A 44,175-nucleotide genomic window follows, 5' to 3' on the forward strand; every position below is an offset into this window, starting at 1 on the left:
GGCGGGTTCGCGGGCCGGCGCGCGCGGCACGAGCGGCGCACGCGGCGCCGGCGACGGCGCCGGCGGCACCGGTGGTCGCGGCGGGCGCCGCGGTGAGCGTGACGAGACCCAGAAGCGCGACGGCCTGGTCTACGACCAGGACTGGCTCGGCGACGACGACGTCGCCCCCGGGGTCCTCGACTGAGGCACATCTCGGTCGGGTGTTCGGGATGCAGGTCCCCGCTCTCGGGCGGGGACCTTCGTCGTCCCGCGGGTCGACGACGAGGCTCAGTCGTGCGCGGTCGCGCTCTGCGTCCGCGCGGCGCCCGGGAGCCAGCGGCACATCACGAGCGCCTCGGAGCCGTCGCGGTAGTAGTGCGGGCGCACGTCGATGACGCTGAACTGCCGGGCGACGTAGAAGCCCAGCGCCGAGGCGTTGGTGACGCTCACCTCCAGCAGCATCCGCGACGCGTCGTCGGTGCCGACCAGCAGCTCGTCGAGCAGGGCCGACGCCACGCCCGAGCGCCGCGCCTCGGGGCGTACGCCGATGCGCAGCAGGTCGACGATGTCACCCGCCGACATCGTCACGCCGTAGCCGGACAGGTCGTCGGTCACGACGAACTTGCGGCCCGGCCCCTCGACCTCCTGCCTGATCAGCTCCTCGCTCCACGCGTCGGGCCCGAACAGCTCCCGCTCGAGCGCGGCGAGGGCCGGGATGTCGGCCGGTGTGGCGGAACGGATCACGAGACGGTCTTCCTGGGTGCGCCGGCGACCGCGTCGGGGCGTCGCAGGTAGAGGGGCTCGGGGTCCAGCAATCCTACGAGCTCGGAGCCGACGCCGGCGGCGAGCCAGCCGGCGCCCGGGCGTACGGGGCCGATCGCGTGGGGGAAGGCGTCGGGGTAGAGCTCGGGCCCGGCGCCGGCGACGGGGGCGCTGGTGGCGACCTCGGCAGGCTTGGTGACCACGGGGCCCTCGAGACGCCGTCCGTCGCCGTCGTAGGAGGCGAGGTAGACCTCCTTGCGCCGGGCATCGGTGGCGACGAGGAAGCTGCCCGGGGTCGCGCCCGTGGCGACCACCTCGAGGGCGATCGCGTCGAGCGAGCACACGCCGTAGACCGGGACGTCGAGCACGAAGCCGAGGGTCCTGGCGGTCACGACGCCGACCCGGAGGCCGGTGAAGGGGCCCGGGCCGACGCCGACGGCGATCGCGGTGAGGTCCTGGCGGACGATCCCGGCCTCGTCGAGGGCACGGGCGATGAGCGGAGCGAGGTGCTCGCCGTGCTTCATCGGCACCTCGGAGGAGAGCTCGACGACGACCCGCTCGCCGTCGTGGAGGGCGACGGAGACCAGCTGGGTCGCGGTGTCGAAGGCGAGGAGCACGGCGTCGAGGTTACTGGCCGACGATCCAGTGGAGCGAAACCCGGCGCGGATCGAGCTCGTCGTCGTCCGGGACGGCGCCGACAGCGCGGTCGATGACGACCTCCAGCCGCGACTCCGACAGTCCCTCGGCGAGACCTGCACCCCACTCCACGACGGTGACCGCGGAGTCGAGCGAGGTGTCGAGGTCGAGGTCGTCGAGCTCCTCGAGCCCGCCGAGGCGGTAGGCGTCGACGTGCACCAGCGCCGGGCCGTCCACGAGCGAGGGGTGCACCCGGGCGATCACGAAGGTGGGCGAGGCGACGGTCCCGCGGACCTGCAGCCCGGCTCCGAGGCCTTGGGTGAAGGTCGTCTTGCCGGCCCCGAGCTCGCCGGTGAGCACGAGCAGGTCGCCGGCGACGAGGGTGCGGGCGAGCCGCTCCCCCAGCGCCCGCATGGCGTCGGCGTCGACGACCTCGACGGTGGTCTCGAGGTCGAGGGAGAGCTCGACGTACGGGCTCCTCCGGGCGGTCTCCTCGAACCCGTGCCGCTGCCAGAAGGCCACCGTCTCGGGCAGCTCCTCGCGGGCGACGACGACCAGGCGTCCACGCCCGAGCGCGGCCTCGCGGGCGGCGGCGACGAGCGCGGACGCGACGCCCCTGCCCTGCGCGGTCGGCACCACGCCGAAGCGGCGCAGCACCAGCCCGTCGGGTCGGGGGTCGAGCACGACGCAGCCGACCGGGACGTCGTCGATGGTGGCCAGCAGGCCGCCCCGCCGGCCGAGCAGGCGCGCGATCGACCCGACGTCCTCGCCGAGCGCGTCGGCCGGCGGGTCGAGGTCCGGACGCGCCTGGAAGGCCGCGCGCACCGCCGCGAGGACCTGGGCTGCCGCGTCCGGGCCGACGCGGCGTACGTCGACTCCCATCACGCCTCCTGTCCGAGGTCGGGCTGGCGCTGGGCGAGCGAGATCAGGTCGTCGAGCTCGGCGGTGACCTGCTCGTGGCGCTCGAGCAGCACCATGTGGCCGGCTCCCTCGCACTCGAGGAGGCTGGAGCCGGGGATGCGGCTGTGCAGCTTGCGGCTGTGGCCGACGGTGGTGATCTTGTCCTCGGTGCCGCAGATGATCGAGGTCGGTACCCGCCCCAGCGGCTCGAGGTGCTCGAACTTGTCGAGCGTGGCGAACGCCGGGTAGAAGTCGGCCACGACCGCGAACGGGGTCGCGTTGAGCATCGAGTAGACGAACTCGACGTGCGAGGCAGGCACCTCGTCGGTCCCGAAGGCGTAGCGGTCGGTGAGGACGTCGGCCACGGCGTGCCCCCACGCGCGGGCCAGGTCGACGACGCGGTGACCGCGGTCGAGCGTACGCACGGCACGGCCGGCGAACCGGCCGCCGAGGCCGAGCGGCAGCATCGGGAACAGGATCCGGCCCGGGTCGAGCCCGCCGGCGGTCGTGGACATCAGTGCGGCGCCGACGACCTTGTCGCCGAACAGCTCGGGGTGCTGCTCGGCGAGGGAGATCACGCTCATGCCGCCCATCGAGTGGCCCACGACCACGCAGCGGCCCGGCACGGTGTGCTCGATGACGCGGCGCAGGTCGTGGCCCAGCTGCTCGATGGTGCAGTGCTCCTCGTCGGAGCGCGCCGACCGGCCGTGGCTGCGCTGGTCGTAGAAGACCGTGCGCACCTGCCCGCGGTAGGCGGCGCGCTGGAAGTGCCAGCAGTCGAGGTTGAGCGAGTAGCCGTGGACGAAGACGATCGTGAGGTCGTCGTCGGCGGAGGGCCGGCCGCCGAAGTCGGCCGGCTCGTCGATCTCGACGTGCAGGTCGACGGCGTCGTCGGCGACCACCACGCGCGGCGCGCTGTGCAGCGCGCCGAACGCGACCTCCTCACCGGCGGCCCGGTTGCCGATGATGCGGTTCTGGCGGGCGATGCCGACCGCGCCTGCGGCAGCAGCCAGCCCGGCTGCGCCCACGACGGTGCCGAAGATGCGGCCCTTGGTGCTCAACGTGCGGTCCTCTCGCTCGCCCCGCCGGGGGCGTCGGTGTCGATGTGGCGCCGGACGAAGCGGCCGCCGACGCGGGTCACGATCTCGTAGCTGATGGTGTCCACTGCCTCGGCCCAGTCCTGCGCGGTGGGCTCCCCCCGGTCGCCGGGGCCGAAGAGCACCACCTCGGTTCCCGGCGGCGGCAGCTCGCCGCCCAGGTCGACCACGACCTGGTCCATGCACACGCGGCCGCGGATCGGGCGCAGCGCGTCGTCGACCCAGACCGCGGCCACGTTGCCCGCAGCACGCGGGACGCCGTCGCCGTAGCCCGCGGGCACGAGCCCGACGGTCGTGTCGTCGGGGGCGTGCCAGGTGTGGCCGTAGGAGACGCCGTCGCCGGCCGCGATCGCCTTGCTCATCACGAGGCGGGCGCGCGCGGTCATCGCGGGCCGCAGCGCGGCGCGGGGCCCGTCGTCGGAGCCGGCACCGGGCGCGGGGTCGAGGCCGTACGTCGCGATGCCGCAGCGCACGAGGTCGAAGTGCGACGACGGTCGCAGCAGCGTCGCCGCCGAGTTGGCGAGATGGGTGACGTCGGGCTCGAGACCGGCGGACGCGGCGAGGGCGAGCGCGTCGCGGAACGCGGCCTCCTGGGCGTCGTTGGCGGGGTGGGCGGGGTCGTCGCTGGCCGCGAAGTGGGACCAGATGCCGGTGACCCGGATGCGGCCCTCGCGCTCGAGGTCGCTCGCCACGGCGAAGAGGTCGTGCCAGTCCTGGCGGGCCGCGCCGCCGCGGGACAGGCCGGTGTCGACCTTGAGCTGCACGCGCGCGGGTCCGACGGCCGCGATCTCCTCGAGCTCCTCGAGCGAGTAGGCGGTCACCTCCACGTCCGCCGCGACGGCGGCGGCGAAGTCGTCGCCGGGGGCGCTCAGCCAGCACAGCAGCGGCCCGCGGTCGCCCGCGGCCCGCAACGCGAGCGCCTCCTCGATGGTCGCCACGCCGAGCCAGTCCGCTCCGGCCGCGCGCGCAGCGGCGGCGACCTCGACCATCCCGTGGCCGTAGCCGTCGGCCTTGACGACCGCCATCAGCGCCACGGGGCGTTCGCCGCGGACGACGTCCTTGAGGAGCCGCACGTTGTGCCGCACGGCGGCGAGGTCCACCACGATCTCGGCGCGCGGCGGCACGGGATCGCTCATGGGGTCGATCATCACAGAGACCCGGGTCCCGGGGAGGTCAGGACCTCGCGCACCAGTCGCGGGACCTCCACCGCGACCCGGCTCGCGGTCAGCGGACCGCCCCCTGCGGCCCGGGTCGCGGCGGCGCCGTGCACCCACGAGCCCACGGACGCCGCGTCGTACGGCTCGAGGCCCGCGGCGAGCAGCGCACCGACCAGGCCGGCCAGCACGTCGCCGGCACCGGCCGTCGCCAGCCACGGCACACCCGTGGTGGTGACGCGGACCCGTCCGTCCGGGGCGGCGACGAGCGTGTGGTGCCCCTTGAGCAGCACCACGCAGTCCCACCGGCGGGCCGCGGCGCGGGCGTGCTCCAGCGGCGCGGCCTCGACGTCCTCGCGGTCGGTCCCGAGCATGGCGGCGAGCTCGCCGGCGTGCGGCGTGAGCACGCACCCGGGGACCGGCCCGTCGACGTGGCGCAGGGCGTCGGCGTCAACGACCACGGGCACGTCGTCGGCGCGGGCCTCGGCGAGCATCCGGGCCGCGTCGTCGCCGCCGCCGGGACCGACGACCCAGGCCTGCACGCGCCCGTCCCCCACCACCTCGGCGTGGGTGGAGCGCACGGTGTCGGCGATCTCGGCCGGTCCGACGTAGCGGACCATGCCGACCAGGCCGGTGTTCGCGCCGGCCACCGCGAGCAGCGCGGCGCCGGGATAGGTGCCCGAGCCCGCGCGCACGCCGACGACGCCGCGGGTGTACTTGTGGTCGGCGTCGCCCGGGCGGGGCAGCAGGGCGCGCACGTCGGGCGGCTGCAGCGCCTCGAGGGCCGGCTCACCGAGGTCGTCGCCCAGGTCGAGGTCGACGAGGTGGATCGCGCCGCTGGCGCTCGCGGCCGGGTCGGCGAGGTGGGCGACCTTGTGGGTGCCGAAGGTGACCGTGAGGTCGGCGCGCACGTGCGGCCCGTCGAGCCGCCCGGTGTCGACGTCGACGCCCGACGGCACGTCGACGGCCACGACAGGGACCCCGGCGTACGCCTCGAGGGCCGCGACCGCCTCCGGTCGCAGCCCGGGGCGCCCACCGATGCCGACGATGCCGTCGACGACCAGGTCGGGGGCGCGGTCGAGGTCGGCGAGGTCGTGGGAGGCGTGGCCGCCGGCGGCGCGCAGTGCGGCGAGGCCGGGACCGTGGACCCGGTCGGCGAGGAGCAACGCCTCGACCCTGACCCCGCGCGAGGCCAGCCGGGCGCCAGCCCACAGGGCGTCGCCGCCGTTGTCACCGGGGCCGACGAGCAGCAGCACGCGGCGGCCGTAGGCACCGCCGAGCAACCCGACGACCGCGGCGGCGAGCCCTGCGGCCGCCCGCTGCATCAGCGCACCCTCCGGCAGCAGGGCCATGGCGGCCGCCTCGGCCCGGCGCACGTCCTCGACGGTGTGGGCGCGCAGCATCAGCCCTCCACCTCCCGCTCAGCTCTCCAGGACCACGACGGCCGAGGCGATGCCCGCGTCGTGGGAGAGCGAGACGTGCACGTGGACGACCCCCATCGCCTCGGCGCGGGCGGCGACGGTCCCGCGGATCTCGAACCTCGGCCGGCCGGTCTCCTCCGAGACGATCTCGGCGTCGTGCCACGCCATCCCGACGGGCGCGCCGAGCGCCTTGGCCATCGCCTCCTTGGCCGCGAAGCGGGCTGCCAGAGACGCGGGCGGCCGGTGGGCCTCGTCGGCGGTGAACAGCCGGTCACGCAGGGCGGGGGTGCGCTCGAGGGACTGCACGAAGCGGTCGATGTCGACCACGTCGATGCCGACGCCGATGACGGGCACGGTGTCTCGCCGCCCTACTCGACCGTGACGGACTTGGCGAGGTTGCGCGGCTGGTCGACGTCGTGGCCGAGCTGGGTGGCCAGCTCGCACGCGAAGAGCTGCAGCGGCACGACCGCGACCAGCGGCTGGAGCAGCACCGGCACCTGGGGCAGGGTGAACAGCACGTCGGCGTAGGGCTCGATCGTGGTGTCGCCCTCCTCGGCCAGGCAGAGCGTACAGGCGCCGCGGGCGCGGACCTCCTGGATGCCGCTGAGCATCTTGTCGTGGAGCTGGTCGCGTCCGCGGGGAGGCACCACGCACAGGATCGGCAGGCCCTCCTCGACCAGCGCGATCGGGCCGTGCTTGAGCTCGCCGGCCGCGAAGCCCTCGGCGTGGAGGTAGGCGATCTCCTTGAGCTTGAGCGCGCCCTCGAGGGCCACCGGGTAGCCGGCGTGGCGGCCGAGGAACAGCACCGAGCGGCTCCCGACGTGGTCGCGCGCGAGGGCGTAGACCTCCTCGGACTTGTCGAGCACGGACTGCACGTGGGCCGGCATCTGGTCGAGCTGGTCCATGACCTGGGCGATCTCGTCGCCGAAGCGGGTGCCCTTGACCTGCGCGAGGTAGAGCGCGAGGAGGTAGCAGGCGACGAGCTGGGTCAGGAAGCCCTTGGTCGAGGCGACCCCGATCTCCGGGCCGGCGTGGGTGTAGATCACGCCGTCGGACTCGCGCGGGATCGTCGAGCCGTTGGTGTTGCAGATCGACAGCACCTTCGAGCGCTGCTCGCGGGCGTGGCGGATCGCCTGCAGCGTGTCGGCGGTCTCGCCGGACTGGCTGATCGCGACGACGAGCGTGTCGCTGGTGAGGATCGGGTCGCGGTAGCGGAACTCGCTGGCGAGCTCGACCTCGACCGGGATCCGGCACCAGTGCTCGATGGCGTACTTGGCGACCATCCCGGCGTAGAAGGACGTGCCGGCCGCGATGATGATGATCTTGTCGACGTCGCGCAGGTCCTGGTCGGACAGGCGCATCTCGTCGAGCTGCAGCAGGCCGTCGGTGCCGCGGCGGCCCAGCAGGGAGTCGGCGACCGCGCGGGGCTGCTCGAAGATCTCCTTGCGCATGAACCAGTCGTGGCCGTCCTTCTCGGCCGCCGACAGGTCCCAGTCGACGTGGTAGCGGCGGCCCTCGGCCGGGGTGCCGTCGAAGCCGGACACGCTCACGCCCTCGCGCGTGATGGTCACGACCTGGTCCTGGTCGAGCTCCATCGCCTCGCGGGTGTGCTCGATGAAGGCGGCGACGTCGGAGCCGAGGAAGTTCTCGCCCTCCCCGATGCCGACCACGAGCGGGCTGTTGCGACGCGCGGCGACGACCCGGTCGGGGTCCTGGGAGTCGACGGCGACCAGGGTGAACGCGCCGTTGAGGCCGCGGCAGACGTTCTGCATGGCGACGGTGAGGTCCACGCCCGTCTCGAGCTGCTCCTCGAGCAGGTGGGCCGCCACCTCGGTGTCGGTGTCGGAGGCCATCTCGACGCCCGCCGACTCCAGCCGGCCGCGGAGCTCGGCGAAGTTCTCGATGATGCCGTTGTGCACCAGGGCGACGCGGCGCGCACGTCCGACGTGGGGGTGGGCGTTGCGGTCGGTCGGCGGACCATGGGTGGCCCAGCGCGTGTGGCCGATGCCGGTGGTGACGGGCGGCAGCGGCGACTCGGCGATGGCCTTCTCGAGGTTGGCGAGCTTGCCCGCCCGCTTGTCCGAGACGATCGTCCCGTCGTCGACGAGAGCGATGCCTGCGGAGTCGTACCCCCGGTACTCCAGGCGCCTCAGGCCCTCGATCACGACGCCCTCGGCCGGTCTGGCACCTACGTACCCCACGATTCCGCACATGGTCGCGCAGTCTATCGGCGCCCATCGGCAGGGCGATGCACCGCCGTCGTCCACGGCGGTGCAAGAATCGCCGGCATGTCCGAGGCCCCGGCGCCGCCCCACGGCGCCACCAACGGGAGCGAGGCCTCGCCCTACGTCGAGCTCGAGCGAGCGGCCTGGGCCGAGCTCGCCGGCACCACCGAGACGGTCCTCACCCCCGACGAGGTCGCCCGCCTCCGCGGTCTGGGCGACCAGCTCGACCTGCGGGAGATCGAGCAGGTCTACCTGCCGCTGTCCCGCCTGCTCAGCCTCTACGTCGCGGCCAACTCCCGGCTCCACCGCGAGCAGGAGGAGTTCCTGCACCGCGTGACCCCGCCGCGCACGCCGTTCGTGATCGGGCTCGCGGGCTCCGTCGCGGTCGGCAAGTCGACGACCGCACGCGTGCTCCAGCAGATGCTCGCCCACTGGCCCGAGCACCCCAACGTCGCGCTGGTGACCACCGACGGGTTCCTGCTGCCCAACGCCGAGCTCGAACGACGCGGGATCCTGCACCGCAAGGGCTTCCCGGAGTCCTACGACCGCAAGGCGCTGCTGAAGTTCGTCATCGACATCAAGTCGGGCAAGGACGAGGTCGAGGCCCCGATCTACAGCCACCTCGTCTACGACGTGCTGCCCGACGAGAGGGTCGTGGTCAAGCGTCCCGACATCGTCATCATCGAGGGCCTCAACGTCCTCCAGCCGGCGCGGATGCGCGACGACGGCCGCACCGGGCTCGCCGTGAGCGACTTCTTCGACTTCTCCGTCTACGTCGACGCGGCGCTGGCCGACATCAAGCGCTGGTACGTCGATCGGTTCCTGCGGCTGCGCGAGACCGCCTTCCGCGACCCGGCGTCCTACTTCCGCAAGTACGCCGCGCTGTCCCACGACGAGGCCGTCGACCAGGCCACCCGGATCTGGGACTCGATCAACGAGCCCAACCTCGTCCAGAACGTCGCCCCCACCCGTTCCCGCGCCAACCTCGTGCTCCGCAAGGACGCCGACCACTCGGTGCGGTACGTCCGCCTGCGCAAGCTCTGAGGGCCGGTCCCCCGGGCGTACGTCACGCCCCGCCCCCCGGACGTCATGGCGGGTGGTTGCCCGCGCGACCGGCCGCCATGACGTACGCCGTGGGACCCGCCTCAGACGGAGGCGACGGTGAAGCGCTGGCGGCGGTGCTTCGGCTCCTCGATCTCGTCGACGAGCGCGACGGCGTAGTCCTCGGCGGACACGAAGTCGCCGGCCGGGGTCTCCAGCGACGTGGCGTAGCGGCCGGTGCGCTCGCCCGGGAGGATGCCCGGCGCGGGGCTGAGGTAGGTCCAGTCGACGGACTCGGGGGCCGCGCGGAACTTCTCCAGGGCGGCGGCGCCGGTGGTGGCCTCGGCCTTGTACTCGTCGGGGAAGCCGTCGGAGTCGAGCAGGCGGGTGCCGTCGGGCAGCTGCAGCGAGCCGGCACCGCCGACGAACAGCACGCGGGTGTCGCCGACGTTGGCGAGCAGGGTGTCGACCGAGGCGAGCCAGGGCTCGTGCGACTCGCCGGTGCGGCTCGGACCGGTCGCGCCGACGACCACGTCGTGGTCGGCGGCGGCCGCACGCACCACGTCGGCCGAGGCCATGTCGGCGCCGGTCGAGCGGCTCAGGGAGGTGACCTCGTGGCCGCGGGAGGTGGCCTCGGAGGCGATGCGGGAGCCGACCATGCCGGTGGCGCCGAAGACGGCGATCTTCATGTGGGTGTCCTTCGTGATCAGGTGGGATGGGCTGGTGTGCCGACAGTAACCATTGGTAACCAATCACTTCAACGTGCTATAAGTACCTGGTGGTAACCATGACCGACGGCCCCGACGCCCGCGGCGACGCCTTCAACCCCGAGTGCCCCACGCGGGTGGTGCTCGACCGCATCGGCGACAAGTGGACCGCGCTGGTCATCGGGGCCCTCGAGGGCGGCAGCCTGCGCTTCAACGAGCTGCGGGCCCGCGTCGGCGGTGTCGCCCCCAAGGTGCTGACCCAGACGCTGCGGGCCATGGAGCGCGACGGGCTGCTCACCCGCACCGTGCACGCCCAGGTGCCGCCGCGCGTCGACTACGAGCTCACCGACCTCGGCGCCTCCCTGACCGGCCCGATCGGCATCCTCACCGACTGGGCCGAGACCCACGTCGGCGGCATCCTGGCCTCGCGCGCGGCGTACGACGAGCAGGCCGACGCGCGCTGAGCGCCTGAGCCGCCGCGACCACGGGGTCACAGTGGCTTCTGCAGCTCCAGCAGGGTCTCGAGGGTGCGGTAGCCGAGCACGTCGTTGACGGCGTTCATGTGGGTGTTGACCTCGGCGTTGGAGGTGTCGACGGCGCGCAGGCCGGGATGGGTCGCGAGCGCGAGGTCGTGGCTGGCGAGCTTGAGCGCGAGGCCGAGGCGGTGGCCGCGGTGCGCGGGCGCGACGATCGTGACGCCGACCTGGCCGTGGGTGGTGTCGGTGTCGTTGACCCGTACGTCGGAGGAGCCCGCCACGGACCCGTCCGGGGCGATGGCCAGCACCGTGAGCACGTGGCGACCGATGGCGAGCTGGCGCTGCTCGGCGGCCCGGAGCCGCTCGGGGGTCCACTCCGAGTCGCGCAGGTCGAGCTCGCCGGTCGGGATCTCGGCGAAGAGCCGGCCGAGCAGCACCCCGAACGACGCGAGGTGCTCCTCGGGGCAGGTGGTGTCGAAGGTGACGAGCCGGTAGCCGGGCGGCAGGTCGACGCCGAGGTCGTCGCGGCGCGCCCGGTAGTCGGCGAGGTCGAGCTCCTTGATCGACTCGCGGCTGGCCACGGTGAAGCCGTGGGCCCGGGCGAACGCCTCAGCCGGCACCGTCCCGCCCGGCGGCAGGTACGCCTCGCCGGTCAGGGTCGTCCGGCCGTGGCCGCGCGCCAGCACCTCGATCTCGGCGAGCAGCCTCGAGCCGAGGCCCTCGCGGCGCCGGTCCTCGCGCACGTGGACGGCCGAGCCCGCGAGGTGGTCGTTGTCGCGCGTGGGCAGGAGCACCATCGCGGCACCGACCATCTCGCGCCCGTCGATCGCGCCGAGCAGGGTGACCGCCCGCTCCGGGTTGTCGGCGGGCAGCGCCACGCGGCTCTGCTCCCAGGCCGGCCAGGGGTTGCCCGGGCGGTGGGCGGTGGCGTCGCGACCGACCTCCCACCAGGCGCGCAGGGCGGCCTCGTTGCGGGGGTTGATCTGCTCGATGTCGGCCACGTCGATGACCGTAGCCGTGCCGGCCGACACAGGCACGAGGGCAACCGGGCACGCGGACAACCGGGCACGCGGATAACCGGGTGCGCGGCGGCGGCCGGGATGGGCAGGCTCGGCGCCATGTCCACCGCCTCGCCGCTCCGCACCCGCCTGCGCGCCGCGCTGCTCGACGCCCGTCGCGCCCGCGACGCCGAGACGGTCTCGACCCTCCGCACGGCCATCGCCGCGCTGGAGAACGCCGAGGCCGTCCCCGCCGGTCCAGGTCGCGTCGACGGTGGCGGTGGCGGTGACGGTGACGGTGAGGCACCCGAGGACGCGGTGCTCGGCGTCGGAGCCACCGAGGCAGCGCGCCACGAGCTCGACGACGCCGAGGAGCGGGCGGTGCTCGACGCGGAGATCGCGGCGCTCGGCGAGGCGGCGCGGGCGTACGCCTGCTCCGCGCCCGAGCGCGCGGTCGTGGCCCGTCGTGCCGCGGGCCTGCTCACCCGCCTCCGCGACGCCTGAGCCCGGAGTCGGGGTCGGGGCCGGACCGGGTCCGGACAGCCTCAGAGCGCGAGCTGGCGCTTGACCACGTCGGCGAGGCGGGCCGCGACCGTCTGGGCCTCGCCCTGGGTCGGCGCCTCGACCATCACGCGCACGATCGGCTCGGTGCCCGAGGGACGCAGCAGGATGCGGCCGCGGTCACCGAGGGCGGCCTCCTCCTCGGCGATCGCCGCGGCCAGCACCGCGTCGTCGTCGGCGCGCGACTTGTCGACGCCCGCGACGTTGACCAGCACCTGCGGCAGCCGCGTCATCACCGCGGCGAGGTCGGCGAGCGAGCGCCCGGTGGTGGCCATGCGCTCCATCACGTGCAGCGTGGTCAGGATGCCGTCGCCGGTGGTGGCGTGGTCGCTGAGGATGACGTGGCCGGACTGCTCGCCGCCGAGGTTGTAGCCGGAGACCTTCATCGCCTCGAGGACGTAGCGGTCGCCGACCTTGGTCTGGCGCACGCCGACCTCGTTGGCCCGCAGCGCCTGGACGAAGCCGAGGTTGCTCATCACGGTGGCGACGACGGTGTCCTTGGCCAGCCGGCCCTGGTCGCGCAGCGAGAGGGCGAGGATCGCGAGGATCTGGTCGCCGTCGACCACGTTGCCCTCGGCGTCGACCGCGAGGCAGCGGTCCGCGTCGCCATCGAGCGCGAAGCCGGCGTGGGCGCCGTGCTCGACGACGGCCTTCTGCAGGTCGCCGAGGTGCGTGGAGCCGCAGTCGTCGTTGATGTTGAGGCCGTCGGGGTCGGCGTGGATCGCGATGACGGTTGCGCCGGCGTCCTCGAGCGCGCGGGGCCCGGCGGCGTACGCAGCGCCCTCGGCGCAGTCGAGGACGACCTTCAGGCCGACGAGCGGGTGCGAGATCGTGCTCTCGAGGTGCGCGGCGTACTCCTCGACGGCGCTGGCGTAGACGCTGACCCGCCCGACGTCGCCGCCGGTGGGACGGTCCCACGGCTCACCCATCCGTCGCTCGATCGCGATCTCGATCGCGTCGTCGAGCTTGTGCCCACCGCGCGCGAGGAACTTGATGCCGTTGTCGGGCATCGGGTTGTGGGAGGCCGACAGCATCACGCCGAGGTCGGCGCCGAGCCGCTCGGTCATGTAGGCCACGCCCGGGGTGGGCAGCACCCCGAGCAGCAGGACGTCGACGCCGGCGGAGGCGAGGCCGGCGACCACCGCCGCCTCGAGGAACTGGCCGGAGATGCGGGTGTCGCGGCCCACGACGGCGAGGGGGCGGTGGCCCTCGAACTCGCCGCGATCGGCCAGGACGTGTGCTGCACAGACGGAGAGGTCCAGGGCCAGCTCAGCCGTGAGATCGGCGTTCGCCAGGCCCCGTACCCCGTCGGTGCCGAAGAGTCGGGTCATGGGCCGTGAGCCTACGGCGCAGGGACCTCGCACACAGAACCGAGGGCAGACGCGACGAGGCCCGCACCGTCCGAAGACGGTGCGGGCCTCGTGGTGCAGGCTGGGTCAGCGCTTGCTGAACTGCGAGGCCTTGCGGGCCTTCTTGAGACCGGCCTTCTTGCGCTCGACGACGCGGGCGTCGCGGGTGAGCAGCCCGGCCTTCTTGAGCGCCGGGCGGTTGGCCTCGACGTCGACGGCGTTGAGCGCACGGGCCACGCCGAGGCGCAGGGCGCCGGCCTGGCCGGCGATGCCGCCGCCGTGGATGCGGGCGATCACGTCGAAGCGGCCCTCGAGCTGCAGCTCGACGAACGGCTCGTTGGCGATCTGCTGGTGCAGCTTGTTGGGGAAGTAGCTGTCCATCGAGCGGCCGTTGATGGTCCACTCGCCGGTGCCCGGGACGATCCGGACGCGGGCGACGGCCTCCTTGCGGCGGCCGGTGGCGCCGGCGGGCGCGATGGTGGCCGGGCGGGCGGGAGCGTCGGCGGACGCGTCGCTCTCGGAGGTGTAGGCAACGCCCTCGGCGTTCGGCTCGAAGGTCTCCTCGACCTCGGTGGTGTTCTCAGTCATGTGTGAGTCCTCAGTCACTGGGAGATCTGCGAGATCTCGAACGGGACGGCCTTCTGGGCCGCGTGCGGGTGGTCGGGGCCGGCGTAGACCTTGAGCTTCTTCAGCATCTGGCGACCGAGCTTGTTCTTCGGGAGCATGCCCCACACGGCCTTCTCGATGGCCTTGCGGGCGTCCTTCTCGAGGAGCTCACCGAACGGGGTGGCCGAGAGGCCGCCCGGGTAGCCGGAGTGGCGGTAGGCCATCTTGGTGGTCTTCTTGGTCCCCGACAGCGACACCTTGGAGGCGTTGACGATGATCACGAAGTCGCCCATGTCCATGTGAGGAGCGAAGGTCGGCTTGTGCTTGCCGCGGAGGAGGTTGGCGGTCTGGACGGCGAGGCGTCCGAGGACCACGTCGGTGGCGTCGATGACGAGCCACTCGCGCTGGATGTCAGCGGGCTTGGGGCTGTACGTGCGCACGGCGGTATCCCGTTCTGGTTCGTTGGTCCCGGCCCTCGGGCGAGGACCGGCTGGTGGTGCTGCGGCTTCTGACGAACACGGCCCGGATCGCTCCCCGGCTCCGCATGGCGGAGACTGGGGATGACGTCCGGATCTGCACCCGATCCCGGAGGGGCGGGCGCGGCAGGAGTCGCGACCAGCAAGAGTACGGGCCCCCGCGCGGGCGGGTCAAAACGTCGCGAGCGGCCCTCGCGCGTGCGAGGAGCCACAATGAGCTCGTGCGCAACGGCGGCGTGTCCTTCTGGTGGCAGCAGGTCGGCCTGCCCTCTCCCGGCGACCGGCTCGACGGTGACGCGACCTGCGACGTCGCGATCGTCGGCGGTGGCCTGACCGGGCTCTGGACGGCGTACTACCTGCGCGAGGCCGACCCGACGCTCGACGTGCGCGTGGTCGAGGCGGAGTTCGCCGGGTTCGGCGCGTCGGGGCGCAACGGTGGCTGGCTGTCGGCCGAGCTCGCGGGCAGCGCGCGGACGTACGAGCGGGCGGCGGGCCGCGCCGGTGTGGATCGGCTCCGGGCCGCGCTGCGCGCCACGGTCGACGAGGTCGTCGCGGTCGCGGCGCGCGAGGGGATCGAGGCGGACGTCGTGCGCAGCGGCGTGCTCACCGTCGCCCGGTCCGAGGCGCAGCGCCAGCGGCTCGGGGGCGAGCTGACCGCGCAGCAGGTGACCGACCGGATCCGGGTCGCCGGCGCGGTGTCCGGCCACTTCGATGCCGACTGCGCACGGGTGCACCCGGCGAAGCTGGTCTCGGGCGTGGCACGGCTCGTGCGCGAGCGAGGCGCCCGCATCCACGAGGACACCCGGGCCGTACGGATCGAGCCGGGCGCGGTCGTGACCGAGCGTGGCACGCTCCGGGCGCCGGTCGTGCTGCGGTGCCTGGAGGGCTTCACCGCCGGGCTCGCTGGCCACCGGCGCGACTGGTTGCCGATGAACTCCGCGATCGTCGTCACCGAGCCCCTCACGCCCGCGCAGTGGGACGTGGTGGGGTGGGGCGGCGAGGAGCTGCTCGGCGACGAGGCGCACGCCTACTGCTACGCCCAGCGCACCGCCGACGGCCGGATCGCGCTGGGCGGGCGCGGGGTGCCCTACCGGTTCGGCTCGCGCACCGATGTCGACGGCCGGACGCAGGACTGGACGGTCGAGTCGCTGCGCTCGACGTTGACGTCGCTGTTCCCCTCGCTGCGTGGGGTCGGGCTCGCCCACGCGTGGTGCGGGGTGCTCGGCGTCCCGCGGGACTGGAGCGCGAGCGTGGCGTACGACCCCGCGACCGGCCTCGGCCACGCGGGCGGCTACGTCGGGTCGGGCCTCACCGCGACCAACCTCGCCGGACGCACCCTGCGGGACCTGGTGCTCGGGCGCGACACCGACCTGACCCGGCTTCCGTGGACGGGGCACCGGGTGCGCCGGTGGGAGCCCGAGCCGCTGCGCTGGGCCGGCGTCCACGCGCTCTACGGCCTCTACCGGGCGGCCGACCGCCGCGAGGACGCAGGGCTCTCCCGCACCAGTCGCATCGCCGTGGTCGCGGACCGGGTCGCCGGCCGCTGAACGCGTCGCGTCGGTCGTGCCGTTTCCCGTGCTGGACACCTGATTCGCCGTCGCATCGGAGGCGGGACTAAGTTGAGGGGACAACTGACGACGTACAAAGACGTATGAACAGGAGCCGACGTGACCGACGTTGCGGCCAAGGATTCCCTGACTGTCACCGACAACCGGACCGGTCAGACGTACGACATCGCGATCACCGACAACACGATCGCGGCCAAGGACCTGGGGCAGATCCGCCTCGACGAGGACCAGCCCGGTCTCGCGACCTACGACCCGGGGTTCGTCAACACCGCCTCGTGCCGCTCGTCGGTGACCTACATCGACGGCGACAAGGGCATCCTCGAGTACCGCGGGTACCCGATCGAGCAGCTCGCGGAGAAGTCCAACTTCCTCGAGGTGGCCTACCTCCTCATCCACGGTGAGCTGCCCACCAAGGAGCAGTACGACGCGTGGGTGCACGAGATCACCTACCACACGTTCGTGCACGAGAACGTGAAGTCGTTCATGCAGGGCTTCCGCTACGACGCCCACCCTATGGGCATGCTGATGGCCTCGGTCGGCGCGCTGTCGACGTTCTACCCCGACGCCCGCAACATCAGCGACGCCGACAACCGGCACATGCAGATCGTGCGGATGATCGCGAAGATGCCGACCCTCGGCGCGTGGGCCTTCCGCCACGCCCAGGGCAAGCCCTACGTCTACCCCGACAACGACCTGGGCTACACCGCCAACTTCCTGTCCATGCTCTTCAAGATGAGCGAGTCGAAGTTCGAGGCGGACGAGCGCCTGGTCAAGGCCCTCGACGTGCTGTTCATCCTGCACGCCGACCACGAGCAGAACTGCTCGACCAACGCGGTCCGCTCCGTCGGCTCCTCGCAGGTCGACCCCTACTCGGCGGTCTCGGCCGGCGTCGGTGCGCTCTACGGCCCGCTGCACGGCGGTGCCAACGAGGCGGTCCTGCGGATGCTCAAGCGCATCGGCAGCAAGGAGAACATCCCCGCCTTCATCGACGGCGTGAAGGACGGCAACGAGCGCCTGATGGGCTTCGGCCACCGGGTCTACAAGAACTACGACCCGCGCGCGAAGATCATCAAGAAGTCCGCCGAGGACGTCTTCGAGGTCACCGGCACCAACCCGCTGCTCGACATCGCCCTCGAGCTGGAGAAGATCGCGCTCGAGGACGAGTACTTCGTCAAGCGCAAGCTCTACCCCAACGTGGACTTCTACTCCGGCCTCATCTACGAGGCCTTCCAGTTCCCGCCGGAGATGTTCACCGTGCTCTTCGCCATCGGCCGTACGCCGGGGTGGCTGGCGCAGTGGGCCGAGCTGGTGCAGGACAAGGACCAGAAGATCGCCCGTCCCAAGCAGATCTACACCGGCGACCGCGAGCTGACCTTCACCCCCGCCGCCGAGCGCTGGAGCTGAGCACCGCACCACCGTCCGTACGACGAACGCCCCCGGCCGCTGTGGCCGGGGGCGTTCGTGCGTGGTGGACGTGTCAGCGCTCGAAGACCGCCGTGGTGCGCGGCGGGACGGTCACGGCGTCGGAGACGACCGTGCTGCCCTTGACCACCGCGTCGCTGCCGGAGGCCTGGACGTCGTGGAGCGTCCAGCCGTCCCCGGTGCCCGTGACGGTGGCGTCGGTGCTGCCGGCGTTGATCACGACCAGCACGCCGTCGCGGTCCGGGTCGGCGTCCGTGCCGGCCGTGTCGTCGACGAGCATCGCCACCACCCCGGGCCCGGCGTCGAGGAAGGACACCTTGGCCTGGATCGCCTCGAGGCTGCCGAGGCGGAACAGGGGTGACGACGAGCGGATCCGCAGCAGGTCGAGCGCGCGGGCGTGCGCCTCGTCCATCGCCGCCGGCGTGGGCTCGAGGGCGGCGTCGGCCAGCAGCGGCCGCATGTAGTCCCACTTGGACTCGTTGTCCGCGCGCGGCGGGAGGCCTGAGCCGAACGTGTTCTCGCGGCGCTGCCAGTCGACCCGGTTGAACCAGTCGCCGGAGTCGTAGGAGTTGCGGTCCAGGCTCTTGGAGCGCAGCAGGTCCGTGCCGGCGTGCCAGAACACGACGCCCTGCGAGAGCGCCACCGTCGACAGCGACACGGTGTTCATCCGTACGCGGTCGTCCATCGACGTGCCGGCCGGGAGCTTGAGGGCGAGCGAGTCGAAGAGGGTCTCGTTGTCGTGGGCGTCGACGTAGGTCACGGTCTCGCCGGGGTCGGCGGCGTAGCCGGCCGGCTGCCCGTTGTAGTCGACCTCGGCGCCGCGCACCTCCTCGCCGGTCGAGGACCGGAAGCGGAAGTCGGCGAGGTTGCCGGCCAGGCCGAGCTTGACCAGGTCCTGCAGGTGCAGAAGCTGCTCGCGCTGCTCCTCGGCCGTGCCGTTGACGGGCGCCCCGTTGGGGTCGGTGAACAGGCCCGAGCCGAAGCCCTGCACCCGCGGGTCCTCGTCGAACGGGCCGCCGCCACGCACGGCGTCGCGCAGCCGGTCGCTGAACGAGCCGATGCCGGAGCCGGCCAGGTTGAGCTGGGTGGCCTGGGTGAAGCGGGCGTCGTCGGCGACCTCGCCGAAGTTCCAGCCCTCCCCGTAGAGGTAGATCGCTGTCCCGTCCACGCCGTCCTCGCGGAGGGTGAGCCCGTCGAGGGCCGAACGCAGTCGCGTCATGTTCTCCAGCGAGTGGTGGCCCATCAGGTCGAACCGGAAGCCGTCGACGCGGTAGTCCCGTGCCCACGTGAGCACGGAGTCGATCATCAGCTTCTCCATCATCCGGTGCTCGGTGGCGGTGTTGGCGCAGCACGTCGAGTTCTCGACGGCGCCGGAGGCGTTGAGCCGGTGGTAGTAGCCGGGGACGATCCGGTCCAGGACCGACTTGGGGTCCTGCCCGCTGGCCGCGGTGTGGTTGTAGACGACGTCCATCACCACCTGGAGCCCGGCGCCGTGGAGGCCCTGCACCATCCGGCGGAACTCCACCGTGCGGCGGGTGCCGTCGGGATCTGTGGCGTACGAGCCCTCCGGCGCGGTGTAGTGCAGCGGGTCGTAGCCCCAGTTGAAGCCGTCCTTCGACCGGACCGCGTCGACGCACTCCTGCTGGCGCGAGGAGTCCGGCGGGAGGGACTCGAGGTCGCACGCCGGCGCCTGCTGCGCCGAGCGCCGCTCCTCGATGGTCGCGATGTCGAAGGCCGGCAGCAGGTGCACGGTGTTGAGGCCGGCGTCGGCGAGGCGACGCAGGTGCCGCATGCCGGCACTCCCCTCGCGGGTGAACGCGAGGTAGGTGCCGCGCTCGGCCGCCGGGACGGTCTCGTCGCCGATGGAGAAGTCGCGGACGTGCAGCTCGTAGACCGCGCGGTCCTCGGGCTGGTCGACCGCGGGCGCACGCGTGCCCGCCCAGCCTTCGGGAGCGAGCGACGGGTCGCCGAGGTCGGCGATGACGGCGGCCTGCGAGTTGGTGGTGAGGGCCACCGCGTAGGGATCGGTCACCGTGTTGGTGACGACCTCCCCGGCCGCCGGCGAGAAGACCGTGACGTCGTAGGTGTAGCGCGCGTTGCGCCACGACGCCGGCCCGGACGCCGTCCAGGTGCCGTCGCGGCGGCGGGTCATCGGGACCGTACGGCCGGCGACCGTCGCCGAGACGTCCTGCGCCGTGGGCGCCCAGAGCGCCAGCGTCGGCCTGCCGCCGCGCCAGGTGACGCCGAGGTCGGCGTCGGCCGCGTCGGCGTACACGTCGTCGAGCACGCCGGGCACCTGCACTCCGGTGGCGTCGTGCAACGTCCCACCCGCGTCGTACGACGCGACGGCGAGCTGGCCGGTGAGGATCTCGGGCACGCGCCGCGCGGTCGCCCGGTCGAGGCGGAAGGCCTCGTAGCCCTCGAGGTGCGGGAAGTCGGCCAGCACGTCCTCTGGAAGCCCGGCCGGGTCGTGGGTCAGCGGGGCGCTCGAGCCCCCGGTGACGGCCTCGGCGTCGACGGCCAGGTCGCCGGCCTGCGACCAGTGCAGGCGGAAGCGGCGTGACTGCGGCTCGCTGACGTCCCAGGCGACGAGGTCGCGGCGCAGCCAGTGTGCCCGCGCCTTCGTGAGGTCGGGGGCGGCGCCGGCGCTGCGCGTCGAGATCTCGAGGCGGTGGGTGCTCACGTCGTAAGTGAAGACCACCTGCACCCCTCCCGCGGGGACGTCGAAGCCGATGTTGGCGCCGTCCCTCGCGCCGTCGGCGCCGTAGTTCTCGGCCCACGACAGCCCGTGGGCCACCTTGGTCTCGTAGCTGCCGGCCGGCAGGGTGCCGGTGAAGGTGTAGGTGCCGTCGCCGTCGAGGTCCTTGAGCCACCCGCGCATGCAGTCGGGCTGCCAGTCACCTGCGCAGCCGAGCTCGGACTGCATGTCGCCGGCCAGGGTGATGATCGGCCCCTCGGCGTCGCTGGTGATCCAGTGCGACCCGTGCTCGTAGTAGAACGTCACCGTGGACCCGCCGGCAGGGACGTCGAGGGGGATGTTGGAGCCGCCGCGGGCACCGCCCGCGCCGTAGTTCTCGTCCCACGTCCCGTCGATCGCGGCCTTGTACTCGTAGCCGCCCTCGGGGAGGGTCACCGTCTTGCGCCACACCAGGTCGTCGGCGTCGAGCGCCATCTGGGCCTCGGGGCAGGCGGGGTCCCAGTCACCGGCGCAGCCCATCTCGGAGTTGTGGCTGCCGGGCACCGACACCGCGCCCGGCTGCGTGACGGGACCACCGTCGCCGCCACCGCCCGGCGTCGGCTCCGACTCGGGGTCGCCCACGCTCGCCCAGGAGGACGTGACGGAGAGGTTGCCGCTGCTGTCGCGCAGCACCGCGCGGTACTCGACGAGGGTGCCCTGCGGCAACGACCGCACGTCGTGGAAGACACGGTAGGGGGCGTTGTCGTCGGTGCCGAGCGGCGTCCACCCGGACGCGCCCGCGCGGCGCCACGCGACGGTGACCTGGTTGAAGCCCCCGTCGGGGACGGCGACGGTGATGGGTGCGCGCCCGCCCACGGTGCCGCCGGCCGACGGCTTCTCGAGGTGGATCGCGGGGGCCTCGTCGCGCTCGGCGAGCGTGCCCCGAGCGCGCCACACCACCGCCGACAGCGGCGGGACGGTGATCGTCGTACGGCCCTCCGCGTCGGTGCGCAGCGACTCCCGGCCCGCCGGCCAGACGCGGGAGAAGGTGCTGCGGCGCATCTCGGTGCCGACCGTCACGGTCTTCGCCGTGGTGGCGTTGTTGACCGCGACGAGGTGCTCGCGGCGCTCGGTGGCGTCGATGCGGCTGAAGGCGTACACACCGGCGGCGCCGGAGGCGTAGCGGTGCAGCTGGGCGCCGTCGGCGAGCGCCGGGTAGGTCTCGCGCAGCGCCGCGAGGTCACGGATCGTGCGGTAGAGCGGATGCCGGGTGTCGTAGTTGGCGTCGGCGGTCGTGGCGTCGGTGCCGATCAGGTCGTTGTCGTTGTAGGACTCGACCCGGCTCGGGAACATGTCCTCGCGGGCGTCCTTGTCGCCGGCGTCGCCGACGAAGCCCTGCTCGTCGCCGTAGTAGACGACCGGCTGGCCGCGGGTGAGGTACATCAGGGTGTGCGCGAGGCGCGAGCGCTCGAGCACCGAGTCGGTGCCCTCGAGGAAGGTGCCGATCCGGCCCATGTCGTGGTTGCCGAGGAAGGTGGGTGAGGCGTACGCGTTGGAGTCGGCGTCGGTGTACCAGTCGTCGGCGGCGTAGAAGTCGCGCAGGCGCGTGGTGGCGGCGCCCTTGGCGAAGCCGGTGCCGACGTCCTGGAAGCCGAAGTCGAGCGTGGCGTCGAGGCGCCCCTCGGTGCTGAACGTCGACAGGTAGGCCGGGTTCGAGTCGTAGACCTCGCCGAAGGCGAAGAAGTCGTCGTTGCCGACGGACGCGGCGTGCTCGCGGATCGCAGGGGCGAACTCCTGCCAGAACTCCATGTTGACGTGCTTGGCGGTGTCGATCCGGAAGCCGTCGATGCCGAGGTCCACCCAGGCCTCGTAGATCTCGGTCATCCCGTCGACGACCTCGGGCTTCTCGGTGAACAGGTCGTCGAGGCCGATGAAGTCGCCGTAGGTCGAGGACTCGCCGGCGAAGGTCGAGTCGCCGCGGTTGTGGTAGTTGGTCGGGTCGTTGAGCCACCCGGGGACCTTGACGCTCTCGTCGGCCTCGGTCCGGAAGACCGGCGTGTAGGGGAAGGACGTGGCCGCGTCGAGCTCGGGGAAGTCGGAGGCGCCGACGAAGTCGCGGTCGTCGAAGTCCGCGCCCGTCGCGTCGCGGTAGGCCTCCTCGGACTTCGGGACGTAGGTGTACTGCTGCTCCTCGTAGTCGATGACGTCCGCGGTGTGGTTGGTGATGATGTCGAAGAAGACCTTGATGCCGCGTGCGTGGGCCTCGTCGATGAACGCCTCGAGCTCGGCGTTGGTGCCGAAGTGCGGGTCGATCTGGGTGAAGTCGGTGACCCAGTAGCCGTGGTAGCCGGCACTCACGTCGTCCCCGGTGCCCTGGACCGGTCGGTTCTTGAAGCTCGGGGTCAGCCAGATCGCGGTCGTGCCCAGCCCGTCGATGTAGTCGAGACGGTCGGAGAGGCCTTGCACGTCGCCGCCGTGGAAGAAGCCCTTGTCGGTCGGGTCGAACCCGGTCGCCAGGCGGTCGCCGCTGATGCCGCCCTCGTCGTTGGTCGGGTCGCCGTTGGCGAACCGGTCGGCCATCACGAAGTAGAAGTTCTCCCGCGTCAGCGGTCCCCGCAACGAGGTGCCGGCGAGCTCGCGGTCCGCGTCGGTGGGCGCCGCGGCAGGCTGGTCGGCCGGCGCGACGGCGACGCGGTGGGAGGCGTCGTCGTAGGTGAAGCGCAGGCGCGCGTCGTGCTCGAGCACCAGCGGCAGGTTGGCGCCGTCGAGGGTGCCGCCGGCGCCGTAGTTCTCCGCCCAGGAGCCGTCCAGCGCGACCTTGTACTCGTAGGTCCCGGCCGGCACCTCGGCGACGAGCTCCCACGAGCCGTCGTCCAGCCGGGTGAGGCCGGACGCCTCGCACCCGGGCGACCAGTCGTCCGCGCACCCGACCTCGTCCTGGAGGTTGCCGACGAGGGTGACGGTGGCCGGCGGCTCGGCGCGGTGATCGGCGCGGGCGGGCGCGAGGGGCGCGAGCAGGGCGGCGAGGGTGGCCAGGCCGAGGACGGCGGAGGACGAACGGCGCACGATGAGCTCCTGAGACGGTGCGAGACCCCTCGGGCGCGATCGACCGAGGTGGCGCTCGTCACACTAGGTCCGCGTTGGGAAAATTTGCAAGAGTCGCAAGATGTTCCACCTCGCCGGGAACCACCCGTTCGGGCCCTACAGCCGGTCCGGGCCCGTCACTACACTCCCGACCTACTCGGGGCACGCAGGACGGACGGGCAGCCGCGGAGGTGACGTGGGGACGGGTGGGGGTCACACGCTCGGTGCCCTGCTGCGCGCGCTGCGCGAGGACGCGGGGCTCTCCCAGGAGGAGCTGGCCGAGCGGGCCGGCCTGAGCCCGCACGCGATCAGTGCCCTGGAGCGCGGCACCCGCACCCGTCCCTACCCGCACACGCTCCGCTCGCTCGCGACCGCCCTCGACCTCAGCGCGGACCAGCGCGCCGGCCTCGTCGCCGCCGTCCCGGCCCGCTCGCCCCGGCAGGCGGCCGCGCCGTCGGCCGTACGGCACCGCGACCTGCCCGTCCCGGCGACGCCGCTGGTGGGCCGCGACGACGACGTCTCGCGGGTGGCGGACCTGCTCGGCGCCGGTCGCCTCGTCACCCTCAGCGGCCCCGGCGGGGTGGGCAAGACGCGGCTGGCACTGGCTGTGGCGGCGCACGTGCGGGACCGCTTCGCCGACGGGGTCGCCCTCGTCGGGCTCGCGCCGCTCCTCGAGCCCGCCCAGGTCCTGCCAGCGGTCGCCGATGCCGTGGATGCCACTCGCGACCCGACGCGGCCGGTCCTCGACGACGTGGTCGACCGGCTGCGCGGCCAGCACCGCCTCCTCGTCCTCGACAACCTCGAGCACCTCCTCGACGCGGCCCCCGCAGTGGCTGCGCTGGTCGAGTCGGTCCCCGACCTGACGGTCCTCGCCACCAGCCGCGCACCGCTGCGGGTCCGGGGCGAGACCGAGGCTGCCGCTGGCCCTCGAGCTCGCCGCCGCCCGGGCGCGGCTGCTCGACCCGGGCGCGCTGCTGGAGCGCCTCGACAGCGCGCTGCGCTCGGGACCGCGGGACCTGCCGCCGCGCCAGCGCACCATGCGCGCCACCCTCGACTGGAGCAACGGGCTGCTCGACCCCTCCGCCCGGTCGCTGCTGCGCCTGCTCGGCGTCTTCGCCGGTGGCACGACGCTGCCCGACCTCGAGGCCGTGGCCCAGCGGGCGGGGGCGGCGTACGACGTGGTGAGCGCGCTGGAGTCGCTGGTCGAGCACTCCCTCGTCGTCGCCGAGCAGTCGGGCCGCTTCCGGTTGCTGGAGCCAGTGGCGCAGTACGCCCGCGAGCTGCTGCGCGAGGCGGGCGAGTGGGACGCCGCGGCCCGCGCGCACGCCGCCCACTACCTTGCGGTGGCCCAGGCCCACAGCTCGAGCTATCGCAACGGCGGACAGGTCGCCGCCCTCACCCGGATCGACCTCGAGACGGCCAACCTCGACGCCGCCGCCGAGCGCTCGCTCGCCGCCGGCGACGTCGAGACGCCCGCCCGGATGGCGTGGGAGCTGTGGCTCTACTGGTGGCTGCGCGGCCACCACGAGCACGGCCGGCGATTCGCCGAGAGCGCGCTGCGCGAGCCCGGGTCCCTGCCCCCGGACGTCCACGCCCGCGCCGCCCTGGGCGCTGCCACGATGGCGTTCGCGATGGACGACGTCGCCGCGGCCTCGGCGTGGTGGGAGCGGTCACGTGAGCACGCCGGCGACATCGACGAGATCCTCTCCAACAGCATCGCGGGCACGGGCCTGGTCGCCCTCGTCGACGGCGACCTGGCCGGCGCCCGCGACCGGTTCCGCACCGCGGCGCGCCACGCGGAGGCCGCCGGCCCCGAGGTCGAGTGGACGTGGGCGCTCAGCCACATCTGGCTCGGCACGGTCGCGCTGCTGGAGGGCGACGCCGACGAGGCCGTACGGCTGGTCGAGGCAGGACTCGCGTCCGCACGACGGCGCGACGACCGCCTGACCTCCTACATCGCGCTCTACAACCTGTTCCAGGTCGAGCTCGGCCGCGGCGACCACGCGGCCGCTCGCCGCCACCTGCAGGAAGGGGTGCGCCTCTCCCTCGAGACCGGCGACCAGGCCAACCTCGCCTACCTCCTCGACGCCGGGGCGGTCCTCGCGGCGGCATCCGGCCAGCACGCCCGCGTGCCGCTGCTGCTCGGCGCCGCCCAGGCGATCCGCGAGGCGCTCGGATCGCGCGGCTACGGCTACTACCGCCCCGACCCCGCCACGATCGAGTCCGCCGAGACCGAGGCGCGCACCCACCTCGGGGCCGACCGCTACGACGACGCCCTCGACACCGGCCGCGGCCTGGCCGCCACCGACGCCGCCGCCGCGATGCTGCGCACCTGACGGCGGCCTTGGCGGCGCCGCCCGACCCACCCGTACACCTCTCGCACACCTGCGCTGTCCCCGCAGTGTCCGTGGTGTGTCGCGCCGCCGGGACCGAGGGTGGTGCCACGGCACCCTCCCGTGCCGCCACCGCCAGACCCGACGCAGGAGCCGCCATGAGCACCACCCTCGACCCGACCACCACCGGCGCCGGACCCGGCGCGGACGGCGCACCTCCTGGCCGCGGCTGGATCCTTGCCGGCCTGGGCGCGGGGGTCCTCGCCATCGTCGGCGGGATCGCCGGCGCGACGGTCGACGCCGTCTACGACCCGGACGTCTCCGGCGACGCCGGGGCGATCCTCCGACGCCTGTCCGAGCAGGTGCCCCAGATCCTCGTCTTCCACACCGCGACGATGCTCTCGTGCGCCCTGCTGGTCCTCTTCGCCGTCGGCCTGCACCACCAGCTGCGCACCCGCACGGCACCCGACAGCCTGGTGCCCGGCGTCGCCGCGGCCGGCCTGGGACTGGTCGCCGTCGCGCAGCTGCTGGGCGCGGGCCTGACCACCGAGTTCGCCTTCGCCCTGGCCGAGGACCCCGACCTGGTCCTGCCCGAGAGTGCGGCCCTGTTCAACCACTGGATCGGCACGATCCCGTGGCTGTGGGGCGGCGCTGGCCTCGCCGGCCTCGCGCTCTTCCGGGCAGCACGTGACGGCGCCTACGCCCCGTGGATCGGCTGGGCGAGCCTGGTGCTCGGCGGCCTGTCGGCGCTGTTCCTGGTCAGCCCCCTTCAGTACATGGCGGGCATGACCGGACCCGCCTGGCTGGTCGTCGTCTCCCTCGGGCTGCTCCGCACGCCGCGCGGGTCCTGAGATGACCGCGCCGTCCGGACCCGGTGCGCGGGTCGTCGACTTCGAGGCGTACGTCGCCGAGCGCCGGCCCGCGCTGCTCCGGTGGGCGCGAGCGGTCGCCGGCGACCCGCACACCGCCGAGGACCTGCTCCAGGCCTCGCTCGTGCGAGTGCTCCCCCGGTGGGACTCCATCCGCGAGGGGGCGGCCGCGGACGCCTACGTCCGGCGCACCATCACCCGCCAGTACGTCAGCTGGCGCCGCCAGCCGTGGCGGCGCGACGAGCTGCCCTCGGCGGTCCTGCCCGACCGGGTGGGCGCCAGCGACCCCGACCCGGACCCGGGCACGGGCGGGGTCTGGGGCCTGGTCCTCATGCTCCCCCCGCAACAGCGGGCCACGGTGGCGCTGCGCTTCTACGAGCAGCTCAGCGTCGCCGAGACCGCCGAGGTGCTCGGCTGCTCGACCGGCACCGTCAAGTCCAACACCAGCCGCGGCCTCGCCGCGCTGCGCCGGCTCGCCGCCGACACGGCGCTCGCCGGATGACCACCCGAGAGGACGCCATGTCGTCGCCCACCTGGCTGCCCGCCGACTTCCGCCACCCGACCCGCGTCGAGGTGCCGTACGGCCACCACCTGCGCCCGATCCGCGCGGAGGACACCGACCTCGACATGATCGCGGTGATGGGCTCGCGCGAGCGCCTGTGGAGCATCTACGGCGACGCCTGGGGCTGGCCACCGGCGGACATGACCCACGAGCAGGACCGCGCCGACCTGGCGCGGCACGCGGCCGAGACGCAGGCGCACGAGTCGTTCAACTACGCCCTGTTCGACACGGACGAGACGGCCCTGCTGGGGTGCGTCTACATCGACCCGCCCGAGAAGCCCGGGGCCGACGCCGAGATCTCGTGGTGGGTCGTCGACGAGTGCGTCGGGACCGAGCTGGAGGCGGCGCTCGACGAGCTCGTGCCGCGGTGGATCGCCGAGGCGTGGCCGCTGCGGCACCCCCGCTACGTGGGCCGTGACCTGACCTGGGCGGAGTGGATCGCCCTCCCCGACCTGCCGCGCTGACCGGCCAGGTCTCTGCACCTTCCCAGCGGCTTCTCAGGGCATCCACAGGGTCGCGGAGGATCGTCGAGGACATGAACGACCCACAGCTCCCCCCGTACGGCGACCGCTACCACCAGGCCCCCACCCAGACCTTCCCGGCACAGCCCCAGCAGCCGGCCGCGCCTCCACGGCATCGGCGCACGGGCCTCGCCGTCGCGGTCGTCGCGACGTCGCTGCTCGTCGGCGGAGGGGCGGGCATCGGGGGCGCCGCGTGGTGGGACGCGACGCAGGGTGACTCGACGGGCACCTCCCAGAGCCCCGTGTCGACGGCGACGGTGTCGCAGACGCAGGCGCCGGCCGCCGACGGCTCGGTCGAGTCGGTCGCCCAGAAGGTCCTCCCGAGCGTCGTGAAGATCGACGTCACCGGCCAGCGGGGCTCTGCGTCGGGCTCCGGAATCGTCCTCACCGCCGACGGCACCATCCTCACGAACAACCACGTCGTCGAGGGCGCCGAGGCGGGCGGCAGCCTGACCGTCTCGTTCGACGACGGCTCGAGCGCCGAGGCCGAGATCCTCGGCACCGACCCCCTCACCGACACCGCGGTCATCCAGGCCACCGACGTCTCAGGCCTCACGCCCGCCACGATCGGCAAGTCCGCCAACCTCGGCGTCGGCGAGGGCGTCGTCGCGATCGGGTCGCCGTTCGGCCTCGACGCCACCGTCACCAGCGGCATCGTCAGCGCCCTCGACCGGCCGGTCAACGTCGGATCCGACGACGAGGGCAACTCCACGACGTACCCCGCCATCCAGACGGACGCGGCGATCAACCCCGGCAACTCCGGCGGCCCGCTCGTGGACATGACGGGCGCCGTCGTCGGCATCAACTCCTCCATCCGCACCGCCGCCTCGCAGACGCCCTTCGGCCAAGGAGGCGCGGGCTCGATCGGCCTGGGCTTCGCGATCCCCATCGACGAGGTGATGCCGATCGTCGACCAGATGGCGGCCGGCGAGACCCCCACGCACGCCCGCCTCGGCATCCGCGTGGCCGACGACGAGGCCGGCGCCCGCATCGTCGAGGTCACGCCAGGCTCGACCGCAGCAGAGGCCGGCATCGAGCCCGACGACGTGATCACCTCGGTCGACGGACGACGGATCACGGGGGCGGACTCGCTCGTCGCGACGATCCGCTCCTACCGCCCGGGCGACCAGGTCGAGGTGACGTGGACCCGCGCCGGGGAGGAGCAGGAGGCGACGGTGACCCTCGACTCCGACGCCACCGACGGCTGACGCCCCGGATCCGGAGCGGGCACTGGGCGCAGCGCCCATCGCGGCGCGTGGTGTCGCGCGCCATGATGGGCGGGCCCACCGGCGCGATCCCGAAGGAGTCCCATGCAGCTCGAGCTGTCCGCCGAGGACGCCGCGTTCCGCGAGGAGATGCGGACGTTCTTCACCACCGAGGTCTCCCAGCAGATCCGCGACACCGTCCTCGAGGGCCGCCACCTCACCAAGGACCAGATCGTGGAGAGCCAGCAGGTGCTCAACGCGGCGGGGCTCGCGGTGCCGCACTGGCCGGTCGAGTGGGGTGGGAAGGACTGGACCGACCTGCAGCGCCACCTGTGGCACGAGGAGATGCAGCGCGCCGGCGTGCCGATCCCGCTCGCCTTCAACGCCTCGATGATCGGACCCGTGATCGCACAGTTCGGCAGCCAGGCGCAGAAGGAGCGCTTCCTGCCCGCCACGGCCAACCTCGACATCTGGTGGTCGCAGGGGTTCTCCGAGCCCGACGCGGGCTCCGACCTCGCCAGCCTGCGCACCAGCGCGGTCCGCGACGGCGACGACTGGGTGGTCAACGGGCAGAAGACGTGGACCACGCTCGGCCAGCACGGCGACTGGATCTTCACGCTCGTGCGCACCGACCCGGAGGTGAAGAAGCAGGCCGGCATCTCGATGCTGCTCATCGACATGACCACCCCGGGGGTCGAGGTGCGGCCGATCGAGCTGATCGACGGCGGGCACGAGGTCAACGAGGTGTGGTTCTCCGACGTGCGGGTGCCGGGCGACCTGCTGGTCGGCGAGCCCGGCCAGGGCTGGACGATCGCGAAGTTCCTGCTCGGCAACGAGCGTGTCGGCGTCGCCCCCGTCGGCGCCACCAAGCGGGCGCTGGCGACCCTCAAGACCACGGCGGCCGACCAGCTGGACGACCCGCTGGTGCGCGCCCGTGTGGCCGAGCTGGAGAACGACCTGCTGGCGCTGGAGCTCACCGCGCTCCGCGTCGTGGCCCACTCCGCCGGCGGCGAGCCACACCCGGCGTCGTCGGTCCTCAAGCTGCGGGGCACCGAGCTCCAGCAGGCGGTGAGCGAGCTCGCGCTCGACCTCGCCGGTCCCGCCTCGCTCGCCGCCCGCGCGGGCGACGACTCCCCGCAGGAGGGCTGGGCCCGGCGCTCCGCCCCGACCTACCTCAACCTCCGCAAGGCCTCGATCTACGGCGGGTCCAACGAGGTCCAGCGCCAGATCATCAGCCGCACGATCCTGGGACTCTGAGGAGACCGGAGAGGACCTGGCATGGACTTCACCTACGACGACGAGCAGCTCGCACTGCGCGAGGCCGTGCGCGGCCTGCTCGCCACGACGTACGCCGACCACGACTCGCGGCGCCGCACGGTGGCCGAGGACCCCGGGTTCGACCGCGCCCTCTGGGGCCGGCTGGCCGAGATGGGCGTGCTCGGGCTGCCCTTCAGCGAGGAGCACGGCGGCGTGGGCGCCGGCCCGGTCGAGATCGGGATCGTGTGCCGGGAGCTGGGCCGCGTGCTCGCCCCCGAGCCCTACCTCGCGAGCGTGGTCCACGCCGGCGGCCTCGTCGCGGCGGTCGGGACGCCGGCGCAGAAGGCCGACCTGCTGGGTCGCCTCAGCGCCGGGGAGCTCGTGCTCGCCGCGGCCGGCACCGCACCGGGCACGGGACGGGCCTCGGGCGCCGCCGGCGTGCGCGCCTCGGTCTCCGGGGACGCCTGGACCCTCGACGGGGTCGCCGACCCGGTCGTCGGCGGCGAGTCGGCCGACGTCCTCGTCGTGACCGCAGCCCTCCCCGACGACGCCGGCACGGGGGTCTTCCTGGTGGAGTCGGGCGCCGCCGCCGTGACCGGCTACGCCGCGGCCGACCTGACCCGGGCCGCGTCGGTGCGCTTCGACGCGAGCGACGCGACGCCGCTGGGCGAGCCCGGTCGCGACCTGAGGGCCAGCGTCGCCACCATCGCCGACCTGACCCGCATCATGGGGGCCAACCAGGCACTGGGCGTGATGGAGAGCCAGGTGCGGGCGACCACCGACTACCTCAAGAGCCGCAAGCAGTTCGGGGTCACCCTCAACACCTTCCAGGCGCTCACGTTCCGCGCCGCGGACATGTACGTCTCGCTCGAGCTCGCCACCAGCGTCGTCGACTGGGCGACCATGACGATCGCCGGAGGTGACCGCCACGCCGTGGCCGACGCCGCCGACCGCGCCGGCCTCCAGGTCAGCCGCGCCGGACGCCACATCGGCCAGGAGGCCATCCAGCTCCACGGGGGCATCGGGATGACCGCCGAGTACGCCGTGGGCGTGGGCACCGCGCACCTCGAGGTCCTCGACCAGTGGCTGGGCAACGGCTTGCACCACCTCTCGCGGCTCTCCGCGCGGGTCACCGACCACGACCTCGTCGAGGCGCTGTCATGAAGGGGCACGGCTGACATGGACCTCTCCCTCACCCCCGAGCAGGAGGCCTTCCGGGCCCTGGCCCGTGACTTCCTCGAGCGCGAGGCGGTGCCGCACCGCATGCAGTGGGACCACGACGAGTCGGTCGACCTCGCGATCGTGCCCAAGATGGCCGAGCTGGGCTTCTTCGGCCTCACCATCCCCGAGGAGTACGGCGGCGTGGGCGGCGACTACGTCACCTACTCCCTCGCCATGGAGGAGCTCGGGCGGGCCGACTCCGCGCTGCGCGGCATCGTGTCGGTGAGCAGCGGGCTGGTCGGCAAGTCGATCCTCTTCCACGGCACCGAGGAGCAGAAGCAGGAGTGGCTGCCGCAGCTGGCCACCGCGAGCAAGCTCGGCTGCTTCGGGCTCACCGAGCCCGACACCGGGTCCGACGCCGGCAACCTCACCTCGCGGGCCACCCGCGACGGTGACGACTGGGTGCTCCACGGGCAGAAGCTCTTCATCACCAACGGCACGTGGGCCGACGTCGCGCTGGTCTTCGCCCGCACCAGCCCGGACGGCCCCCGCGGGGTCACCGCCTTCCTCGTCCCGACCGACGCCCCGGGCTTCGAGGCCCGGGAGATCAAGGGCAAGCTCGGGCTGCGCGGCCAGGCGACGGCCGAGCTGTTCCTCGACGGCGTGCGCGTTCCCGACTCGGCACGGCTCGGCGAGGTCGGGCAGGGCTTCAAGATCGCGATGGGCACCCTCGACAAGGGCCGGCTCGCGGTGGCGTCGGGCTGCGTCGGCATCGTGCAGGGCTGTCTGGAGGCGGCGGTGGCCTACGCCACCGAGCGCACGCAGTTCGGTCGGCCGATCGCGTCGTTCCAGCTCGTCCAGGACCTCATCGCCGACATCTCCCTCGACGCCGACGCCGCGCGGCTGCTGGTGTGGCGCTGCGCCGACCTCGTCGACCGCGGCGAGCCCTACGGCGTGGCGGCGTCCAAGGCCAAGCTGTTCGCCTCGGAGGCGGCGGTGCGCGCGGCCAACAACGCCATCCAGGTGCACGGCGGCGCCGGCTACGTCGACGACTACCCCGTGGCGAAGTACCTCCGCGACGCGCGGGTGATGACGTTGTACGAGGGCACGTCGCAGATCCAGAAGCTGCTCATCGGACGGGCCGAGACGGGCGTCAACGCGTTCGTCTGACCGGCTCCGCGGCGGCACGCGCCGTCACGGCGAGCCACAGCAGCACCTTGTCGCGCGGGTCGGCCAGGCTGCGCCCGGTGAGGCGCTCGATCTGCTTCATCCGGTAGATCACCGTGTTGCGGTGGCAGAAGAGCTCCGCGGCGGCGTGCGTCGGTGAGCCGTCGTGTGCCAGCAGGGCGCGCAGCGTGGTCACCAGGGTCTCGGCCTGCGGGTGCTCCAGGAGCTCGCCGAACGCCTCCGCGACCAGCAGCGGCGTCACGTGTGAGTCGCCGGCGAGGAGCACCTCGGGCAGACGGTCGGTGACCCCGACCACGCCGCGCTCCCCGTACGACAGCGTCTCGGCGGCGCGGAGCGCCAGGTGGAAGGCGGTTCCGAAGCCCGCGATCCCGCCGGCGCTGCCCGCCACCGCGACGCGACCGTCCGCCACCGGTGCGAGGAGCGCCACGAGCAGCGCCTCGTCGGGCAGGGTGCCGGAGACCAGCCCGTACGCGACGCCCGAGCGCACGTGCCAGTGCGAGACGAGGCCCTGGCGGTCGAGCCGGTCCTCGACGGGCCCGACCAGGTCGGCACCCTCCACGCCCGCACCGCCGGGTCCGACCGCGCCGCCGGGCAGCACCACGACGCACGCCACCGCGTCGCCGGCGCCCACCCCGAGCGCCGTACGCGCGTTCGCGGCGAACGTCGGGTCGCCGCCCCGACCGTCGACCAGCCCGTCGAGGACGGTCTGCTGGCGCTGCTGGTCGCGGCGCTGCACGCGGTCCCGCTCGCGGTGGTAGGCCTCGATGAGCACGGCGTTCTGCACGTCGAGGTTGGCCCACACCCCCCGCGCCGCACCGAGCAGGTCGGCGTCCGGGACGTGCTCGTGGGTCGTGGCCGTCTCGGTCAGCGCCTCCCACAGGACCCGTGCACCCATCGTGTAGGCGTTGAGGACCAGCTCCAGCGGGACGCCCTGGCGCGCCCGGCGACGCCCGGTCTCGCGCCACAGCTCCACCGCGGGGGCGGTGTCGCTGCCGACCCCGGAGAGGGTGTGCAGACCACGGCGGATGTGCTCGCGGCAGCTGTGCCGCACGTCGTCGGGCAGGTGCGGGCTGATGGTGCGGTAGGCGTCGATGTCCTTGGCCAGGAGACGCGACGAGATCACGTCCGCGATCTCGTCGGCGCGGTGGAGCACGAGCCGCCAGGCACGGGCCACCGGATCGGGAGCGAGATCGGGGTCGATGCCTGCGCGCACACCGTCGTCGACCCGAGTCACGTGACCACCGTCGCACTGCGCGCACACACAACGCCAGCACGAAGGGCGAATCGGGCGCGGATCTTGTGCGGTCCGCCCAATGTGCTCCACGCCCATGGTGGCCAGAGTGGTGCGCATCACATCTCGGACCCGGAGGTCAGACGGACTCGTGACCGAACTCGAGCTCAGCGGCATCACCGTCAGGTTCGGCGGGCTCACCGCCCTCCAGGACGTCGGCCTCGCGGTCGGCCCCCACCAGGTGCACGGGGTGATCGGCCCCAACGGCGCCGGCAAGACCACCCTGTTCAACGTCGCCTGCGGCTTCGTGCAGCCCGACAGCGGCCACGTCGTACGGCGGGGCGAGCGGGTCGAGCGCCTGCGCCCGCGCGACCTCCCCGGCCTCGGGATGGCGCGCACGCTCCAGGGGCTCGGCCTCTTCGACCGGATGACCGTGCTCGACAACGTCATGGTCGGCGCCGACCACCACGCCCGCTCGGGATTCCTCGGGTCCCTGCTGGCCCTGCCCCGCGCCGGCGCCGACGAGCGCGCGCTGCGCGACCGGGCCCTCCGCGTGCTCGACGACCTCGGTGTCGCGTCCTACGCCGACCGGTTCCCGCCGAGCCTGCCGTACCCCATCCGCAAGCGGGTGGCGCTGGCCCGGGCACTGGTCTCCGAGCCCGACCTCCTGCTCCTCGACGAGCCTGCCAGCGGGCTGTCGGCCGGTGAGATGGACGAGCTCGGCGACCTGGTGCGCGCCCTCACGGCGCGGATGTCGGTGCTGCTCGTCGAGCACCACATGGACCTGGTGATGCGGGTCTGCGACGAGATCACCGTCCTCGACTTCGGCAAGGTCATCGCCCACGGGACCCCCGATGAGGTCCGCAACGACCCCGCGGTGCTCGCGGCCTACCTCGGCGAGGACGTGCACTGATGCTGACCCTCACCTCCCTCTGCGCCGGCTACGGGCCGATCACCGCGCTGGAGGACGTCTCGCTGACCGCGCGCCGGGGCGAGATCACCGCCGTGCTGGGCGCCAACGGCGCCGGCAAGACCACCCTGCTGCGCACCGTCTCCGGACTCCACCGGGCCCGCAGCGGCGCGATCGACTTCGACGGCACCCGCCTGGAGACGGTCGCCGCGGAGAGGATGCCGCGCCTGGGCCTGGCCCACGTCCCCGAGGGACGCGGGGTCATCACGGAGCTGACCGTTGAGGAGAACCTCCGCCTCGGCGGGCTGGGCCGCGGCGGCCGCGTGTCGTCGGCGGACCTGTCCCGCGTCAACGACCTCTTCCCTGTGCTCGGCGACCGCCGGGCCGCGCTGGCCAGCACCCTGTCCGGCGGCGAGCGGCAGATGCTCGTCATCGGGCGAGCCCTGATGGCCCGCCCGACGATGCTGCTGCTCGACGAGCCGTCGCTCGGGCTGGCCCCGCGGATCGTCGCCCAGATCTTCGGGTTGGTCCGCACCCTCGTGCGCGAGGACGGGCTCAGCGTGCTGCTGGTCGAGCAGAACGCCCGCAGCGCCCTGTCCGTCGCCGACCACGGCGTGGTCCTCAACCTCGGCCGCGTGGTCGCCGACGCCCCCGCCGACGAGCTGGCCGGGGACGACCAGCTCCGCCACGCCTACCTCGGATTCTGACCCCCGACCAGGAGCCCACCTGTGCAGCAGTTCTTGAACACCGCCCTCACCGGCCTGACCCTGGGGATGGTCTACGCCGCGTTCGCCCTCGCGCTGGTGCTGATCTGGCGCTCGACCCGGATCGTCAACTTCGCCCAGGCCCCGATGGCGATGACCACCACCTTCGTCGCGCTCGTCGTGATCGACGCCGGCTTCAGCTACTGGCTCGGCTTCGTGGCCGCGCTGCTCTCGGGGCTGGTGCTCGGCGCCGTCCTCGAGCGGGTGGTCGTCCGGCCGGTCGAGGGCAAGGCGGAGATCAACGCGGTGATCCTCACGCTCGGGCTGTTCATCGTCCTGCACGGCCTCGCCGCGGTGGTCTTCGGCAACCGCTACCGGTCCTTCCCCGCACCCTTCGGCCTCGAGGGGCTGAGCGTCGGCGGCACCACCATCGCCCTCAACGGCTTCGGAATCTTCACCATCGTCTCGGTGCTGCTGGTGATGGCCCTGCTCGTCGCGCTCTTCCGCTTCACCGACGTCGGGCTGCGGATGCGGGCGTCGGCGTTCAACCAGGAGGTCGCCCGGCTGCTCGGCGTCAAGGTCGGGTCGATGCTCACCCTCGGCTGGGCGCTGGCCTCGCTGGTCGGCTCGCTCGCCGGGCTCCTGATCGCCGGTGGCAGCCTCGTCCACCCGTCCTACATGGACTCGGTCGTGGTCTTCGGCTTCGTCGCAGCCGTGCTCGGGGGGCTCGACAGCCCGCTGGGTGCGGTGGTCGGCGGGCTCGTCCTGGGCCTCTCGCTGAGCTTCGTGAGCGGCTACGTCGGCAGCCAGCTCGTCGCCCTGGCGGCGCTGGTGATCCTGATGCTCGTCCTCACCCTGCGACCCGGCGGCCTCTTCGCCCAGGCTCCGGAGCGGAGGGTCTGATGCGCGACCGGATCGCCTCGCTGCGCCAGCACGTCCTCGCCCGGCACCTGCTCCTGGCCCTGGTCGGCCTCCTGGTGGTGGTCGTGGTCGTCGAGAGCGTCTCCGACTACCGCAACACCCAGCTCGCCTCGATGGCCTACCTCGGGATCGCCGCAGGTGGACTGACGGTCCTCACCGGCATCAACGGCCAGCTGTCGCTGGGGCACGGCGCACTGATGGCCATCGGCGCCTACACCTCGGCGCTCCTGCTGCCGGACCGCGACGCCTCCGTGCCGCTGACCCTGGTGGTCCTCGCGGCGACGGCGGTCACCCTCGTCGTCGGTGCCGTCGTCGGGCTGGCGGCGGCCCGCCTGCACGGTCCCTACCTCGCCGGCGCGACGCTGGCGCTGGCGGTCGCGGTGCCGGGCATCGCGCTCTACTTCAAGGAGACCTTCGGTGGCGAGCAGGGCATCCGCGTGGTGATGCCCGACATCCCGGTGTGGGTGCTCGACGCGGTGTTCTTCGTGACCGGGCAGGACCTCACCCGCTCGCGCTTCACCGCGTACATCGGGTGGCTGACGCTGATCGTCGTCTTCGTGCTGCTCGCCAACCTCAGCGCCGGCCGGACCGGACGGCGCTGGCGAGCGGTACGTGACGACGAGGTGTCCGCGGAGCTGGCCGGCATCGACCTGGGCCGCGCCCGCGTCTCGGCCTTCATGGTGAGCGCCGCCGCGGCCGGTGCGGCCGGTGCCATCCTGGCCTTCACGGTCAAGCTGGCGGCTCCGAGCGCCTTCACCCTGACCCTCAGCCTCACCCTGCTCGCCGCGATCGTCCTCGGCGGCCTCGGGAGCCTCGCCGGTGCGCTCATCGGCGCAGCGTTGCTGACCTTCCTGCCGAGCGTGGTCACCGACGCCGGCCGCAGCGCCGGCCTCAGCGACATCCAGGCCGCGGAGCTGGCGCCGCTGGTCTACGGCCTCGTCATGGTCCTGGTCATCCTGCTCGCTCCCACCGGCATCGTCGGGTCGCTGCGCAGCGCTGCGCTGCGCGGCAGGGCGCGGCGTCGTACGACATCACCCACCACCACACCGAAGGGAACAGCAGCATGACGAGACACATCCGGGGTGGCGTCCCCTTGCTCACCGCACTCGCCACGACCCTCGCCCTGACGGCCTGCGGTGCGGGCGGCCGGGACGGCTCCGACGGGGGCGGCGGCGCCCCTGCCGATCCGGGCGTCACCGACGACACCGTGACCATCGGCGGCTCCTTCCCCCTCACCGGCGTCGCGGCCCCGGGCTACTCCGAGATCCCCACGGGCGCGAAGGCCTACTTCGACCACGTCAACGCCCAGGGCGGGGTGCACGGGCGCCAGATCGAGTACATCGTCAAGGACGACGGCTACAACCCGACCACCACCAGCACCGTCACCAACGAGCTGGTCCTCAAGGACGAGGTCTTCGCCACCGTCGGCTCGCTCGGCACCCCCACCCAGGCGTCGGTGGCCGACTACCTCAACGACGAGGGCGTCCCCCAGCTCATGGTCTCCTCCGGCTCGCTGCAGTGGGGCGACGACGTGGACAACCGCCCGCTGACCTTCGGCTGGCAGCCCGACTACGAGTCGGAGGGCAAGATCATCGGCCAGTGGGTCGCCGAGAACATGCCCGACGCCAGGGTGGGCCTCTTCCTCCAGGACGACGACCTGGGCGAGGACGCCGAGAAGGGCGTGCGCCAGTACGTCGACGACCAGATCGTCGCGGTCGAGCGCTACACCTCCGGCAACACCGACGTGGCCCCGCAGATCTCCGGTCTCCAGGCCAAGAAGGCCGACCTCGTGCTGGCGTTCAACACCCCGTCCTACACCGCACTGAGCCAGCTCGTGGCGCTCAAGACGGGCTACGAGCCGCAGTGGTTCTACGCCAACATCGGCTCCGACCCGGCACTGGTCGGCTCGCTGCTCGAGCGCTTCTCCGAAGGCGCCGTGGCCGGCAGCTCCGCCGCGCTCGACGGCGTGATGACGACCGAGTACATCCCCGGCATCGACAGCACCGACGACCCGTGGGTGCAGCTGTGGCAGCAGGTGTGGGACGAGCAGGGCGGTGACGGCGAGCTCACCAACTACCGCATCTACGGCATGTCGCAGGCCTATGCCTTCGTGCAGGCGCTCGAGGCAGCCGGCGAGGACCTCACCCGCGAGGGGCTGGTCGCGGCCATCGAGGAGGGCGGCACCGAGTGGGAGGGGCCCCAGCTCGCGCCGTTCCGCTACAGCGCGGACAGCCACATGGGCATCTCCGGCATGCGCATCGTCGAGCTCGAGGGCGGCGTGGGCGAGCCGCTCACCGAGGTGCTCGTGACCGACATCGGCGACGCCGAGATCACCGCGGACGACTCCGGCCAGGCCGACGACTCGCCCCCCGAGAACGGCGTGCCCGGCAGCTGAGCGAGACGACGACGGCCCCGACCCCGCGTACGACGGGGCCGGGGCCGTCGACGCGTCCGGGCACGCAGGTGCGTACCCATCCTGGGTGGTGCGCCGGAGAGGGACTCGCTCCTAGGCTCGTCAGGTGCCCAGAAGGTGGGCGGCGGCCCTGCTCCTCGTGGTCCTGGCCGGGTGCACGAGCGACGACACCCGGTCCGGCGAGCCCGGCACGCCCCCGACCACGACGACCAGCGCGAGCGAGACCCCGTCGGCGTCGCCCACTGCCACGGACGAGCTGGACGCCATCGCGGTGCTCGGGCACTCCGGGGCCACCGGCGTGGCGTCCGACCCCGACTCGCCACTGGAGAGCGTCGGCGCCAACTCCTGGGCCACTGGCGACAACCCCGAGGTCGACAGCATCTACCTCCGCCTGCTGGAGGACCACCCTGCCCTCGAGGGCCACAACTACAACCTGTCCGCCAACGGCGCCGACATCGACCGCCTGCTCGGACAGGCCGCCGCGCTCTCCACCGTGGACGGTCCGCTGCCGGACGTCGTGCTGGTGCAGGCCATCGACGGCGACATGCGCTGCGACGGCAGCGACCCGACCAACGCCCGCCGGTTCGCGCGGAAGTTCGAGGAGCTGGTCCGCACCATCAGGAGCGGCAACGAGTCCGTCGCGATCTTCGTGGTCGACCAGTGGGGCACGCCCGACGCCTGGGCGCGGGCCGTGTCGGACGTCGAGGGCCTCGTCCTGGGCAACACCGGGAGCGGGCCGTGCGACCTCTTCGACGGCAGGGGTCGCGTGCGTGCCGCAGGTGTCGAGGGCATCCGTCGCATCTCGCGGCTCTACTACGACGCGATGTCCGAGACCTGTCGGCGGACCCCACGGTGCTGGACCGACCGCGGTGCCGCGGGGACGATGCGCGTCACCCCGGACCTGCTGGGGGCGGACCACAACCACCTCTCGGTCGCCGGGCACGCCGCGCTCGCCGAGACGATCTGGGAGGCGCTGCCGCGACAGCTGACGCGGTCACCGTGACGCCGCTGCGACGAGGTCGGCGAGGGACGCGGCGATGCCGTCGGCGAGCACCTGCAGATCGGGTGCGGTGTCGTAGTCGCCGGTGAGGCCGAAGGTGAGCGTGTCGCGGTAGGAGAAGATCGCCACCCCGATCCGCACCCGGTCCGCGATGGGGACGTAGGGCAGCAGCGCGTGCGCCTCGCGTCCGAGCGCGTACAGCGTCGTACGCGGCCCCGGGACGTTGGTCGTCACCGTGGCGATGTGCCGCTGCGGCAGCCGCAGGCCGAGCCGGATCGCCCACGCGACCGGGGGGAACGGGGCCAGCTCCGCAGCCGCGGTGACGCTGCCGACCGCCTCGGGCTCGCGCCCCTCGCGCAGGTCGCGGATCCGGTCGCGCACGGCCGACAGCCGCTCGACGGGGTCGGCGAGCTCGACCGGGAGGTAGGGCAGCATCAGCGAGACGCGGTTGTCGGGGATCGACTCGGCGCCGGGCTCGCGGGTCGAGACGGGGACGAGGGAGCGCAGGGCATGGGCGCCGGGCTCCTCGCCGCGCGAGACCAGCAGCGTCCGGAACCCGCCGCTCACCGCGGCGAGGGCGACGTCGTTGACCGTGACGCCCCAGCGTTTCCTGACCACGCGGACGTCGTCGAGCGAGACGTCCGTCCAGGTGTAGCGCCGGCTCCCCTCCAGGGGACCGGTCAGCGAGGTGTGGTCGACCGGGCGCAGCGCCGGGACCATCGTCAGCAGGCCGCGGGCCGTCTCGACGACGGTGCGTGCGAGTCGCCTCGGATCGGCGAGCGCGGCGACCGCGGCCCGGGCGAGCACGACGGGCGACGTCGCGAGTGCCCCTGCGGCGCTCGCCGCCGCGACGGCCCTCGACGGGGGCTCTTCCGGCGTCCAGTCGTCCGGGACGGGAGGACGCGGGGTCGGGGTCGGGTCGAGCACCAGCTGGTAGATGTCCGTGCCGGACACGCCGTCGGCGACGCTGTGGTGCAGCTTGGACAGCAGGCCCCAGCGTCCGTCGGCGAGACCTTCGCAGAACCAGTACTCCCACAGCGGACGGTCACGGTCCATGCGTCGTGACATCACCCGGCTCATCAGCCGGCCGATCTCCTCGGCTCCTCCCGGCGCGGGCAGGGCGGTGTTGCGCACGTGCCACCGGATGTCGAAGTCGGGGTCGTCCACCCACGCCGGCGCAGAGAGGTCGAACGGGACGGTCGCCAGCTTCTGCCGGTAGCGCGGGATCAGCGGGAGACGCCCGGCGATGTGCGCGAGGAACTCCTCGAAGGAGGGCGCCGGCCCCTCGAAGACGGCCATCGACCCGATCGCCAGCGACGCCCTGGGGTCCACGTCCTCCGCGTCGAGGAAGGCGGTCGCCAAGGGGGTCAGGTGTTCCATCGCAGGCCTCCTCCCGCGCCGGCGTCCATCCCGGTCCCGCCCAGTCTCGGCGGGCCCGATGCTGCACACCAGCGCCCTTCGGCCTTGCCCTGGAGGGCCGATGGGCCTGCCTCGCAGTGCGGTCGCGTCAGCCCAGCCGCTTCTGGAAGTCGCCGAGCCACGCCACCGGACGGAAGCCCAGCGCCTGGTTGACGCCGAGCATGTGGGTGTTGACGTCGGCGTTGTAGGTGGTCAGGCGCACGACGTCGGGCCGCTCGTGCTGGAGCAGCCGCAGGTTGGCGACCTTGACCGCGAGCCCGAGGCGGTGGCCGCGGTGCGCCCGTCGGACGAGCGTGCCCCACTGGTAGGCCCGGCCCGGCTCGTGGACCGTCGTGGCGAGGTCGGTGTAGGCGACCATCTCGCCCGAGGCCGAGAGCGCGACGGTGTTGTACTTCGTGCGTCCCTGCCGGGCGATGCCCGCCTCTCGCTCGCGCACCACCTCGACGCTCACCACCTCCGGCTCGAGGCCGAGCTCGCCGATCGGCGCCTCGGTCGCCAGGCTCGACGTCAGCTCGGCCCAACCCTCGACCAGGTCGTCGGGCACCGGGCCGACCCACGAGCGCAGCGTGTACGCCGGGTGGGCGCGCGCCGCCTCGTCGGCCAAGCCGGCCAGCACCTGCTCGTCCACCGGGAGCCGCAGCTCGCTCTGCACCTCGGTGAGGGCGAGCTCGTAGCCGCGGGCCCTGGCGAAGGAGGGACCGGACGCTCCCCTCCCGTCGGACGCGACGGACGAGGGCCAGCCGACCAGACCGTTCACCACGCGTCGCCCCCGGGCCGCGGCGGCTGACTCCACGACGTCGAGCATCGCCGTGCCGAGCCCACGACGGCGGTGGCCGGGCAGCACGTGCACCGCGGCCTCGGCGAGCTCGGGGTTGTCGAGCAGCGGCGTGCGCATCCAGCCGGACGCGACGACCTCGCCGTCCAGGCGTCCGACCCACCCGCCCGACCAGGCGTACGAGCCGGGGTGCTGCATCATCGCCCGCAGCTCCTCGACCTGCCAGACGGTCGCAGCCGCGTCGAGGTCGTGCCGCTCGGCTGTGGCGTAGACGTCGTGCCACGCCGCGAACGTGGCGTCGTCGTGCGGGTCGAGCTCGACGATCACGAGCGCGCCTGTCGAGCTCATCGCGCGCGTGCCACCCGCCCCTCGTCCCACACCGGTCCGTCGGACTCGTAGACCTCGCCGTCGGCGCCGTAGACCAGGAAGCGGTCGAAGCCGCGTGCGAACCACCGGTCGTGCGTGACCGCCAGCACGGTGCCCTCGAAGGCCTCGAGCCCGGCCTCCAACGCCTCGGCCGACTGCACGTCGAGGTTGTCCGTCGGCTCGTCGAGCAGCAGCAGCGTCGCGCCGGAGAGCTCGAGCAGCAGGATCTGGAAGCGCGCCTGTTGCCCGCCGCTCAGCGACTCGAAGGTCTGCTCGCCGGCGTGCGCGAGCTCGTAGCGGTCGAGCACCCGGCTGGCGGCCTCGCGGCCCATGCCGGCGCGCCCGTCGGGTGTGCCGTCGCCGCGGTGCAGGATCTCCAGCAGGGTCCGCCCCCGCAGCTCGGGGTGCTCGTGCGTCTGCACGAACCAGCCGGGCCGTACGCGTGCGCCCAGCTTGGCGCTGCCCGTGTGCGGCACGGGAGCGGGAGGATCGCCGACGGGACGGTGCTCGACGTCGGGGTCGCTGCCGCCGGCCGCGAGGAGCCGCAGGAAGTGCGACTTGCCGGACCCGTTGGAGCCCAGCACGGCCACCCGCTCGCCGTACCAGACCTCGAGGTCGAAGGGCCGCATCAGCCCGGTGAGCTCAAGGTCCTCGCAGACCACCGCCCGCTTCCCGGTGCGGCCGCCCTTGAGGCGCATGGTCACCTGCTGCTCGCGGGGCTGCTCGGTCGGCGGGCCGGCGTCCTCGAACTTCTTGAGCCGCGTCTGGGCCGCCTTGTACTGCGAGGACATTCCGTCGTTGTACTCCGCCTTGATCTTGAGGCGGAGCACGAGCGCCTTGAGCTTCGCGTGCTCCTCGTCCCAGCGGCGCCGCATCTCCTCGAAGCGCTCGAACCGGTCCTTGCGTGCCTCGTGATAGCTGGCGAAGCCACCGGGGTGGGTCCACACCAGGTTGCCCGCGCTGCCGAGCTCGACGGTGACGATGCGGGTCGCGGTGTGGTCGAGCAGCTCGCGGTCGTGGCTGATGAACAGGATCGTCTTGGCCGACTCGCGGATCCGCCCCTCGAGCCAGATCTTGCCCGGGACGTCGAGGTAGTTGTCGGGCTCGTCGAGCAGCAGGACCTGGTCGGGGCCGCGGAGGAGGTACTCCAGCACGAGCCGCTTCTGCTCGCCGCCCGACAGCGTGCTCAGGAGCCGGTGGCGGGCGCGGTCGAACGGCAGCCCCATCGAGGCGGTCGTGCACACGTCCCACGTGACCTCGACGTCGTAGCCGCCGGCGTCGGCGTAGTCCGAGAGCGCCGTCGCGTACGCCATCTGCGTCCGCTCGTCGTCGACGTCCATGAGCGCGAGCTCGGCGGCGTCGACGGCCGCGGCAGCGGCGCGGACGGGCTCGGGGGCGACGGACAGCAGCAGGTCGTGGACGGTCTCGTCGCCGCCACCGTGCCCGACGAACTGGCGCATCACGCCGAGCCCCCCGGAGCGCGTGACGACACCGGCGTGCGGGGTGAGGTCGCCCGTCACGATCCGCAGCAGGGTGGTCTTCCCGGCCCCGTTCGCGCCGACGAGCGCGACCTTCTGGCCGTCTCCGACGCGGAAGCTCACGTCGTCGAGCAGCACCCGCCCGTCCGGCAGCTCGTAGCGCACTCCGGCGACGTCCACATGTCCCACGGGAGGATTCTCGCAAGCCCCGAGGGTTGCCGTCGCATGGTTATCCATCCCGCGACGATCAAGGAGGGACGAGCCCGACCACGAGACCTCCGCCCCGCTGGTCAGGAGGGACGAAGTCCCGTCACGAGACCCTTGACCCGGTTTCGTGACGGTCGCTGCGCGACCTCCTCAACCACCGGGCTCGCTGATCGAGGAGCGACGAAGTCGCGTCACGAGACCCCCCGCCCCCGCCGGTCGAGGAGCGACGAAGTCGCGTCACGAGACCACTGACCTGGTTTCGTGACGGTCGCTGCGCGACCTCCTCAACCAGCGGGCTCGGTGGTCGAGTAGCCCGCGAGGGACGAGCGGGCGTATCGAGACCCTCGAAAAGTCGTGGGCCACCAAGCATCCACAGCCATGGTCAGTGTCGGCGAACTCAACCGGTTGTTGCAACTCGATCGTGAGTGAGAGGTTGCGGCGCGTGCCGGGTGTGAGGTTGACCGCGGATCAGCGGTTGGTGATTGAGCGGGCGTACATGGCGGGGTTGCCGCAGGC

38 protein-coding genes and 1 pseudogene are annotated in these 44,175 nt (G+C 73.0%); 21 read left to right on the forward strand and 18 right to left on the reverse strand.

The genetic code is table 11. From position 1 onward, the window contains the following. Positions 1-184 (forward strand): hypothetical protein (locus IE200_RS19570; protein WP_191281171.1); only part of this gene is annotated, 184 nt, incomplete at its 5' end. An 83-nt stretch (positions 185-267) separates the two neighbouring features. Here IE200_RS19570 and IE200_RS19575 read toward each other — a convergent pair. From IE200_RS19575 to glmS, 8 genes are read right to left on the reverse strand one after another with little or no spacing between them, the layout of a single operon-like run. After that, positions 268-723, reverse strand: a complete 456-nt coding sequence (locus tag IE200_RS19575) for a GNAT family N-acetyltransferase (protein ID WP_191281172.1) — start codon at positions 721-723, stop codon at positions 268-270. Continuing rightward, positions 720-1,358, reverse strand: a complete 639-nt coding sequence (gene tsaB / locus IE200_RS19580) for a tRNA (adenosine(37)-N6)-threonylcarbamoyltransferase complex dimerization subunit type 1 TsaB (protein ID WP_191281173.1) — start codon at positions 1,356-1,358, stop codon at positions 720-722. The genes IE200_RS19575 and tsaB overlap by 4 nt, the downstream gene beginning before the upstream one ends. 10 nt (positions 1,359-1,368) lie before the next feature. After that, entirely contained in the window at positions 1,369-2,259 is an 891-nt protein-coding gene (gene tsaE / locus IE200_RS19585; RefSeq protein ID WP_191281174.1) for a tRNA (adenosine(37)-N6)-threonylcarbamoyltransferase complex ATPase subunit type 1 TsaE, read from the reverse strand. Continuing rightward, positions 2,259-3,338: an alpha/beta fold hydrolase gene (locus IE200_RS19590; RefSeq protein ID WP_191281175.1), complete on the reverse strand. Its 1,080-nt coding sequence runs from the start codon at positions 3,336-3,338 to the stop codon at positions 2,259-2,261. The genes tsaE and IE200_RS19590 overlap by 1 nt, the downstream gene beginning before the upstream one ends. After that, positions 3,335-4,510, reverse strand: coding sequence for an alanine racemase (gene alr, locus IE200_RS19595; RefSeq protein WP_191281176.1), 1,176 nt, complete (start codon positions 4,508-4,510; stop codon positions 3,335-3,337). Before alr ends, IE200_RS19590 begins: the two co-directional genes overlap by 4 nt. 11 nt (positions 4,511-4,521) lie before the next feature. Further along, complete coding sequence (locus tag IE200_RS19600) at positions 4,522-5,931, reverse strand: NAD(P)H-hydrate dehydratase (RefSeq protein ID WP_191281177.1); 1,410 nt, start codon at positions 5,929-5,931, stop codon at positions 4,522-4,524. Between the two features lie 18 nt (positions 5,932-5,949). Beyond that, the gene (locus tag IE200_RS19605; protein WP_191281178.1) at positions 5,950-6,303 is read right to left on the reverse strand and encodes a holo-ACP synthase; all 354 of its coding nucleotides are present in this window, start codon (positions 6,301-6,303) and stop codon (positions 5,950-5,952) included. 14 nt (positions 6,304-6,317) lie between these two features. Continuing rightward, on the reverse strand, positions 6,318-8,162 hold the full coding sequence (glmS, locus tag IE200_RS19610) for a glutamine--fructose-6-phosphate transaminase (isomerizing) (RefSeq protein WP_191281179.1): 1,845 nt from the start codon (positions 8,160-8,162) through the stop codon (positions 6,318-6,320). Positions 8,163-8,237: 75 nt separating this feature from the next. On the opposite strand from glmS, the gene coaA reads away from it, so the two are divergent. Continuing rightward, the gene (coaA, locus tag IE200_RS19615; protein WP_191281180.1) at positions 8,238-9,218 is read left to right on the forward strand and encodes a type I pantothenate kinase; all 981 of its coding nucleotides are present in this window, start codon (positions 8,238-8,240) and stop codon (positions 9,216-9,218) included. 101 nt (positions 9,219-9,319) lie between these two features. Here coaA and IE200_RS19620 read toward each other — a convergent pair whose 3' ends face one another. Further along, positions 9,320-9,904, reverse strand: coding sequence for an NAD(P)-dependent oxidoreductase (locus IE200_RS19620; protein ID WP_191281181.1), 585 nt, complete (start codon positions 9,902-9,904; stop codon positions 9,320-9,322). Between the two features lie 98 nt (positions 9,905-10,002). Here IE200_RS19620 and IE200_RS19625 point away from each other — a divergent pair, with 98 nt between their 5' ends. Next, positions 10,003-10,386, forward strand: coding sequence for a winged helix-turn-helix transcriptional regulator (locus tag IE200_RS19625; protein WP_191281206.1), 384 nt, complete (start codon positions 10,003-10,005; stop codon positions 10,384-10,386). Between the two features lie 26 nt (positions 10,387-10,412). On the opposite strand, the gene IE200_RS19630 is transcribed toward IE200_RS19625, so the two are convergent. Continuing rightward, entirely contained in the window at positions 10,413-11,399 is a 987-nt protein-coding gene (locus tag IE200_RS19630) for a GNAT family N-acetyltransferase (RefSeq protein ID WP_191281182.1), read from the reverse strand. Between the two features lie 117 nt (positions 11,400-11,516). Between IE200_RS19630 and IE200_RS19635 the strand changes: the two genes are divergently transcribed. Then, a complete protein-coding gene (locus IE200_RS19635) occupies positions 11,517-11,900 on the forward strand; it encodes a GatB/YqeY domain-containing protein (protein ID WP_191281183.1) in 384 nt (127 codons plus the stop codon). 41 nt (positions 11,901-11,941) lie between these two features. Here IE200_RS19635 and glmM read toward each other — a convergent pair whose 3' ends face one another. From glmM to rplM, 3 genes are all read right to left on the reverse strand, one after another. Then, positions 11,942-13,288 (reverse strand): phosphoglucosamine mutase, encoded by a 1,347-nt coding sequence (gene glmM, locus IE200_RS19640; RefSeq protein ID WP_191281184.1) that lies wholly within the window; start codon positions 13,286-13,288, stop codon positions 11,942-11,944. A gap of 105 nt (positions 13,289-13,393) precedes the next feature. After that, a complete protein-coding gene (rpsI, locus tag IE200_RS19645) occupies positions 13,394-13,894 on the reverse strand; it encodes a 30S ribosomal protein S9 (protein ID WP_191281185.1) in 501 nt (166 codons plus the stop codon). A 14-nt stretch (positions 13,895-13,908) separates the two neighbouring features. Continuing rightward, complete coding sequence (rplM, locus tag IE200_RS19650) at positions 13,909-14,352, reverse strand: 50S ribosomal protein L13 (RefSeq protein WP_191281186.1); 444 nt, start codon at positions 14,350-14,352, stop codon at positions 13,909-13,911. Between the two features lie 257 nt (positions 14,353-14,609). On the opposite strand from rplM, the gene IE200_RS19655 reads away from it, so the two are divergent. Together IE200_RS19655 and IE200_RS19660 are read left to right on the forward strand one after the other, a co-directional pair. Further along, positions 14,610-15,935, forward strand: a complete 1,326-nt coding sequence (locus tag IE200_RS19655) for an NAD(P)/FAD-dependent oxidoreductase (RefSeq protein WP_229856858.1) — start codon at positions 14,610-14,612, stop codon at positions 15,933-15,935. A 120-nt stretch (positions 15,936-16,055) separates the two neighbouring features. Beyond that, entirely contained in the window at positions 16,056-17,360 is a 1,305-nt protein-coding gene (locus IE200_RS19660) for a citrate synthase (RefSeq protein WP_191281188.1), read from the forward strand. Positions 17,361-17,433: 73 nt separating this feature from the next. Here IE200_RS19660 and pulA read toward each other — a convergent pair whose 3' ends face one another. Next, entirely contained in the window at positions 17,434-23,121 is a 5,688-nt protein-coding gene (gene pulA, locus IE200_RS19665; protein ID WP_229856859.1) for a pullulanase-type alpha-1,6-glucosidase, read from the reverse strand. Positions 23,122-23,221: 100 nt separating this feature from the next. Between pulA and IE200_RS21255 the strand changes: the two are divergent. The 9 genes and pseudogenes from IE200_RS21255 to IE200_RS19710 form a co-directional block, all read left to right on the forward strand. Further along, positions 23,222-23,920, forward strand: a pseudogene (locus IE200_RS21255) (helix-turn-helix domain-containing protein); the annotation flags it as partial. Between the two features lie 256 nt (positions 23,921-24,176). Further along, positions 24,177-25,475: an ATP-binding protein gene (locus IE200_RS19675; protein WP_191281189.1), complete on the forward strand. Its 1,299-nt coding sequence runs from the start codon at positions 24,177-24,179 to the stop codon at positions 25,473-25,475. A gap of 155 nt (positions 25,476-25,630) precedes the next feature. Continuing rightward, a complete protein-coding gene (locus IE200_RS19680; protein ID WP_191281190.1) occupies positions 25,631-26,323 on the forward strand; it encodes a hypothetical protein in 693 nt (230 codons plus the stop codon). A gap of 1 nt (position 26,324) precedes the next feature. After that, complete coding sequence (locus tag IE200_RS19685) at positions 26,325-26,843, forward strand: SigE family RNA polymerase sigma factor (protein ID WP_191281191.1); 519 nt, start codon at positions 26,325-26,327, stop codon at positions 26,841-26,843. Next, entirely contained in the window at positions 26,840-27,367 is a 528-nt protein-coding gene (locus tag IE200_RS19690; protein WP_229856863.1) for a GNAT family N-acetyltransferase, read from the forward strand. The genes IE200_RS19685 and IE200_RS19690 overlap by 4 nt, the downstream gene beginning before the upstream one ends. A 71-nt stretch (positions 27,368-27,438) precedes the next feature. After that, a complete protein-coding gene (locus IE200_RS19695; protein WP_191281192.1) occupies positions 27,439-28,632 on the forward strand; it encodes a S1C family serine protease in 1,194 nt (397 codons plus the stop codon). Positions 28,633-28,734: 102 nt separating this feature from the next. After that, a complete protein-coding gene (locus IE200_RS19700) occupies positions 28,735-29,886 on the forward strand; it encodes an acyl-CoA dehydrogenase family protein (protein WP_191281193.1) in 1,152 nt (383 codons plus the stop codon). 21 nt (positions 29,887-29,907) lie between these two features. Then, positions 29,908-31,050 (forward strand): acyl-CoA dehydrogenase family protein, encoded by a 1,143-nt coding sequence (locus tag IE200_RS19705; protein ID WP_191281194.1) that lies wholly within the window; start codon positions 29,908-29,910, stop codon positions 31,048-31,050. 15 nt (positions 31,051-31,065) lie between these two features. Further along, a complete protein-coding gene (locus IE200_RS19710) occupies positions 31,066-32,217 on the forward strand; it encodes an acyl-CoA dehydrogenase family protein (protein ID WP_191281195.1) in 1,152 nt (383 codons plus the stop codon). Here IE200_RS19710 and IE200_RS19715 read toward each other — a convergent pair. Next, a complete protein-coding gene (locus tag IE200_RS19715; protein WP_191281196.1) occupies positions 32,201-33,469 on the reverse strand; it encodes a helix-turn-helix domain-containing protein in 1,269 nt (422 codons plus the stop codon). The two genes, IE200_RS19710 and IE200_RS19715, sit on opposite strands and share 17 nt — an antisense overlap. Before the next feature lie 148 nt (positions 33,470-33,617). Between IE200_RS19715 and IE200_RS19720 the strand changes: the two genes are divergently transcribed. The 6 genes from IE200_RS19720 (at position 33,618) to IE200_RS19745 (ending at position 39,417) form a co-directional block, all read left to right on the forward strand. After that, on the forward strand, positions 33,618-34,379 hold the full coding sequence (locus tag IE200_RS19720; protein WP_229856865.1) for an ABC transporter ATP-binding protein: 762 nt from the start codon (positions 33,618-33,620) through the stop codon (positions 34,377-34,379). Further along, on the forward strand, positions 34,379-35,083 hold the full coding sequence (locus IE200_RS19725; RefSeq protein ID WP_191281198.1) for an ABC transporter ATP-binding protein: 705 nt from the start codon (positions 34,379-34,381) through the stop codon (positions 35,081-35,083). Before IE200_RS19720 ends, IE200_RS19725 begins: the two co-directional genes overlap by 1 nt. Positions 35,084-35,104: 21 nt before the next feature. Next, positions 35,105-35,983, forward strand: coding sequence for a branched-chain amino acid ABC transporter permease (locus IE200_RS19730; protein WP_191281199.1), 879 nt, complete (start codon positions 35,105-35,107; stop codon positions 35,981-35,983). Next, complete coding sequence (locus IE200_RS19735; protein WP_191281200.1) at positions 35,983-37,068, forward strand: branched-chain amino acid ABC transporter permease; 1,086 nt, start codon at positions 35,983-35,985, stop codon at positions 37,066-37,068. The genes IE200_RS19730 and IE200_RS19735 overlap by 1 nt, the downstream gene beginning before the upstream one ends. Continuing rightward, entirely contained in the window at positions 37,065-38,396 is a 1,332-nt protein-coding gene (locus IE200_RS19740) for an ABC transporter substrate-binding protein (RefSeq protein WP_191281201.1), read from the forward strand. The genes IE200_RS19735 and IE200_RS19740 overlap by 4 nt, the downstream gene beginning before the upstream one ends. 124 nt (positions 38,397-38,520) lie before the next feature. Then, the gene (locus IE200_RS19745; protein ID WP_191281202.1) at positions 38,521-39,417 is read left to right on the forward strand and encodes an SGNH/GDSL hydrolase family protein; all 897 of its coding nucleotides are present in this window, start codon (positions 38,521-38,523) and stop codon (positions 39,415-39,417) included. Here the strand turns inward: IE200_RS19745 and IE200_RS19750 are convergent. From IE200_RS19750 to IE200_RS19760, 3 genes are all read right to left on the reverse strand, one after another. Continuing rightward, positions 39,409-40,794: a wax ester/triacylglycerol synthase family O-acyltransferase gene (locus IE200_RS19750; RefSeq protein WP_191281203.1), complete on the reverse strand. Its 1,386-nt coding sequence runs from the start codon at positions 40,792-40,794 to the stop codon at positions 39,409-39,411. The genes IE200_RS19745 and IE200_RS19750 overlap by 9 nt on opposite strands. A gap of 127 nt (positions 40,795-40,921) precedes the next feature. Then, the gene (locus IE200_RS19755; protein WP_191281204.1) at positions 40,922-41,956 is read right to left on the reverse strand and encodes a GNAT family N-acetyltransferase; all 1,035 of its coding nucleotides are present in this window, start codon (positions 41,954-41,956) and stop codon (positions 40,922-40,924) included. After that, complete coding sequence (locus IE200_RS19760) at positions 41,953-43,641, reverse strand: ABC-F family ATP-binding cassette domain-containing protein (RefSeq protein WP_191281205.1); 1,689 nt, start codon at positions 43,639-43,641, stop codon at positions 41,953-41,955. The genes IE200_RS19755 and IE200_RS19760 overlap by 4 nt, the downstream gene beginning before the upstream one ends. Between the last annotated feature and the right edge of the window lie 534 nt (positions 43,642-44,175).

Origin of the sequence: Nocardioides flavus (ex Wang et al. 2016), assembly GCF_014653115.1 — a bacterium.
Lineage (GTDB): Bacteria > Actinomycetota > Actinomycetes > Propionibacteriales > Nocardioidaceae > Nocardioides > Nocardioides flavus.

Bases quoted from the DNA above. Each gene is read 5' to 3' on its own strand.
- tsaE (WP_191281174.1), bottom strand. From the start codon at position 2,259: ATGGGAGTCGACGTACGCCGCGTCGGCCCGGACGCGGCAGCCCAGGTC.
- alr (WP_191281176.1), bottom strand. From the start codon at position 4,510: ATGAGCGATCCCGTGCCGCCGCGCGCCGAGATCGTGGTGGACCTCGCC.
- IE200_RS19600 (WP_191281177.1), bottom strand. From the start codon at position 5,931: ATGCTGCGCGCCCACACCGTCGAGGACGTGCGCCGGGCCGAGGCGGCC.
- glmS (WP_191281179.1), bottom strand. From the start codon at position 8,162: ATGTGCGGAATCGTGGGGTACGTAGGTGCCAGACCGGCCGAGGGCGTC.
- coaA (WP_191281180.1), top strand. From the start codon at position 8,238: ATGTCCGAGGCCCCGGCGCCGCCCCACGGCGCCACCAACGGGAGCGAG.
- IE200_RS19620 (WP_191281181.1), bottom strand. From the start codon at position 9,904: ATGAAGATCGCCGTCTTCGGCGCCACCGGCATGGTCGGCTCCCGCATC.
- IE200_RS19625 (WP_191281206.1), top strand. From the start codon at position 10,003: ATGACCGACGGCCCCGACGCCCGCGGCGACGCCTTCAACCCCGAGTGC.
- IE200_RS19635 (WP_191281183.1), top strand. From the start codon at position 11,517: ATGTCCACCGCCTCGCCGCTCCGCACCCGCCTGCGCGCCGCGCTGCTC.
- glmM (WP_191281184.1), bottom strand. From the start codon at position 13,288: ATGACCCGACTCTTCGGCACCGACGGGGTACGGGGCCTGGCGAACGCC.
- rpsI (WP_191281185.1), bottom strand. From the start codon at position 13,894: ATGACTGAGAACACCACCGAGGTCGAGGAGACCTTCGAGCCGAACGCC.
- IE200_RS19675 (WP_191281189.1), top strand. From the start codon at position 24,177: ATGCGCGCCACCCTCGACTGGAGCAACGGGCTGCTCGACCCCTCCGCC.
- IE200_RS19680 (WP_191281190.1), top strand. From the start codon at position 25,631: ATGAGCACCACCCTCGACCCGACCACCACCGGCGCCGGACCCGGCGCG.
- IE200_RS19685 (WP_191281191.1), top strand. From the start codon at position 26,325: ATGACCGCGCCGTCCGGACCCGGTGCGCGGGTCGTCGACTTCGAGGCG.
- IE200_RS19690 (WP_229856863.1), top strand. From the start codon at position 26,840: ATGACCACCCGAGAGGACGCCATGTCGTCGCCCACCTGGCTGCCCGCC.
- IE200_RS19695 (WP_191281192.1), top strand. From the start codon at position 27,439: ATGAACGACCCACAGCTCCCCCCGTACGGCGACCGCTACCACCAGGCC.
- IE200_RS19700 (WP_191281193.1), top strand. From the start codon at position 28,735: ATGCAGCTCGAGCTGTCCGCCGAGGACGCCGCGTTCCGCGAGGAGATG.
- IE200_RS19705 (WP_191281194.1), top strand. From the start codon at position 29,908: ATGGACTTCACCTACGACGACGAGCAGCTCGCACTGCGCGAGGCCGTG.
- IE200_RS19710 (WP_191281195.1), top strand. From the start codon at position 31,066: ATGGACCTCTCCCTCACCCCCGAGCAGGAGGCCTTCCGGGCCCTGGCC.
- IE200_RS19725 (WP_191281198.1), top strand. From the start codon at position 34,379: ATGCTGACCCTCACCTCCCTCTGCGCCGGCTACGGGCCGATCACCGCG.
- IE200_RS19735 (WP_191281200.1), top strand. From the start codon at position 35,983: ATGCGCGACCGGATCGCCTCGCTGCGCCAGCACGTCCTCGCCCGGCAC.
- IE200_RS19740 (WP_191281201.1), top strand. From the start codon at position 37,065: ATGACGAGACACATCCGGGGTGGCGTCCCCTTGCTCACCGCACTCGCC.
- IE200_RS19750 (WP_191281203.1), bottom strand. From the start codon at position 40,794: ATGGAACACCTGACCCCCTTGGCGACCGCCTTCCTCGACGCGGAGGAC.
- IE200_RS19755 (WP_191281204.1), bottom strand. From the start codon at position 41,956: ATGAGCTCGACAGGCGCGCTCGTGATCGTCGAGCTCGACCCGCACGAC.